Genomic DNA, 53716 nt, shown 5'->3' with positions numbered 1-53716 from the left:
AAAAAATCCCGCGCGCGGAGCGCGCCAATCAGACACTGAGCAGGGCGACACCTAGGTTGAGTGCCGTGGCGTACAACAGCCACGCGAAATATGGCACCAGCAACCAGGTGGCCGCCCTGCTCACTTTGGCCGCGCTGCACAGGGTCACCCAGACCATCACGTCCAGGATCACGATCAGGGCCAGGGCTGGCCAGAGCCACTTCATGGCGAAGAAGATCGGGGTCCAGGCCAGGTTGAACATCAGCTGGGTCCACCACTGCCACAGGCCGCGGCTGACCTCCAGCGGGTGGGTGTCCCGGTGCTGCCAGAGCTGCCAGGCGGCCAGCGCGATCAGGCCGTACATCAGCGTCCAGATCGGCGGGAACAGCCAGTTCGGCGGGGTGAAGAAGGGCTTGGGCGCGGCGTTGTACCAGGCCGCGACGCCCGCCCTGGCGGAGATGCCCGCCACGCCCGCGACCACGTAGCTGGCCAGCAGGAAGCCGATCAGGACGACCACGCTGCGCGGTCCGGAGGTCCAGGAGGCGCGGGGCGGCATGGTCCACAGCAGACCGCATCCGGCGGGAGGCGGCAAGCCGGGTCAGGACACGCTGAGTCGCGCCCGGGTGCCCGCCACCCTCGGCCACCACGGCGCGAGCGTCTCGGCCTCGTCCAGGGCCAGCCGGGCGGCCCGGTTGTCGCCGGTGGCCATCAGGGCCCTGGCCAGGGTGGCCAGGTCGTCGGCGCGGCTGAGGGTGGCGCCGCTGTTGCGGGCGCCGGAGCGGGCCAGGGTGGCCGCGCGGTCGGCGTTGCCCGCCAGCAGCTCCAGCAGGGCCTTGGTGCCGGTGAGCTTGAAGCCCGGGTAGCCGAGCTGTTCGGCGTCGTCCACGGCCTGGCGGGCGGTGGGCAGGCCGGTGGCCGCGTCCAGCTGGCCGACCTCCACCGCGTTCGCGGTCAGCGCGGCCAGTGAGGCCAGCGCGAAAGCCAGGTCCCGCGGCTCCTGGGCGGGGTCGGAGACCAGGCCGATGGTCAGCGCGAGCGCCTCGGCGTAGCGGCCGCGGGCCTCCAGCAGCGCGATCCGGGTCGCGGTGGTGGTGCGCCGCCCCGGGTGCTCCCTGGACAATTCGGCGGTCAGCGCCTCCGCGGTCTCCAGGTCGCCGCCGTTGACCGCGTCGATGGCCTCGTTGACCAGCGGCGCGGACTGCCATTCCGCGACCCGGTGCCGGGGCAGCCGCGGCAGCTGGAACAGCAGCCAGCCGGTGGAGGTGGTGCCCGCGTCCCGGCGGGGCAGCAGGCAGTGCGCGCCGGTGGCCAGCGCGCCGATGAGCAACCCGCGCCCGAACGGCGTGTCCAGCACGGTGGTCAGGGCCAGCACGGCCGCGCCGCCGCCGATCGCGGAGGCCACGCCGGCCAGCCACATCCGGCACCGCGCGGGCGCCGCGCCGGGGCCGACCGAGACGCCGAGCATGATCGGCAGCAGCCGCACCGACACGGTCCGCCGCGGTGTGCGCAGCTCGTAGACCCTGGCGCCCAGTCCCACCACCACGTCGTGCACCCGCACCCGCAGCGCCAGCGCGCCCAGCAGCAGGCCCAGTTGCAGCGCCATGAGCTCGGCCAGCATGCCGACCACCGCGCCGAGCAGCCCGGCGACCGCCGGATCGAGGGCACGCTCCACGGCCACCACGGCGATGGCCGCGGAGGCGATGAACATCCGTCCGGGTCGGATCGGGCGAGTCAGGGAGCCCATGTTCCCGAGACGGTACGCGGTACCCGTGGGTTCCGGCGGGCGTCAGTACGTATGCGAGGGTGGCAAGGTCCGCCCGATCGGGCAGTGGCGGTCCTGGCCGGTGCGCGTGGGCGTGCTAACGCCGTCCCGTGCCCACCTGCCCTTTCGGGCGGCCGGACGGCAGGCGGGCGCACGCCCCGGAGCTGGGCCCGGCCGGACCGGAACTGGTCAGGGCCGACTCAGGTCACCGATATCCCTGGGCCGCAACCGGTTTGCCGCCCGATCGGGCGGGTTCGCCGCGGCCCTGCGGAAAAGCGCTGGACAGCGTTCACGGCACCGCGGGCGTGCCGCCCGGCACCACCGGCAGCCCGGCCGCCTGCCAGCCGCGGAAGCCGCCGACCAGGTCGGTGGCCCGGCGCAGGCCCAGCCGCTGGGCGTCCCTGGCGGCCAGGCTGGAGGCGTAGCCCTCGTTGCACACGATGATCACCGGGCGGTCCGCGGTCAGGCCGGGCAGCCGGAACTCCCCGTGCGGGTCCAGCCGCCACTCCAGCACGATCCGCTCCACCGGCACCGCGCCCGGGATCTCGCCCTCGGCGGCCCGGTTGGCGATCGGGCGGATGTCCACCACCAGCGCGCCTGCCTGGCGCAGCTCCTCGGCGGCGGCCGGTTCCACCCGGTCCAGCACGGCACGGGCCTCGGCAAGGAGGTCCTCGGCGGTCGCGGTCATCAGGAGTCCTTTCGGGGTTCGGGCACCGCGGTGTACTCGGTCAGGCTGGCGTACTCCGTGGTCGGCAGCAGCGGCGGCGAGTAGGCGTGCACGCTGGCCGCGCCGATCGCGCCCAGGTTGCGCACCTGGTGCGCGCGGCCGCGGCCGAAGGCCACCGTGTCACCGGTGGCCCTGGTGGCCGAGCGGACCGGGCCGCCCGGGTAGCGGTAGTCCTCGCGCAGCTCGCCCAGCAGCACGGTGAACGAGCCGGACGCGCCGCCGTGGTCGTGCGGCGCGGTGCCCTGGTCCTGGGCCCAGGACAGCAGCCACAGCTCCACGCCCTCGGTCAGCGCCAGCCGCGCCCACCAGCGCTGTTCGTGGCCGAACTCCAGGATCTCCAGCAGTGGCGTGGTCAGCTCGCCGGCCACCGTGCTGGTCAGCGCGCGCAGCTCCTGCGGGGTCCACAGCGGGCGGCGCGGGTGCAGCAGGTCGTGCAGGTAGGGCAGGTCCAGCTTGGGGTGGACATCGGGCCGGAACAGGGAAGTGGTCACGTGTTCGCTCCAGGTCGCGGGTGGCTTCGGGGTGCGGAGCCAGACGCGGCGCGGCGCTGGTCCCGGACGCGGGAACCAGCGAGTGGAGGGGGTGACGCCGAGCGCGGATGAGGGCTCAGCGGCCGCGCCGCGTCAGCGGACACACGCAGCTGGCGACCCGGAGCAGGTCCACAGTGCGGTCACGCCACAGCGGCGGGCAGATCATGGCTCGATGGTGCCAGAAACCTGACCCGGTTGTCAGCGGCGTCTCACCTGGTGGCCCGCAGCAACATCAACGTCCGGCCGGGCACCGGCAGCGGCGTGCCAGGGGCCAGCGGGCCGGGCAGGGTGGGCGCGCCGTCGGCCGAGCCGGTGTCCAGCACCTGCTCGAAGCAGCTCGCGTAGCTCGGCCCCGGCAGCACGAACTCCACCGGCGCGGCGTCGGCGTGCAGCACCAGCAGCCAGGAGTGGTCCTCGGCCTGCGCGCCGGAGCGGGTGTGGCTGCGGCAGTCCGCGCCGTCGATCCACATGCCCAGGGTGTGCCGGGACCCGTCGAACCAGTCCGTCTCGGCCATCTCCTGCCCGTCCGGGCGCAGCCACACCAGGTCCGGCTCGTCCTCCGGCGTGGTCCGGCCCTCGAAGAACTCGTCCTGCCGCAGCGCCGGGCACTCCCGCCGCAGCCCGATCACCCGCTTGGTGAAGGCGAGCATCGCGAAGGCCGGTGAGCCGGGCACGGTCGGGCCGGTCCAGTCCAGCCAGGAGGTCTCGTTGTCCTGGCAGTAGGCGTTGTTGTTGCCGCCCTGGGTCCGCCACAGCTCATCGCCCGCGGTCAGCATCGGCACCCCGGTGGACAGCAGCAGCGAGCCCATCAGGTTGCGGGCCTGCCGGGCGCGCAGCGCGAGCACCGCGCCGTCGGCGGTCTCGCCCTCCACGCCGTGGTTCCAGGACCGGTTGTCATTGGCCCCGTCCCGGTTGTCCTCGCCGTTGGCCTCGTTGTGCTTGTCGTTGTAGGAGACCAGGTCGCGCAGGGTGAAGCCGTCGTGCGCGGTGACGAAGTTCACCGACTGCCACGGCCGCCTGCCATCGTCGGCGTAGAGGTCGGAGGAGCCGGTGAGCCGGTAGGCCAGGTCGCGCACGTCGGTGCTGGCCCGCCAGAAGTCCCGCACGGTGTCCCGGAACCGGCCGTTCCACTCCGCCCACTGCACGCCGAAGTCGCCGACCTTGTAGCCCTCGCCGGTGGCGTCCCAGGGCTCGGCGATCAGCTTGGTCTGGCACAGCAGCGGGTCGGTGGTGATCGCGGTGAGCAGCGCCGCGTGCCGGTCGAACGCGCCGCCGCCGGGCCGTCCCAGCACGCTGGCCAGGTCGAACCGGAACCCGTCCACGCCCAGCTCGCCCGCCCAGTAGCGCAGCGAGTCGGTGACCAGCCGGACCACCGTGGGCGAGCCCGCGTCGAGGGTGTTGCCGCAGCCGGTCAGGTCGTAGCCACCGCCATTGGGGCCGTGCAGGTAGTAGGCGGGGGCGTCCAGGCCGCGGAAGCTCAGCGTCGGGCCGTCCAGGCCGCCCTCGCAGGTGTGGTTGAACACCACGTCCAGCAGCACCTCGATGCCGGCCTCGTGCAGCGCGGCGACCATGGCGCGGAACTCCTCGACCTCCCGGCCCGGCTCGCTGGCGTAGGCCGCGTGCGGGGCCAGGAAGCCCAGCGTGGAGTAGCCCCAGTAGTTGTGCCGCCCGGCGCGGGCCAGCGCGGGCTCGTCGGCGAAGGCGTGCACCGGCAGCAGTTCCACCGCGGTCACGCCCAGCCGCACCAGGTGCTCGACGACCACCGGGTGGGCCAGGCCGAGGTAGGTGCCGCGCAGGTGCTCGGGCACCGCGGGGTGGCGCTTGGTGAAACCGCGCACGTGCAGCTCGTAGACGACGGTCTCCTCCCACGGCACGTTCGGCCGCGGCCCGGTCGCCGGCCCGCCGGGCGCGGTGACCACCGACAGCGGCACGCTGCCCAGGGAGTCCACCGCGGACGGGACCCCGCCCATCGGGTCCTCACCCAGATGGCCCAGCGTTGCGTCCATATCGGTGACCGTGCCGCTGATCCGCCTCGCATAGGGGTCGACCAGGATCTTGGCCGGGTTGCAGCGCACGCCCCGGTAGGGCTCGTACGGCCCGTGCACCCGGTAGCCGTAGCGCTGGCCGGGCGCCACGCCGGGGAGCAGGCCGTGCCAGACGCCGAAGGTCCGCTGGGTCAGCTCGAACCGCCGCTCCACCAGGCGGCCGTCCGGCCCGTCGTCCACCAGGCACACCTCGACTGCCTCGGCGGATGCCGACGCCACCGCGAAGCGGACCCCGCCGGGTTCCGGATGCGCGCCGAGCGGGAACGGCGCGCCGGCGAGCACCTGGGTCTCGTCGTCGGCAGTCATGCCCTTGATCTTGCCTCCTCCGGGGCCGGTTGCGGGAGCGTCGAGGGGACAGCCTGCCTCCCCGGTGGACGGGCCCGCGAGCGGGATGACAAGAATGGGGGCCGTGACCGAGCACGGCGGGCTGCCGGCCAGCGGGGCCAACGGTGTCGATGTAACCGATCTGGTGGTGCGCATGGACACCGTGGGTGTCCGAAGAGGGCGCACCACGCTGGTCCGTGGGATTGACTGGCAAGTGGAGCTGGACGAGCGCTGGGTGGTGCTCGGCCCGAACGGGGCCGGCAAGACCACCCTGCTGCGCCTGGCCGGCGCGGAGATGCATCCGACCTACGGGACGGTGCACGTCCTCGGCGAGAAGATCGGCCGCACCGACGTCTTCGAGCTACGGCCCAGGATCGGCTTCTGCTCCGCCGCGCTGGCCGCCCGGGTGCCCGGCGAGGAGCTGGTGCGGGACCTGGTGGTCAGCGCCGGGTACGCGGTGCTGGGCCGCTGGCGCGAGGACTACGACCAGCAGGACACCCGCCGCGCCGACGAGCTGCTCAAGGCCATGGGCATCGCGCACCTGGGCGACCGGACCTTCGGCACCCTCAGCGAGGGCGAGCGCAAGCGCACGCTGATCGCCCGCGCGCTGATGACCGACCCGGAGATGCTGCTGCTCGACGAGCCTGCCGCCGGCCTGGACCTGGGCGGCCGGGAGGACCTGGTGGCCCGGCTCTCCGAGCTGGCCATGGACCCGGACGCGCCGGCCATGGTGCTGGTGACCCACCACGTGGAGGAGATCCCGCCCGGCTTCACGCACGCGCTGCTGCTGCGCGAGGGCGGCGTGGTGGCGCAGGGCCTGCTGGACGACGTGCTGACCGAGCAGAACCTCTCGGCCGCCTTCGGCCAGAACCTGACCCTGCGGCGGGACGGCGACCGCTTCTTCGCCTGGCGCAAGTAGCGGGGTAAGTACTTCGCGTACTTGACGTACTTGCTTCCCGGTGGCACGCTGGTGTGGACCGGGGAGGCAGGCATGTCCGCTGTGCACTACGACAGCTACACCCAGGCTCGCGCGCACCTGAAGGACCTGTTGGACGCCGCCGAGCAGGGACGCCTCGCCACGGTGCGGCGGGACGCGGCCATGACCGTGGTGGTCGACGTCGAGCGCCTGCGCCACTTCCTCGCCTCGATCGTGCCCTCGCGTGCCCAGGTGGTGCCGGAGGCGGGCGGCTGGTCGGTCTTCATCCCCGGACTGCCGGTGGCGGCCGACGGCGGGTCCTTCGACGAGGCGATCGCCGAGATGATCGGCGCGTTGCGGGAGTACGCCGAAGACTGGCAGGAGCGGCTGCTCAACGCGCCGAACCACCGGGACAACTGGGGCCTGGTGCAGCTGATCAGCTTGAGCGACGACGAGCAGCTGCGCGACTGGCTGGTGGGTGCCGCGCGGTGACCTCCTGGCCGCAGCCGACCCGTCAGGCGCACCAGAAGTTCTGCCTGGTCGAGGAATGGCGCCAGGTGCGGGACGCGCGCGGCCGGACCGGAACCCATCACGTGACCTACGAGCTCCACCTCGTCGACGGTCGGATCCTGCGCACCCGCGTCTCGCACCCGGTGGACCGCAGCTGCTACGGGCCGAGCATCTGGCGGCACATCCTCCGCGACCAGCTCGACGTCGACGAGCCGGTGTTCTGGGCGTGCGCGCGAGACGGCGTCAAGCCCGCTCGCGGGGTGCCCGAGCCGCCTGCGGAGGCGTTGCCCGCTGAGCTGGTGCACCTGCTGATCTCGCAGGTCGGCCTGGCCGAGGCCGAGGTGGCGAAGCTGGGCAAGGCGGAGGCGGTCGCCAGGTTGCAGCGGTTCTGGACCGAGGGCGTCTGATCCCAGTGGGCGACTGCGCCGGTGCCGTTCGGTTACTGCGCGGTAGCCTTCCTCTCGTAAGCCTGTGGTCAGCGCGAGGAGGGCACCAGCGTGGGTGAGTTCGTCAGGCTCGAAGTCGACGGCGGGGTGGGCACCATCCGGTTGGACCGGCCGCCGATGAACGCGCTGAACAAGCAGGTCCAGGAGGAGATCCGGGCCGCCGCGACCGAGGCTTCCACCAGGGACGACGTGCGCGCGGTGATCGTCTACGGCGGCGAGAAGGTCTTCGCCGCCGGTGCGGACATCAAGGAGATGGCGGACATGTCCTACGCGGAGATGTCCGCGCGGGCCGGGGCGCTGAGCTCCGCGTTCGCCGCGGTTGCCGAGATCCCCAAGCCGACCGTGGCCGCGATCACCGGGTACGCGCTCGGCGGCGGGTTCGAGCTGGCGCTGTGCTGCGACCGGCGGATCGCCGGGGACAACGCGAAGCTGGGGCAGCCGGAGATCCTGCTCGGCATCATCCCCGGCGCGGGCGGCACCCAGCGGCTGGCCAGGCTGGTCGGGCCGAGCAAGGCCAAGGACATCGTGTTCACCGGCCGGTTCGTCGGCGCTGAGGAGGCGCTGCGGATCGGCATGGTGGACGAGGTGGTCGGGCCGGAGGACGTCTACGCCGCCGCGCTGCGCTACGCCGGGCAGTTCGTCAGCGGTCCGGCCGCCGCGCTGGCCGCGGCCAAGGCCGCCATCGACGGCGGGCTGGACAACGACCTCGGCAGCGGGCTGAAGCTGGAGAGCCACCTGTTCTCCGCGCTGTTCGCCACCGAGGACCAGAAGATCGGCATGCGTTCGTTCGTGGAGAACGGTCCCGGAAAGGCGAAGTTCGTTGGCCGCTGACCCCACCCCCAACCCGCACGCCACGGCCGAAGAGGTCGAGGCGGCTTTCCGGGATCCCAAACTCGCCAACGTGCTCTACCACGACTGGGAGGCGGGCACCTACGACGAGAAGTGGTCCATCTCCTACGACGAGCGCTGCATCGACTACGCGGTCGGCCGGTTCAAGGTCGCGGCCGGTGACGCGGGCCCGTACGAGCACGCCATGGAGCTGGGCTCGGGCACCGGGTTCTTCCTGCTCAACCTGATGCAGGGCGGGGTGGCCAAGAAGGGCTCGGTCACCGACCTCTCGCCGGGCATGGTCGAGGTCGCGCTGCGCAACGCGAAGAACCTGGACCTGGACGTGGACGGCCGGGTCGCCGACGCCGAGCGGATCCCGTACGAGGACGAGAGCTTCGACCTGGTGGTCGGGCACGCGGTGCTGCACCACATCCCGGACGTGCAGGCCGCCTTCGCCGAGGTGCTGCGGGTGCTCAAGCCCGGCGGCCGGTTCGTCTTCGCCGGTGAGCCGACCAAGGTCGGCGACTTCTACGCCCGCCGTCTCGGCCGCCTGACCTGGTGGCTGACCACCAACCTGACCAAGCTGCCGGTGCTGGACTCCTGGCGCCGTCCGCAGGCCGAGCTGGACGAGTCCTCCAGGGCCGCGGCCCTGGAGGCCGTGGTGGACCTGCACACCTTCGACCCGACCGAGCTGGAGCGGATGGCCCGCGCGGCCGGCGCGACCGGGGTGAAGGCCAGCACCGAGGAGCTGACCGCGGCCCTGTTCGGCTGGCCGGTGCGCACCTTCGAGGCCGCGGTGCCCAGGGAGAAGCTCGGCTTCAACTGGGCGATGTTCGCCTACCGCACCTGGCAGCGACTGTCCTGGGTGGACGAGAAGCTGCTCACCGGGCTCATCCCGCGGGAGGCCTTCTACAACGTGCTGATCACCGGCACCAAGCCTTAGGCCGGGTTCAGGGCCTCGCGGGGGGTGGCAAGTTGCCGCTCACCGCGGGGTGACGGCCGCCGCCCGACGCACAGCCTCCGCTCGGCGCACGGGCCGGGTGATCCACGGACAACCCCGGCCCGGCTGGGCACCCTGTCGGCATGAGGGAGGCGGCGGCCGGGACGGCTGACGAGGTGTTGACGCGGATCCGGCGGGCCCTGCCCGGCGGCGCGACCCAGGGCTGCGCCACACCGGCGGCCCGCCCGGAGTGCCCGGTCAGCCCGGACGGCAGGCACTGCCAGTCCGCCACCGGCGCGCCCGTCTGCCAGTTCTGCGGCGCGGCGATGTGAGCGTTCGGCGCCGCCGCCAGAGCACAGTTCCGCTGCGCGGCGACGGGAGAGTTCCGCGCCGCCGCGGGGTGAGTCAGTAGGCGCTGGTCGGGATCCAGTCGGCGTGGCCGAAGCCGGTGCCGCCGGTCTGCGGCTCGAAGCTCCAGCCCTGGGCCGGGTCGGCCGGGTTGCAGTTGGCCAGCTGGATCGCCGCGCCCGCGGTCTCGTTCGCCGGGGCCAGGCAGACCGCCGGGTTGGCGGTGGAGCGCAGCAGGCCCTCCACCACCGCCCAGCGCTGGTTGGCCGCGCCGGTGCACTCCTGCAGCTGGATGGCCGCGCCGGGGGCCAGGGCCGGACCGGCCGGGCCGAGGCAGCGGTCGTGGTTGAGCTCGATGTGCAGCGCCGCGGTGGCCGGGTCCCGCCAGAAGCCCTGGTTGCCGCCGCCGGTGCAGTTCCAGGCCAGCAGCTTGTAGCCGACCCTGGTGGAGTAGCCCTCGGCGTCGGCGCACAGGCTGGTCTTGGCGTTGCGCAGCTGCCGGAAGTCCAGCAGGCCGCGGTAGAGCGTGGCGGTGCCGGTGCTGGCCGGGTCCACGCAGGTGCCCTCCGGCCAGCCCGGGTTGGCGTAGAAGGCGGTCAGGCAGTCGCCGTAGGCGGTGTGGCCGGCCTCGTTGGGGTGGAAGGACTGCTGGCTGCCCAGGAAGGTCAGCCCGCGCGCCCACGGGGTGTCCGAGCACACCTCGTGCCCGTGCAGCAGGCGGCTGGTGTCCAGGTAGCGGACGCCGGTGTTCTTCGCGGCCTGCCGGATCGCGCGCTCCACCAGCGGCAGCACCTTGTTCCGGGCGAAGGCCTGGTCCTTGAGGTAGAGCAGGCAGCCGCCCTGGTCCCAGCCGGGGAACTTCGGGTTGTCCTCCACGTCGGGGCCCAGCGGACTCGGGTAGCTGCCGAGGACGAGCTGGTAGTCGCCGTCGCCGTAGCCGGCGTCCCGCATGGTCTGCCGGACGCTGGCGATGCCCTTCTCCAGCGCGGCCTGGGTGCCGTTGGCCCGCTGCTGCATGCCGTCGGTGTAGGTCGGCCAGCAGTTGCCGACCAGCAGCAGCCTGCGGCTGGCGCAGTCCCTGGCCAGCGGCCCGAACTCCAGCCCGCCGGTGTCGTTGGCCCCGGACATCAGCCAGATCAGCTTGACCCTGCTGTTGCGGGCCTTGATCGCCAGGCTGTCACCCTGGTTGAGCTCGTCGAACTGCTTGGCGCCGCTGCGGTACACCAGGTGCGTGCTCTCCGCACCGGAGCACGCCAGGTTGAACCGCAGGTCGGTGTCGAACCGAGCCTGGTGCACCGCGGCGTCCACCGAACGGTGGCAGAAGTTCAGCGGACCGTCCGTGCCCGGTTCGTAGTTGCCGACGCCCTCACCCGAGACCTGGCTGTCCCCGAGGCTGACCACCGACGACTTGCGCTGTTCCAGCGGCCGGAGTTCCGGGCTGCCGTACAGCGAGGTCGACTCGCCCGCGCGGATCTTCTCCAGATCCGTGGGCAGCTCCTGCACCGCGCGGACGCGGGCCGAAGCGGGGACGGCCGGGACGGCGAGCAGCCCGGCCAGGCAGGTCAGCAGCAGGGACAGGCTCAGCAGTCGAGCAGGAACGGCGGCGGCACGGACGCGGGCGGTGCGACGGGCGGTCGTGAACACCCCATCCTTGTCGCACGTCCGGCACGGCGGCGGAACCCTCGGGGACGCCGGGTCACCCGAGGGTTCCACGCATGTACCCGGCCGGTTGACCGTTGCCGGGACAAGTGTCAGCGCGTAGCCGAGTCGCCGGGCCTACCGGAACAGCCGGTCGCCGGGGTTGGCCATCCGGTGCGTGCCGCCGTGCTGAGCCACCCAGTTGCGGACCGCCGCGATGGACTGGGAGCACTCCCAGCCGTCGTTGTACTCGGTCACCCGGTGCTTGGCCCAGCCGGCGATGATGCCGTTGACACCGGCCTCGCCGAGCAGCTTGTCCACGTACCAGGGGTCGTCGTAGTCGGTGGTCCAGGAGAACGTGGCCGCGAGCGCGCCGGAGTCGCGGTACCTGGCCGCCTTCTTCAGCTCGGTGCAGGTGTAGTAGGTGGCCTCGGTGCAGTTGCCGAACCCCTTGCGGATGTCGGAGTCGCCGTAGTCCATCGCCCGGCGGCCGTTGGGCAGGCCGGCCCCGTGCTTGGCGTAGACGCCCTGCACCGTGCCCAGGGAGCCGGTGGTGATGATCCCTTCCAGGTTGCCGAGCTTGCCCTGCAGGCTCTGCCAGCCCCGGCCGCCCACGTCCGGGTTGCTGCCGGGGTGGTACTCGTAGAACCCGTAGAGCACCTGGATGCCTGCCGCGGTCAGCTTCTGCGCCTTGTCCCGCAGCCCGGCCACGCTGCACGTGCGGTTGGGCGCCTCGCCGCAGTAGTTGGGGTCCTTGATGTCCAGCCAGACCAGGGACAGCCGCCGGCCGGCCCGCGCCTCGGCCACGATCAGGTCGAACATGGTGTCCACGCTCGGGCCGTACCGGTTGTTCCCGGCCGAGGAGCAGTCGTGCCAGGCGCGCCATTCGTTCGGGTTCCACCAGGCGCACATGTCGATCTCGATGGCGTTGGCCCCGTGCTTGATCGCGGCCCGCACCCCGTCCGGCGTGTTGACCCGGTGCGCGATGGCGTAGATCGGCCGTTGCGCGGCGGCCACCGCGGGCGGGACACCGACGAACCCGATTCCGAGCACCGTGCACAGTGTGGCCAGCACCGCCGCGAGTCTTCGTTGATTCACCGTCATCCCGATGATGCTGGCCGGGAAACGACGGCGTCGACCGGTTCGCGGGGAGAGTGTGCCTGTAGCGCCCAGGCGAACTGGCCGAAGAGGCACGAAGGCGGCGCGCGAGGCGGGGTCGCGCGCCGGCCTTCGTTATCGGGACAACTCGGCTGCCAGCGGGGTGGTGAGCCGTTCCAGCACGAACCGGCTGACCTCGGCCACGTCCGCCTCCAGCAGCACGTCGATCCGGCGGCCGGTGGCACCCGGCAGCCGGTTGCCGAAGGTCGCGCCGCGGCCGGGCCCGGTGCCGCAGTCCACCTCCACCGGCAGCGCGGTCCGCCGCAGCATGCCCGGCCTGGCCGCCTCCAGCACGGCGAGCACGTCGTGCAGGGCGACCTCGTCCACGCCGTAGACGCTGAGGTAGTGCCGCCGGTAGTGGTCGACCACCTTGGCCAGCGTCTCCGCCGGGCCGCCCGCCGCGGCGAGCTGGGCCAGCCAGGGACCGTCCACCGCGCAGCGCAGCGACAGGTCCAGCGGGACCAGGCTGGTCGGCACGTCCTCCTCCACCAGCACCCGGCGCGCGGCCTCCGGATCGCTGAGGATGTTGAACTCCGCGGCCGGGGTGGTGTTCCCGCTGGCCAGCCCGCCGCCCATGATCGACAGTCGGCCGATCTTGGGCTTGAGCTCCGGGTAGGCGGCCAGCAGCAGCGCCACGTTGGTCAGCGGGCCGATGGCCACGATGGTCACCGGTGACTCGGCCGCGCGCAGGGTGTCGGCCATCAGCTGCACCGCGCCGCGCGGGTCCGGCACGGCGGTGGCCTCGGGCAGCAGCGCGGACTGCCCGCCGAGGCCGTCCATGCCATGCCAGCCCTCCGCGCGGTAGGCCGCCGGGTACACCAGCGGCCGGTCCGCGCCGATGCCCACCGGCACGTCGGTGCGGCCCAGCATGGTCAGCAGGCGCAGGGCGTTCGCGCTGGTCAGCTCGGGTCCGACGTTGCCGAAGACGGTGGTCACCGCGCGCAGGTCCAGCTCGGGGCTGTTCACCGCGAACAGGAAGGCCACCGAGTCGTCGATGCCGGGGTCGGTGTCCAGGATCAGGGGCGTGGGGCTCATGCGAGCACCTCCTCAACCTCGTCGCGGGTGGGCAGCGCGGGCTGGGCGCCGTGCCGGGTGGCGGTGAGCGCGCCGACCGCGCAGGCCCGGCGCAGCGCCTCGGTGTCGGAGCGGCCCTCCAGCAGGCCGAGCATGAGCGCGGCGGTGAAGGCGTCCCCGGCCGCGGTGCCGTCCACCGCGGTGACCTGCGGCGGCGTGGCCTCGGCCACCTTCACCCCGTCCCGGCGCAGCTCCGCGCCCGCCGCGCCGTGGGTGATCGCGACCGTGCGGGCCAGCCCGATGTTCTCGATCGCCTCGAACTCGCCGCGGTTGACCACGACCAGGTCGGCCCGGCGCAGCACCTCATCCGGCACCGGGCGGGCCGGCGCGGCGTTGAGCGCGAAGAAGCCGGTGGCGTGCTCGGCCGCGGCCACCACGGCCGCCTCCGGCACCTCCAGCACGGTGAGCACCCCGTCGGAGCCGGCCAGCTGCGCGGGCTTGACCTCCAGGCGGGCGTTCGCGCCGGGCACCACCACGATGGTGGTCTCCGCGGACTCGTCCACCTCGATCAGCGCCAGCCCGGTCGGCCCGGGCACCTCGGTCAGCTCGGACAGGTCGACCCCGTCCGCGCGCAGCAGCGCCAGCGCCTCGGCGGCCAGCGCGTCCGTGCCGACCGCGGCGACCAGCCGCACGTCCGCGCCGAGGCGGCGGGCGGCCAGCGCCTGGTTCGCCCCCTTGCCGCCGGGGGCCTGGGCGTAGTGGGTGGCGGTGAGGGTCTCGCCGGGCTGGGGCAGGGCGGGCAGTCGCGCGATGAGGTCGAGATTGACGCTGCCGACGACGGTGATGGATACAGGCACGGCTCTATCCTGCCCTGGGTGTGTCTGTCCGGTCGTGTCTGCGAGAGTCGTGATCGAGCCGGTCGCTGGCGGTGCGGCCGGAACGGCCTCATACCCGGCAGTATTCGGGCGTTCCGGCCGTGCCGCCAGCGACCGGCTCGGCGCGGCTATCGCGGGCACGACCGGGCAGACACACCCAGCACTGGCCCGTTAGGGTTCTCAATTCATGACGAGCATGTGGGGCGCGCCGCTCGCGTCGCGTCTGGGTTCGTGGCGGAAGTCACGGCGGGACCCCCGGCAGGCGAAGTTCCTGACCATGGACTCCCTGCGCTGGGTGGTCCGCAACCGCGCCTGGACGCCCTGGTACCTGGTCCGCTACTGGCGGCTGTTCCGCTTCCGGCTGCTCAACCCGCACGTGGTCCTGCGCGGCATGGTCTTCCTCGGCCGCAAGGTCGACCTGCACTGCCGGCCGGGGTACGGGCGGCTGGAGATCGGTCGCTGGGTGCACATCGGCGACGGCAACGCCATCCGCTGCCACGAGGGTTCGCTGCGCATCGGCGACAAGGCGGTCTTCGGCAAGGACAACGTGGTCAACTGCTACCTCGACATCGAGATCGGCGACTCCACGCTGGTCGCGGACTGGGTCTACATCTGCGACTTCGACCACGTCACCGCGGACATCCACCAGCCGATCAAGGACCAGGGCATCGTGAAGACCCCGGTCCGCCTCGGCCCGGACTGCTGGCTGGCGACCAAGGTGACCGTGCTGCGCGGCACCAGGGTCGGCCGGGGCTGTGTGCTGGGCGCGCACGCGGTGGTCAAGGGGGACGTGCCGGAGTACTCGATCGCGGTCGGCGCGCCTGCCCGGGTGGTGCGGGACCGGCGCGCGGACTACGAGGCGGACGCGGCCCGGCGCGCCGCGGTGGCGGACATGGCCCGCAAGGCCAAGGAGGCCATGCAGCAGAACCTGGGCGACTAACTCCGCGCCAGCACCCACTTCGCGGCCGCCCGCCCCGAGTCCAGCGCACTGTCCACAGTGGACTCGATCACGCCGCCCCAGGCCACCGTCTCGCCCAGTGGCGCGGTCACCAGCCGCGCCGCCCCGGGCTCCGGCCGCAGCACGTAGGCGCCGAGGGCGAACGGGTCCGAAGCCCAGTCGTGCCACAACGCCCTGGTGTGCCGGATCTCCGGCCGCCCGCTGATCCGGCGCACCGCCAGCAGGGCCTGGTGCGCGCGCCGGTCCGCCGGCAGTGCCCACAGCTCGCGCGCGGCCTCGCCGACCGCCCAGGTCACCACGACCTGGCCGCGGTAGCCGCGGATCCCGGCGGAGGCGTCCCAGACCGCGCACGGGCCGTCGGAGAAGTCGGCGAAGGCGCGGCCCCGCCTGGGCAGCACCGGGCGCGGGAACTCCAGCAGGATCTTGGCCACCGGCAAGGGATGAAGGCTTTCCAGGGCGCGCCTGCGGTCCTCGGGCAGCGGCGGGGTGAACTCGACCGAGCCTGCCCGCAGCACGCCCAGCGGCAGGGTGAGCACACACCGCCGACCGCGCAGCACTGTGTCGTCCGCGGTGTGCAGCGCCACCCCGTCCGGACCGTGCTCGATCCGCCGCACCGCCACCCCGGTGCGCACGTCCAGCCCGGCGGCCAGTGGCGCGAGCACCTGGTCGTAGCCGCCGAGCACCCGGAAGTCGCCGCCCTCCCGCCAGGTCAGGTCCGGCAGCCGTCCGTTGAGCAGCGCCTCGGCCAGCAGCACGCCCTCGCCCGCCGGTTGCTCCCGCAGCGAGCCGAGGTCGGCCTCCATGGCCAGCACGGCCAGCGGCAGGTTGCCCCTGGGCAGACCGGCCCTGGTCAGGTAGCTCTCCGCGTCCTCGCCCGGCAGCGGCTCGGGCACCGGGCCGTCGTGCGCGGGCCGTCCGTGCGGCATGTGCCAGACCCGCCGCGAGTTCTCCGAGATCCACCGCGCGTCCGCGGTGCGCCGGAGGTAGGCGCCCAGCGCCCTGGTCCGGACCCGGCGCAGCAGCGGCCAGGTGGAGACCCGGCTGCCGTGCACCAGCTCCGCGCCCAGCTCCACCGGCACCGGCATCCTCGCGCGGTCGGTCCACAGCCGCCCGCCGATCCGGTCCCTGGCCTCCACCACCAGCACCCGCCTGCCGGCCTCGGCCAGCGCCCGCGCCGCGCCCAGCCCGGCCGCACCGGCCCCGACCACGAGCACATCCGCGTCGAACATCGAACCCTCAGTCGAACCGGAGGTGCCGGAGCTGCACCCGCCACCGCCGCAGCTGCGCGGTGACCGGGTTGTCCCGGTTGGGCAGCAGCCGCAGCTCGGCCCGCCCGGCCACCTCCTCGGCGACCTGGGACACGGTGCGGTTCTCGGTGGGCACGTGCTCGGCGAAGAGCGGATCGGCCAGCGCGGTGGCACAGCGCTCGTACTGCGCCGCCGCCCAGCCGTTGCGGCTCTCGCCCCGGGTGCGCAGCCGCCGCAGCAACACCTCCCGGTCCGGCACGGTCAGCGTGTAGTGCCTGACCTGGTGCCCCAGTTCGCGCAGCCCGCCGATGATCTCCTCGTAGTAGCCGGGGTTCACCAGCGTCATCGGCACGATCACCACTCCGGGCACCGATTTCACGATCTGGTCGAGCATCTCCCTGGTCCCGGTGCGCCACAGCGGGATGTCCTGGAAGTCCGACCGCTGCTGCTTGGGCAGCATCCGGTGCATCCCGAAGCCGAGGAACTCGGGATCGGCGATGTGACTTCCTGGCAGCCGGCGCTGGAGCTCGTGTGCCACCTGGGTCTTGCCCGCGCCAAAGGTTCCGTTGATCCACAACAGCATGAGGTCGAAGCTACCGGGACCGTGATCCGGCACCACCCGTTCGGCCCAGCGTCACCCGCCGATGGGCGGCTTAGGGTGCCTGTTCCTGTCGTCGTCGGGGATGAGCGGTGCGAGGTGGACCGTGTCCATTTCCCGATTCAGGCTGCTGACCGGACTGTGCGCCAGTGGCGCGTTGCTCGCCGGCTGTGGTGCGTCCCCCTCGGTGCAACCACCGCGGTTGCCGGAAACCTCCGTCACCACGGCCGTGAGCACCACGACCACCACGACCACCACCACGACCACCACGCCGCCGCCCGCCCCGCCGCAGCCGAGCCAACCGCCCGCCCCGCCACCGGTCCCGCGCACCTCGGCCAAGCCACCGGCCCCGCCGAAGACCACGCCCAAGCCGCCACCGCCGCCGCCCGCGCCCAAGACCGACCCGCGTTACCGGACCTGCAAGGAGGCCAAGTCGCACGGCCTCGGCCCGTACTACCTGGGCATCGACCCGGAGTACCACTGGTACCGCGACGCCGACCACGACGGGAAGGTCTGCGAGTAGCCGCTACTCCCGGCCGAAGACGTTCCCGGACGGGATCTTCGGGCGGCCCAGCACAGGTCGGGGTCCCCGGGTGGTGGCGGCGTAGACCGCGGTGGTGTCGGCGGCGATCAGGTCCCAGTTGAAGTCGGTGGACAGCCGGGCCTTGGCCGCCCTGGCCCGGCGCTTGGCCGCGGCCGGGTCGGCCAGCACCGCGCGCACCGCGCTGGTCAGGCCGTCCAGGTCGCCGGGGGTGAAGGACAGGCCGGTGCGGCCGTGCTGGACCACCTCGCCCAGGCCGCCCGCGGTGGAGGCGACCAGGGGGGCGCCCGCGGCGGCGGCTTCCAGGGCGACGATGCCGAAGGGTTCGTAGCGGCTGGGCAGGATGACCGCGTCGGCGGCGGGCAGCAGGGCGGAGAGGTCGCGGTCGGCGAGGTGGCCGACGAAGTCCACCGCGCGGCGGACGCGCAGCTTGCGGGCGGCCTCGACCAGGTGCGGCTCGTGGATGCCCTTGCCCGCCACCACCAGGCGGGCGCCGGGGTGCGCGCGGCGGATCCGGGGCAGCGCGGCCAGCAGGTCCTGCACGCCCTTCTCCCACTCCAGCCTGCCGAAGAACAGCAGCAGCGGCGCGCCGTCGGGGGCGTGCCGGGCGCGGGCGGCGGCCACCTCGGCCTGGTCCACCCGCCAGCGGCGCGGCTCGATCCCGTTGTGCAGCACGGTGATCAGCTCGGACTCCACCTCGAACAGGTGCGCCGCCTCGTCCCGCATGGCGGCCGAGCAGGTGATCAGGCCGTCGGCGGAGTTGGCCAGCCACCACTCCACCGAGTGCACCTGCTGGTTCAGCGTGTGCGACAGCCAGCCGCTGTGCCGGCCGGCCTCGGTGGCGTGGATGGTGGCGACCAGTGGCGCGTCCGCGGCCTCGGCCAGCGCGATCGCGGCGTGCGCGACCAGCCAGTCGTGCGCGTGCACCACCTGCGGCCGCCAGTCCCGCAGCAGCGCCAGCCCGGTGCGGATCATGGCGTGCCCCATGGCCAGTGTCCAGGCCACCAGGTCCTGCTCGAAGGTCAGGTGCGCCGGGTCCTCGGCCACCCGCAGCACCCGGACCCCTTCACCGAGGACGTCCTCGCCGGGGTGGGTCACCGCGTCCGTGCCGGCCGGGTGACGGCACAGCACGACCACCTCATGCCCTTGGGCGGCAAGGCTTTTTGCCAGCGCGTGCACATGACGGCCCAGGCCGCCGATCACGACCGGCGGGTACTCCCAGGACAACATCAGCACGCGCATGCGGACCCGTTCCTCCCCGTGTGTGCGGACAACCTATCCATCAGCACGCACCCTCAGCGCACGCGCGTCCAGGTGGCCGAACAGCCCGTCCGGTCCGCGCAGCTCGGCGGCCAGTCGTAGCGCCCGGCCGCGGTCGCCCTCGGTGAGCAGCCGGGCCAGCTCGTGCGCGTGCCCGCCGTGGATCTTGGCTCGCCGCCGCGCGTAGTCGGCCGCGGAGTCCTTGGTGACCATGAACGCCCAGTCGCTGGACAGGCTCAGCAGGGTCTCCCGCAGCAGCTGGTCGAAGGCCGGGTCACGGGTGGTCCCGGCCAGATGTCCGTCCACTGTGGACAGTACCCGGCGTTGCAGGTCCGCGCCGTCGGTGACCAGGTCGGCGACCTGCTCGCCGTCCCAGACCCGCCAGTCCTTGCCGGAGCCCCAGGAGGAGGCGGGCAGCTCCACCGGCGCGCCGAGGTGACCGGCGGCCAGCGCGCCGCGCAGCGTGCTCACCCGCACCCCGGCCTCCGGCAGCGCGCGCAGCACCGCCTCCAGCCAGGCCGGGCCCTCGTGCCACCAGTGCCCGAACAGCTCGGTGTCGTAGGCGGCCACCACCAGGCCCGGTTGCCCGTCCCGCGCGGCCAGCTCGGTCAGCCGCCGCACCACGGTGTCCACGAAGTCCGCCGCGTGCCTGGCCACCGCGGCGGCGGCCAGTTCCGGCTGGTACGGCCGTTTCTGCTCCGGCGGCACCTGTTTCCCGGTGACCCGCGAGGGTTTCAGCCCGGACGGGTGGTCGTAGGTGTGGAAGTCCCGGTAGGCCGGATCGCCCGGGTAGCCGGCCTTGGGTGACCAGACCCGGTAGGTCACCTCAAGATCGCGGCCGAAGCAGATCACGTCCGAGGAGCCGACCGGCCGCGCGGTCGCGGTGTCGCCGTGCAGGGCCGGGCCGTCCACCAGGAACCGGCGCACCCCGGCCGCCGCGTACCCGGTCTCCATGCCCGGCGCGTAACCGCATTCCGGGGCCCAGATCCCCTCCGGCGCGCGGCCGATCCGGGACGCGGTGTCCGCCAGACCCAGGCGCAGCGCGAACTCGCGCAGCCGGGGGTCGAGCAGCGGCTGGAACGGGTGCGTGGCCGGGCCGCCGAGCAGCTCGATGGTTCCGTTGTCCGCCAACGGTCGCAGCACCGGGGAGAAGCCGTGCCGCCAGCGCGACTCGAACTCCGCCAGGGTGGCCGAAGCCTGCCGGTGCTCGGCCGCGGCCAGCTCCCGCAGCAGCGGATCGCCGTGCTGCCACCGGGTTCCGGCGTAGTGCGCGCGGTTGAGCCAGGAGCCGAGCCAGTGGTGGTAGGCGCGCAGCGCGTACGGGTCGTCCAGCTGCGCGGCCAGCACCGGGGTCACGCCCAGGGTCAGCACTTCCCGGCGACCCTCGGCGGCGAAGTTCTCCAGCATGCGCAGCAGCGGCTGGTAGGAGTGCGCCCACGCCTGGTAGAGCCATTCCTCGCCGACCGGCCACACGCCGTGGTGGCTCAGCCAGGGCAGGTGGCTGTGCAGCACCAGGCTGAAGGTGCCGATCGGCGCCCGGCTCACGGCCGCACCGCCACGGCCACCAGGTCCAGGCTGGCGTCGATGTCCTCGGTGTGGATGGCGAAGTCCTCGACGGACACCCCGGCCACGTCGGTCAGCAGCGGTTCCGGCCAGGGCTGCCCGGAGAGCACCACCGCCACCTGCGCGTCGATGATCGACCCGCCGTGCGCGGCGTCCAGCTCGCGCAGCCGCGGCCCGTGGTGCAGCCCGGCCAGCAGCTCCACCCGGAACCCGGCCGCGCGCAGCAGTTCGTCCAGCTCCGACCCGGCGAGCTCACGGGTGTGGAACGGGTTCAGCGGGGTGTCCCGGCCGGGGGAGAAGGTGATCCGGTTCGGCGTGGTCAGCAGCAGCCGCCCGCCCGGCCGCAGCACCCGCAGGCACTCGGCCAGGAACCCCGGCTGGTCCCACAGGTGCTCGATCACCTGGAGGTTGGCCACCACGTCCACCGCGCCGTCGGCCAGCGGCAGCGCGGCCAGGTTCCCGCGCAGCACCGCCACCCTCGGGTAGGCCTTGGCCACGTGCGCCACGGTCAGCTCGTCGTAGTCCAGCCCAACCACCCGCGCGGCCACCGAGGCGATCAGGTCCGCGCCGTAGCCCTCCCCGCAACCGGCCTCCAGCACGGTCGCGCCCGCGCAGTGCGGCAGCAGCGCCGCGTAGGCCGCCTCGTGCCGACGGAACCAGTAGTTCTCCTCGGCGATGCCAGGGACAGTGCGCTCACCGGTGAGCGGCAGCGATTCGGCGGTCACCCCCGTACCCTACCGGTCAGTAACTCCAGGTACGAGGGTCAGCCTCCGCCAAACCCGAGCGCACTGGCCGCATCGGCCCACCGGTAGTCGGTCACCGAGTCGGTCCCGGCCTTGGCGAAGCGCCGGTACACCTGCGGCACCAGGTCCGCGGCGGCCCGCAGCGCGGTCTCGGTCTCGGTGTAGCGCGGCCGGAACGCCTGGCCGAGCACGCCTGAGCCGAGCGCGCCGGTCGCGGCGGCCAGCGCCTCCCGGTCGGCGCGCCAGGCCCGCTCGTAGGCGTCGGCGGTGCCGGCCACCGAGCGCATCGCGGCCTCGGCGGCCACCAGGTCCAGGTCAGCACTGTGCATATCAACTCCAGATGGGCATATCAACTCCAGATGGGCATATCAGTTCCAGAGCGGGTAGTCGGGCTCGTGGTTGCGCTCGCGGGCGATGTCGTCCTGCTCGCCCACGATCATCGCGGCGATGTTGTGCTCGGAGGTGCCGTGGCGCACGCTGTAGCCGGAGTGGCCGGAACCGGGCAGGCGCGGGGCCTCACCCGGGTAGGGCGAGGGTGCGGCGCCGGGCTCGCCGTGGATGGCGGGCAACTGGGACGGGTCGCCGCCGAAGGCGCCGGCGTCCGCGACCGGGTCGTCCCGGGTCTCCTGCACCAGCACCCGGTCCGGGGACAGACCCAGCTGCCCGGGGTCCAGCGTGCCGACGCCGGGGGAGCCCCAGACCGCGGCCCGGTCCACGCCGGTGCCCTGCAACAGGGCCAGGCCGGTGGTGGTCGAGCCGTAGGAGTGGCCGAGCGCGGTCAGCTCCGGGTCCACCTCGCGGGCCGCGTCGATGCCGCGCAGGAACGGGGCCAGCTTGTCCGCGCCCGCCCTGGCCGCCTGGTCCAGCAACACGGTCTGGCCGGCGTTGAACAGGCTGTCCCCGGTCAGCTGTGGCGCCTGGTAGCCGATCCAGGTCACCGTGGCCACCGTCTCGCCGTCGCGGCCGTTCTGCTTGAGCACCGCCAGGCTGCGCTCCCGCAGCGCGTTCAGGTCCGCGTCGTAGCCGCGCAGCGAGCCGTCCACCGTGCTGGTCAGGCCGGGGGTGAACACCGCGACGTGCTTGGCCTCGTCCACATCGCCGTTGCCGATGGCCGCCTCCACCCGCTCGCCCTGGGTGTCGAGCAGCAGCACGCTGCGCCCTGGCAACGTGGACACATCCCGCACCGCCTCGACCGAGGCCAGCTTGGCGTCGATGGCGGCCAGGCGCTTCTGGTGCTCGGTGTAGGCCTCCTCCCGGTCCCAGTTCAGGAACGGCCGGTCGCTGTTCTCGTACTGCCGGATCAGCTCGGCCCGCTCGGCCAGCAGCCGGTCCCGCTCGATGTCCAGCCGCAGCCGGTTGGCCTGGTCCCTGGCCGCGAACGGGATGCCGTCCAGGTTGCCGATCCACTCCGGCTGCTCCCGGATGATCGCCTGCCGGTCCGCCTCGCTCAGCCCCTTCCACCAGGCCGCGTTGGCCTCTGGCGAGCCGCCGGGCGGCGGCGGGGTGAGCCCGCCGAGCGGCTCGGGCACTGTGCTCGCGCTGAACCCGCCGCTGATCCGCTCGGCCGCGTCGGCAACCAGCTGTTCGACCTGGTCGGCGACCTGCCCGGCGTAGATCAGCGGGGCCGCGACGCCCAGTGCGGGAGCGGTGAGCAGGAAGGTCTTGGCGAAGCCGGGGGTGCTCTCCTCGATGTACTGCGCGATCGCCTGCTTCGTGCCGCGCACCTCGGCGGCGAACCGGCCCGCGTCGTCGGCGACCTTGGTCATCTCGGCCTCGATCCGGCGGAACTCGGCGGAGTCGCGCAGCTTGCCGGCCATCGCCAGGCCGGCGGCGTCCGGCCACACCCCGGTCACCTCGGCGCCGGTGCGCTCGACCTTCTCGATGGTCTGGCCGAGGCTGCCCGCGCTGCTCGTCCAGCGCCTGGCCAGCTCGTCCACCTGGTCCTCGTCGGTGTCCGGCCACGGCACCCGCAGGCGGACCAGCGCCCACAGCGGGCTGGACGGCTCGGCGATCGGCATGCCGGAAAGTCTCGGATCACCGGGCCCGCTCCGGTCGCCGCTGGCAGTTTCCTGCCGTCAGCGCAGCGGGGAGATGGTCACGCCCAGGGCACCCGGCCCCACGTGTGCTCCTATTATCGAGCTGACCTGCGTCAACAGGAACTCCCGGCCGTAGCTGATCCGGGACTGGAGCTCCTCGAGCAGCTTGCGCGCCCGCTCCGGCGAGCCGAAGTGCTCCACCGCCACGTCCACCGGCCGGTCGCCCGCCCGCTCCACCGCGGCCTCCACCAGCTTCTCCAGCGCCCGTTCGGTGCCGCGGACCTTGGTGAAGGGCACGATCTGGCCGCGGTGCAGGGTCAGCACCGGCTTGATGCCCAGCGCGGTGCCGATCAGCGCCGAGGCCGCGCCGATCCGGCCGCCCTTGCGCAGCCAGTCCAGGGTGTCCACGTAGATGAACTCGCTGGCATGGTGGCAGCGGAACTGGGCGATGCCCTGCACCTGGGCCACGTTCGCGCCGTTGCCCGCCGCCTCGGCCGCGGCCAGCGCGCCGTAGCCCAGGCTCATCCCGCAGGACTGCGAGTCGATGATGTGCACCGGGATGCGGGCCTGCGCGGCGGCCTCCCTGGCCGCGTTCAGGGTCTGCGACAGCTCACCGGAGAGGTGCACCGACACCACCGCCTGCGCGCCCTTGGCCGCGGCCTCCTGGTAGGTCCAGAAGAAGGCGGCCGAGGGCGGCGGCGAGGTGCTCACCGGGATCTGGTCGCGCATCGCCTGGGCCACCTCATCCGGCGGCAGGTAGGCCTCGTCGCTGGCCTTGTCACCCACCTGGAGCTGCAACTGGACCACGGAGATGCCCATGCGCTCGGCGAGCCCGCTCGGCAGGCACGCCGTCGAGTCGGTCACCACTGCTACTCGCCGGTACATGGCAGAGCACGCTAGACGCCGTATTAAAGGTTTGCATCCAGGGAAGCGGTTTCAGTGCCCTATCTCGCCCCTGTGGGCACCCGGGAGGTGAGCACTGTCACGAATCGGGCCTGCTGAGGCTGCCTTGCAGGCAGATTACTCACGGGTAACATGCAGGTGGTCGAGGCCACCGTGCACAAGGTGCTTTCGACGTGGGAAGGTTCGCCAAGATCCTCCCGCACAGGTGGATGCCGTCCTTGGTCTCGGAGGTCGAAGAGGACCCATGAACATCGTCGTCCTGGTCAAGCAGGTGCCTGACACCTATTCCGAGCGCAAGCTCACCGATGCCGACCACACGTTGGACCGTGACTCGGCCGACGCCGTGCTCGACGAGATCAACGAGCGCGCGGTCGAAGAAGCCCTCCGCATCCAGGAGGCGCACGGCGGCGAGGTGACCGTGGTCGCCATGGGCCCCGAGCGCACCACCGAGGCCATCCGCAAGGCCCTGTCCATGGGCGCGGACAAGGCCGTTCACCTCAGCGACCCCGCGCTGCACGGCTCCTGCCAGGTGGCCACCGCCAAGGCGCTGGCCAAGCTGGTCGGCTCCATCGAGGGCGTTGATCTGGTCATCGCGGGCAACGAGTCCAGCGACGGCCGCGGTGGCGCGGTGCCCGCCATGGTGGGCGAGGTGCTCGGCCTGCCGGTGATCACCCAGGCCAGCAAGGTCGAGCTGACCGACACCACGGTCAAGGTCGAGCGGGTCACCGACGAGGGCCTGGCCTTCGTCGAGGCGAACCTGCCCGCCCTGGTCAGCGTGACCGAGAAGATCAACGAGCCGCGGTACCCGTCCTTCAAGGGCATCATGGCCGCCAAGAAGAAGCCGGTGGACACCAAGTCCATCGCCGACGCCGGAATCGAGGCGGGCGAGGTCGGCCTGGCCAACGCCAGCACCAAGGTCGTCGAGGCCGCGCCGAAGCCCCCGCGCTCCGGCGGCCAGAAGGTCGAGGACGACGGCACCGGCGGCACCAAGATCGTCGAGTACCTGTCCGCGCAGAAGCTCGTCTGAGAAGCAGGAGGAGGAAGACCCATGTCCGAGGTACTGGTCCTCGTCGACCACGTGGACGGCGAGATCAAGAAGTCGACCTTCGAGCTGCTCTCGGCGGCGCGCTCCATCGGTGAGCCCAGCGCGGTCGTGGTCGGCGCGCCCGGCACGGCGGCCAAGCTGAAGGACTCGCTGGCCGGCTACGGCGCGGCCAAGGTGTACGTGGCCGAGTCCGAGGAGGCCGCCAGCGTGCTGGTCTCCCCGAAGGTCGCGGTGCTGGCCGAGCTGGTCGGCCGGGTCAGCCCGGCCGCGGTGCTGGTCTCGGCCACCATCGACGGCAAGGAGATCGCCGGCCGGCTGGCCATCCGGGTCGGCTCGGGTGTGCTCACCGACGCGGTGGACGTGGCCGCCGACGGCACCGCCACCCAGTCCGTCTTCGGTGGCTCCTACACGGTGAAGTCCCAGGTCACCTCGGGGGTGCCGATCATCTCGGTGCGTCCGGGCGCGATCGAGGCCAGCCCGGCCGACGGCGCCGCCGCGGAGGAGACCGTCGAGGTCCCCGCCGCCGGTGACCGGGTCGCCCGCATCACCGGCAAGGAGCCGGTGGTCGGCGGCGACCGCCCCGAGCTGTCCGAGGCCACCGTGGTCGTCTCCGGCGGCCGTGGCGTGGGCAGCGCGGAGAACTTCGCCGTGGTCGAGCAGCTCGCGGACAGCCTGGGCGCCGCGGTCGGCGCCTCGCGCGCCGCGGTGGACTCCGGCTACTACCCGCACCAGTTCCAGGTCGGCCAGACCGGCAAGACGGTCGCCCCGCAGCTCTACATCGCGCTGGGCATCTCCGGCGCGATCCAGCACCGCGCGGGCATGCAGACCTCGAAGACGATCGTGGCGGTGAACAAGGACGCCGAGGCGCCGATCTTCGAGATCGCCGACTTCGGCATCGTCGGGGACCTGTTCAAGGTCGCCCCGCAGCTCACCGACGAGATCGGCAAGCGCAAGGGCTGAACCGTTCCACCACCTGCCCGGCTGCTTAGCCCGACAGGATGAAGTTGACCTCCGAGGGGGTTCCGGCGCCGGAAACGGCCGCCGGAACCCCCTCGGTCATGTCTCGCCAGCTCACACGGGTTTCACACTCAGGGTCTCCCCGGAGGCGGCACAGGGTCTTCACCGATTTTCCACCGACGCGTCATCGAATGGACTTTCCTCCGGCCGAATGGCCCGGTAGACCGAGTGCATGACGCAGTCCAGACTGCTGGTCAGCACCGCTACCGAGGGCGCGGACCTGTCCGACGACACTCCGCGCTACTCGCTCCTGGTCGCCAGGGACAGCGAGGAAGTGCGCGCCGCGCAGCGCCTGCGCTACCGCGTCTTCGCCGGTGAGATGGGCGCGAACATCACCGCCCGCACCCCCGGCGTGGACGAGGACTACTTCGACGAGTTCTGCGACCACCTGGTGGTCAGGGACGACCGCTCCCAGGAGATCGTCGGCACCTACCGGATGCTGCCGCCGGAGCGGGCCGCCGAGGCGGGCAGGCTCTACTCCGACAGCGAGTTCGACCTCAGCGCGCTCGACCCGCTGCGGCCGGGCCTGGTGGAGGCCGGCCGCTCCTGCGTGCACCCCGACCACCGCACCGGCTCCGTGGTCGGGCTGGTGTGGGCGGGCATCGCCCGGTACATGCTGCTCTCCGGGCACTCCTGGCTGGGCGGCTGCGCCTCGGTGCCGCTGACCGACGGCGGTTCCTACGCGGCCAGCGTCTGGGACATCGTGCGCACCCGGCACTACGCGCCGGAGGAGTACCGGATCACCCCGCGCGAGCCCTGGGACCCCGACGGCGTGGCCCGCATCCCGCAGGCCACCCTGCCCGCGCTGCTCAAGGGCTACCTGCGGATCGGCGCCTGGGTCTGCGGGCGGCCGGCGCACGACCCGGAGTTCGGCGTGGCCGACATGTACGTGCTGCTGTCCATGCAGCGGGTGGACCAGCGGTACCTGAGCTTCCTGCTCGGCCCGGAGTTCGCCACGCTGCGGGACAAGGGCGGGCTGCCGCCGCGGCCGCGCACCGGCGGGGCCACGCCTTCGGGTAGTGCTCAGCCGCCGGTCAGGCGAGGTTCCCCGTAGGTTCAGCCGAACTGGGCACCCTGGAACCATGACCGCTGGTCCAGCAGAGGCACTGCACTCCTGGATGCCGCACTCCCCGTGCGGGGCATGGTGTCTGCCCACCGGAGACGCACTGCCGAAGGTTTCCCCGGCCCGGCGCGCGCTGCGCCTGGCGACCCTGGCCGCGGTGGTCCTGACCGGACCGCTGTGCGCCCTGACCTTGTCCGTGCTCGGCCCCCGCGGCCGGGCGGCGGTGATCCGCGGCTGGTTCCGCATGGTGCTGGGCGCGCTCGGCGTCCGGCTGCGGGTGTACCGGCCCGGCGCGCTCAGCCTCGCGCCGGAGGAGCGCGAGCGGCCCCGGGACCGCGGGGTGCTCGTGGTCGGCAACCACAGCTCCTGGCTGGACATCGTGGCGCTGAACGCGTTGCAGCCGGTGCGCATGCTGGCCAAGGCCCAGGTGCGGCACTGGCCGCTGATCGGCGCGCTGGCCGCCCGCGCCGGCACCTTCTTCGTGGACCGGCCCAGGCTGTCCACCCTGCCGGCCACCGTGGCCGAGGTGGCCGCGGCGATGCGCGGCGGCGCCGCGGTTGGCGTGTTCCCCGAGGGCACCACCTGGTGCGGCCAGGCCACCGGACGCTGGAAACGCGCGGCGTTCCAGGCCGCGATCGACGCGGGCGTGCCCGCCCGGCCGGTCGCGCTCCGGTTCGTCGTCGACGAGCAGTGCACCACCGCGGCGGGCTTCCTCGGCGACGAGACCCTGCTGACCGCGCTGCTGCGCACCGCGGCGCTGCGCGGGCTGGTGATCGAGGCCTCGGTGCTGCCGCTGGTCTCGCCGGAGGGCCACGACCGGCGCTCGATGGCCGCGGCGGCCGAGGCCGCGGTGACCGGGGCGCTGGGTCAGCCCGAGGCCGAGCACACCGTGCCGGAGGTGGCCGCGGCGGCGTGAGCAGGCCTTCCCGGAAAAGGGCTGGACCTCCACCGCACTGGAGCGTGCAGAGTGCGGGGGTGACCTCGTCGACTACTGGTACCCGGCCCCCCTCCGCGCTCTGGGCGCCCGACCGCCGGGCCACCACCACCGGACTCCTGCTGCTCATCACGCTGGCCGCCTTCGAGGCGATGGGCCTGGGCACCGCGCTGCCCACGATCATCGCCGAGCTGGACGGCGCCTCGCTGTACTCCTGGCCGTTCACCGCGTTCCTGGCCGCCAGCATCATCGGCAACGTCTTCGCCGGGCGGGTCTCCGACCGGGTCGGCCCGGTGCCGGGGATCATCGCCGGGCCGACCCTGTTCTTCATCGGCCTGCTCGTGGCAGGCACCGCGGACACGATGACCCAGCTGCTCATCGGCCGGGCCTTCCAGGGCCTGGGCGCGGGCTCGCAGATCGTCGCGCTCTACGTCATGGTCGCCACCGTCTACCCGGAGCGGGACCGGCCCGCGGTCTTCGGCGCGCTGTCCGCGGCCTGGGTGGTGCCCGCGCTGGTCGGGCCCACCGTGGCCGGGGTGCTGGTGCAGTACGCGAGCTGGCGCTGGGTCTTCCTCGGCCTGGCCCCGCTGGTGCTGATCGGCGCGCTGCTGCTGGGGCCCACCATCCGCTCGCTGCGGGCCAGGGAACGCGAGGAGGTCGCCAGCACCCGGCGCAAGTGGCTGCCGCTGGCCGCCTTCGCCGCCGGGGTCGGGCTGCCCGCGCTGACCTGGGCCAGCCAGCACCCGCAGTGGTCCTCGCTGATCATCGGCGCGGTCGGCCTGGTGCTGCTGGCCCCCGCGCTGCGCCAGCTGCTGCCCAAGGGCACGTTGCTGGCCCGCCGCGGCCTGCCGGTGACCGTGCTGCTGCGCGGCATGCTCTCCGGCTCCTTCTTCGCCGTGGAGTCCTACCTGCCGCTCACCCTGACCTCGGTGCACCACTACTCGCCTGCCACCGCGGGCATCCCGCTCACCGTGGGCGCGCTGGGCTGGTCGGTGGCCTCGCTGTGGCAGGGCCGCTACCCGGACCTGCCCCGGCACGTGCTCATCCGGCGCGGCTTCACCCTGATCGCGATCGCGCTGGCCGGGATGGTGTTCATCTCGCCGGCCTGGGGTCCGTCCTGGCTGTCCATCCCGCTGTGGATCCTGGCCGGCAGCGGCATGGGCCTGGCCATGGCCAGCACCTCGGTGAAGGTGCTCAGCATGTCCGAGCCGGGCGACCGGGGGTTCAACTCGGGCGCGCTGCAGATCTCCGACCTGCTGCTCCAGGCGGTCTGCGTGGGCATCGGCGGCGTGCTGCTCAACCTGCTGGGCTCCACCACCAACCCGACCACCGCTGTGATCGTGCTCAACCTGCTGATGGCGGGGGTCGCCACGATGGGGGCTTTCCTCGCGGGCCGGTCTACCCTTGACGGGCGATGAGCGTTTATCTGGACCACGCCGCGACCACCCCCATGTACCCGGGGGCGGTCGCGGTGATGAGTGAGGCGTTGTCCGGCCTGGGCAACGCCTCCTCGCTGCACTCATCCGGCCGCCGCGCGCGCAGGCTCATCGAGGAGGCCCGCGAGGACATCGCCGCGACCTTCGGCGCCCGGCCGACCGAGCTGCTGTTCACCGGCGGCGGCACGGAGAGCGACAACCTCGCGGTCAAGGGCATCTACTGGGCCCGTCGGCAGGCCGATCCGCGCCGCCGCCGGGTGCTGGTCTCCTCGGTGGAGCACCACGCGGTGCTGGACGCGGCGGAGTGGCTGGCCGCGCACGAGGACGCCGAGCTGACCTGGCTGGCAGCCGACCACACCGGGCGGATCCGGCCGGAGACCCTGGCAGCCGCGATCGAGACCGACCCGGACAGCGTGGCCCTGGTCAGCGTGATGCTGGCCAACAACGAGGTCGGCACGGTCAACCCGGTCCGCGCGCTGGCCGAGGTGGCGCACCGGCACGGCGTCCCGCTGCACACCGACGCGGTGCAGGCCGCCGGCGTGCTGCCGGTGGACTTCGCCGCGTTCGGCGCGGACGCGCTCACCCTCACCGGGCACAAGTTCGGCGGCCCCTACGGCATCGGCCTGCTGCTGCTGCGCCGGGACACCGCCTGCGTGCCGCTGCTGCACGGCGGCGGGCAGGAGCGGGAGGTCCGCTCCGGCACCCTGGACGTGCCCTCGGTGCTCGGCCTGGCCGCCGCCGCCCGGCAGGCCGCGGCCGAGCGGGAGCGCCGCGCCGCCGAGCTGACCGCGCTGCGCGCCGAGCTGGCCGCCGCGGTGCTGGCCGCGGTGCCCGACGCGGTGCTCAACGGCGACGGCTTCGAGTCCACTGTGGACGGTATGCCGGGTCGGCTGCCCGGCAACGCGCACTTCACCTTCCCCGGCTGTGAGGGCGACAGCCTGCTGATGCTGCTGGACGCCAAGGGCATCGAGTGCTCCACCGGCTCGGCCTGCACCGCAGGCGTCGCCCAGCCCAGCCACGTGCTGCTGGCCATGGGCGCGGAGCCGTCCTCGGCCCGCGGTTCGCTGCGCTTCTCCCTCGGCCACACCTCCACCGCCGCCGACGTGGCCGCACTGGGCGCGGCGATCGGCCCGGTGGTGGCGCGGGCCCGCAGCGCCGGACTGGCGGGCCTGCGGCGATCGGTCCGACCCCCGGCAGGAGTCTGAGATGGGTATGCGAGTGCTGGCGGCGATGAGCGGCGGGGTCGACTCGGCCGTGGCCGCCGCGCGGGCGGTCGAAGCTGGTCACGAGGTCACCGGGGTGCACCTGGCCCTGTCGGCCAAGCCCGGCACGCTGCGCACCGGGTCCCGCGGCTGCTGCACCATCGAGGACTCGCACGACGCCCGCCGCGCCGCGGACGTGCTCGGCATCCCGTTCTACGTCTGGGACTTCGCCGAGCGGTTCACCGAGGACGTGATCGAGGACTTCGTCGCCGAGTACGCCGCGGGCCGCACCCCGAACCCCTGCCTGCGCTGCAACGAGAAGATCAAGTTCGCCGCGCTGCTGGACAAGGCGATCGCGCTCGGCTTCGACGCGGTGGCCACCGGCCACTACGCCCGGCTGGCCCAGGTGGACGGCCGCCCCGAGCTGCGCCGCAGCGCGGACGCGGGCAAGGACCAGTCCTACGTGCTCGCCTCGCTGACCCCGGAACAGCTCAGCCACGCGATGTTCCCGCTCGGCGGCTCCACCAAGACCGCGGTGCGCGCCGAGGCCGAGCAGCGCGGTTTGTCCGTGGCCAACAAGCCGGACAGCCACGACATCTGCTTCATCCCCGACGGCGACACCCGGAAGTTCTTGCAGGGCAAGCTCGGCACTCGTCCAGGCGAGCTGGTCGACGACGCCACCGGCGAGGTGCTCGGCGCGCACGAGGGCGTGCACGGCTTCACCATCGGCCAGCGGCACGGCCTGGGCCTGGACCGCCCGGCCCCGGACGGCCGCCCGCGCTACGTGCTGTCCCTGGAACCGGTCTCCGGCACGGTCCGGGTGGGCAGCCGGGAACGGCTCCAGGTCACCGAACTGGTCGGCGAGCGGGCGATCTGGCCCTCCGGGGTGCCGCTGGACGGACCGGTGGAGTGCGTGGTGCAGGTGCGCGCGCACGGCGGCACCGCGGGCGCGGTGGCCCAGCTGCGCGGCGAGCAGGTGGTGGTCAGCCTGCGCGAGCCGCTCGGCGGCGTGGCGCCCGGCCAGGGCCTGGTGCTCTACCGCCAGGACGCGGCCCAGGGCGACTTGGTGCTGGGCGCGGCCACCATCACTCGGACGCGCTGACCAGCACCCGGTCCCGGCCCAGCTCGGTGCGCAGCTTCACCGCCACCAGCACCGAGAGCAGCACCAGGGTGAGCGAGTTGGTCGCGATGATCACCGTGTCCGCGCGCCCGATGCCGTAGAGCACCCAGCAGAACACGCCCGAGCCCAGCGCGACCAGGTAGACCCAGGAGAAGTCGCGCGCGCTGCGCCGCTTCAGGCAGCGCACCACCTGCGGCAGCCAGCACGCCGTGGTCAACACCCCTGCCAGCGCACCGATCAGCGTGATCACCTGGACACCCCCTGTCACCTGTACGGACTTTATTCTCAAGGAGAACAAAAGGAGCGTGGCAGGCTAGGGGGCGTGAGCACAACCCCGTTTGCCGAACCCGCGGCCCAGCGACTGCTCTCGCTGGCGCACCGGCACGGGCCGCTGACCAGAGCGGACCTCAGCCGCCGCCTGGACCTGGCACGCAGCGCGACCGGGAGTGCGATCACCGAGTTGGCGCAACTGGGGCTGATCCAGTGCGGCCCGCCCGCCGACGGCCCGCGCCGCCTGGGCCGTCCCTCGCCGCAGGTGTCGGTGGTGCCGCGGCCCAGGGTGCTGGCCGCCCAGGTCCGCTCGCGCTCGCTGAGCATCGCCGCGGTCGGCCTCGGCCGGGCGGTCACCGACCGCACCGAGATGCCGCTGGCCCCCGACGAACGCACACCCGAGGCGGTGGCCGACCGGCTGGCCGAGCTGGCCCGCCCGCTGCTGCGCCGCCACCAGGGGCTGACCGGGCTGGCCATCGCATTGCCCGCGGTGCTGGACGCGCCGAACGGCCAGATCCACGCCGCCTTCCACCTGGGCTGGACCGACGTGCCGTTCAAGCGGCTGCTCGCCGAGCGCCTGCCCGGCCTGGACCTGTACCCGTGCAACGACGGCCACCTGGCCGCGCTGGCCGAGAGCAGGCACGGGGCGGCCCAGCAGGCCAGGGTGGCGGTGGTGCTGGGCGGCGACGACGTGGGCATCGGCGGCGGCCTGGTCCAGCACGGCGTCACCTTCGACGGCAGCGCGGGCCACGCCCTGGAGGCCGGTCACCTCCAGCTGAACACCGCCGAGCCGAGCCGTTGCCCGTGCGGCGCGACCTCCTGCTTCGAGACCCAGGCCGACGCCCGCGCGCTGCTCCGGCACGCAGGCATCCCGTTCACCGACACCACCGACCCGCGCGCCGCGGTCGCCGAGGTGCTGGCCGACCCCCGGCACACCGCCGCGGTGCTGGCCACCGCGGACCGGATCGGCGCGGGCCTGGCCGTGCTGGTCACCCTGCTCAACCCGGACCTGGTCATCCTCACCGGCCAACTGGCCGCCATGCACGGCGCGCCCGGCGCCCGCGAGCGCATCCTGGCCGGTATGGAGACCTCGCACGTGGCCCGCATCCACCCGGTCCCGGTGACCACCGCCGCCCTGCCCGACCCGGTGCTGATCGGCGCGGCCGAACTGGCCCTGGCCCCGCTGCTGGCCGCGCCGAGGACGGCCGCGACCGCCACCGGCTGAGCTACTCCGGCAGCCAGTCGGTGTTCGCCCCGCAGACCACCACGCAGGCCTGCTCGGCCGGGACCTCGTCCTTGAGCCACAACGCGAACGGCACCGCGGCGGCGGGCTCCACGGCCAGCCGGAACTCCTCCCACAGCCGGTCCCTGGCCGCCAGCAGCTCCGCGTCGGTGACCAGGTGCGACTCGACCCCGGCCGCGCGCAGGACGGCGAAGGTCAGCTCGCCCGCCCTGGCCGCGCCCAGCGCGGACATCGCCACCGAGTCCACCTCGGTGTCCACCGGCTCGCCCGCCCGCAGTGCCGCGTGCAGGCAGTCACAGCCCCTCGGCTCCACCGCGACGATCCGCCGCCCGGTGCCCAGCGCCAGCCCGGCGGCCAGCCCGCCGCCGCCGACCGCGACGAACACCGCGTCCACCTCTGGCGCGTCCGCCACGACCTCCAGGCCGACCGTGCCCTGGCCGGCGATCACCGCCGGGTCGTCGTAGGCGGAGACGAACCGGGTGCCCGGCTGCTCGCCCTCCAGCCGGGCCGCCTCGTTGGCCTCGGGGTAGGTCTGGTGGTGCACCACCTCGGCCCCGGTTTCCTTGATCCGCCGGATCTTGCTCTCCGCGGCGTAGCTGGGCACGTGCACCCTGGTCGGCAGGTCCAGCAGCCGGGCCGCGGTGCCCACGGCGAACCCGTGGTTGCCGCCGCTGACCGTGGCCACCCGCGCCGGCCGGTCGCCGGTCAGCAGCGCGTTGGTCGCGCCGCGCAGCTTGAACGAGCCGGTCAGCTGAAGCTGCTCCAGCTTGAGCCACAGCGGCCTGCCGTCCACTGCCACCCGCAGCATCGGCGTGCGCCGGACGTACGGGGCGATCCGCTCGGCCGCGCTGGCCACATCCGCCGGGGTCGGGAGTCGAGTCATGACCCCAGCCTGCCCGCGGCGAGCCTTCAGCAGAAGCGATGTCTGCTCGGGGGTTTGTAGCGATACTTAAGGCATGGACGCCGACCGACTGCGGGTGCTGGTCGAGGTCGCGCACGCCGGTTCGATCAGCGCCGCCGCGACCCGGCTGTCGGTCACCCCCTCCGCGCTGTCCCAGCAACTGGCCAAGCTGGAGCGCTCGGTCGGGGTGCGGCTGCTGGACCGCGGACCCGGCGGGGTGCGGCCGACCGAGGCGGGCGCGGTGCTGGTGCGGCACGGCGAACGGGTGCTCGGCGAGCTGCGGGACGCCGAGGACGCGGTGCGCGCGCTGCTGGGCCAGCGCCCGGAACGGATCGCGCTGGGCACCTTCGCCACCGCGGGCGCGCTGCTGGTCCCGGCCGTGCTGGCCGAGTTCCGGCAGCGGCATCCCACGGTCCGGCTGGCCCTGCTCGACATCGAGCCGCCGGCCGGCTACGGCCTGATCGCCTCCCGCGAGCTGGACCTGCTGATCACCCACCGCTACACCGGGGTGACCCTGCCCCCGCTGGGCGGCGCGCGGCGGCACCGCCTGCTCACCGACCCGCTCCGGCTGGTGCTGCCCGCGGGCCACCGGCTGGCCACCGCCGAGCGGATCACCCTGGCCGAGCTGGCCGGGGAGGAGTGGATCAGCGGCAGCCCCGGCGTGCCCAACCGGACCTGCCTGCAAGCGCTGGCCGCCCGGACCCGGCTGGACCTGCACGTGGCCTTCGAGACCCGCGACTACGGCGTGACGCTCGGCTTGCTCAGCGCCGGGGTCGGCGTCTCCCTGGTCCCGGCCAGCGTGCTCGGCGCGGCCGACACCCGGCGGCTGGCGGTGCGCTCGCTGACCGGTCTGGCGCCGGTGCGCGAGATGCACGTGGTGCACCGGGCCCGCCCGCTGCCGCTGACCGCGGAGGTGGTGCGGCTGCTCACCGCGGCGGGGGCGAAGATGTACCGGCAGACCACCGGAGGGAGCGGCGACCATGACCGATCGTGAAGAGCGCTCCTACCGGCGCGCCCAACTGCTCGACGACCCCAGGTTCGAGCGGTTCCGCACGCTGCCCGCCCGCCGCCGCCTGGTCGGCGCGCTGACCGCGCTGCTGGTCGCCGAGGCCGCGCTGTTCATCCTGCTGCCGGGAAATCCGGTGGCGCTGCTGGTGATCGCGGTGGTGCTGACCGCGGCCTGCGTGCTGTGCATCGGGCTGCTCAAGGCCTCCACCAGGGGCGTGGAGGAGCTGCCGGAGCGCAACCTGGACGAGTACCAGTGGCAGCTGCGCGGCGAGGTCTACGCCCGCGCCTACCGGATCGGCCAGGCCCTGCTGCTGGCCGAGCTGGTCGCGGTTGGCGGCTGGCTCGCCTTCGACCTGCCCAGTCCCGGCCGCGGCGTGGTGATCGCGGCCCTGCTGATCCCGTTCCAGCTCGCGGTCATCCTGCCCACCATGGTCGCCGCCTGGCACCGGCGGGTGTAACCCGACTGCCGGGTGTAGAAGCGCTGCTCGCCGGGAACGTTGGCTCATGCCCTTCCCTCGGACGGCCATTGCCGCCCTCACCTGCACTGCTCTACTGGCCTGCGCCGGTTGCGGCGGCGTCGGCGCGGCGCTGGCCCCGGAGGCCGCCGGGCTGACCACCATGGGCTTCGGCCTGCCGGACGAGCACGCCACCGCCAGGGTCGCCGCCTACCGTGCCGCGCACCCGGAGACCCCGGTGCGGATCGTGGAAGGCGCCTTCGACGCCCAGCAGTTCCTCTCCTCGGTGGCCGCGGGCCGGCCGCCGGACCTGGTCTACGCCGACCGCACCACCCTGGGCGGCTTCATCGCCCGCGGCGCCCTTCAGCCGCTGGATGACTGCGTGCGGCGGCACCGGGTCGACCTCGGCCAGTTCCGCGCCGCCGCGCTCGGCCAGCTGACCTACCAGGGGCGGCTCTACGGGCTGCCGGAGTTCAACCTGGTCCGGGTGCTGCTGGTGGGCGAGGACACCGTGCGCGCGGCCGGGGTGGCGCCGGAGCGGGTCAGCACCACCGACTGGGCCGCGCTGGCCGAGCTGACCGATCGACTGTCCGAAGTGGACGGGAACCGGCTGCGGCGGATCGGCTTCGACCCCAAGGTGCCGGAGTTCCTTCCGTTGTGGGCCAAGGCCAACGGGGCCGACCTGGTCAGCCAGGACGGGCGCACGCCCCGGCTGGACGACCCGAAGGTGGTCGAGGCGGTGGCCTTCACCGCGGACCTGGTGCGGCGGCAGGGCGGCTGGCCGGTGTTCAAGGCGCTGCGCGACTCCTTCGACACCCACGGCGCGGGCAACGAGTTCGCCACCGGGCAGGAGGCCGCGCGGCCGATGGAGAACTGGTACATCAACACCCTGGCCAACAACTCCCCGAAGGCCGCGGTGGCGGTGCGCCCGTTCACCGACCGCCAGGGCAACCCGATCTCCTATGCCTCCGGCTCGGCCTGGGGCATCCCGGTCGGCGTGCGCGATCCGGCCAAGGCGTGCGAGTTCGCGGTGACCATGACCGCCGCGGACACCTGGTTCGCCGCCGCCAAGGCCCGCAAGGAAGCCTTGGCGCGCAAGGGAAGGCCGTACTCGGGCACCTACACCGCGAACCGGGTGGCGGATGAGCGGATCTTCGCCGAGCTGTACTCGGCCGCCTCGGTACCGCTCATCGACGCGGGCGTGCGGGTGGTGCTCGGGCTACAGGACAAGGCGTTCGCGCTGCCGGTGGTGCCCGCCGGGCTGGAGTTCACCCAGGCCTACGAGGGCGCCGCGCACCGGGTGCTGACCGGCGCGCAGGACCCGGTGAGCGCGATGCGGCAGGCGCAGCGGGAGGCCGAGCTGGCCATCGAACGGGCGCGGAGGTAACCATGAGCGTGGTGCGGCGGGAGAGTCGCTGGGCCTGGTTCTTCCTCGCGCCCTGGCTGATCGGGCTGGCCCTGTTCACCATCGGGCCGACCATCGCCGGGCTGGTGCTCTCCTTCACCGACTACGACCTGGTCAACCCGCCGCGCGCGGTCGGCGTGGCCAACTACGCCGACCTGCTGGCCGATCCGAAGGTGGGCACCGCGCTGTGGAACACTGCGGTGTTCACCGTGCTGCACGTGCCGCTGCAGATCGTGCTGGCGCTGGCCATCGCGGTGTTGCTGCACCGGATGGCGGTGGCCCGCGGCTTCTTCCGCACCGTGCTGTACCTGCCGGTGATGACCCCGCCGGTGGCCATGGCGGCGATGTTCCTGCTGCTGCTCAACGGCCAGACCGGCGCGATCAACGAGCTGCTGTCCTGGTTCGGTGTGGACGGTCCACAGTGGACAACCGATCCGGCCTGGATCAAGCCGGGGCTGGTGCTGATGAGCCTGTGGACGGTGGGCAGCACCGTGGTGATCTACCTGGCCGCGCTGTCCGGGGTGGCGCCGGAGCTGTACGAGGCGGCCCGGCTGGACGGGGCCGGGGGGTGGGGGCAGTTCTGGCACGTGACCCTGCCGCAGATCAGCCCGACGGTGTACTTCACCGTGCTGGTCAACACCATCGCCTCGTTGCAGACCTTCACCGAGGCGTACTCGATGTTCTTCGGCGCCGGGGCCCAGTCCGGCACCGAGGGCGACGCCGCCCTGTTCTACGTGATCTACCTGTTCCAGCAGGCCTTCGGCGCGCTGCGGATGGGCTACGCCTCCGCGCTGGCCTGGCTGCTGTTCCTGATCATCCTGGTGGTGACCGCGTTCCAGGTGCGGGCCAGCCGCCGCCTGGTGCACTACGAGGGGAGCCCGAGGTGAGGCGGCGCCCGTTCACCGTGCTCGCGCTGCTGGCGCTGGCCGCGCTGTTCCTGTTCCCGTTCCTGTGGCTGCTCAGCGCCAGCCTCAAACCGCGCGAACGGGTCTTCGACAACAGCCTGTGGCCGGACCCGTTCACCCCGGCGAACTTCAGCGAGGTCTGGCAGGCGGTGCCGCTGCCGCTGTGGCTGCTCAACAGCCTGCTGGTGGGCCTGGCCGCGGCGCTGGCGGTCACCCTGTCCAGCGCGCTGGTCGCCTTCGGCTTCGCCTACTTCCGCTTCCGCAGCCGCAACCTGCTCTTCGGCCTGGTGCTGGGCACCATGATGCTGCCCGCCGCGGTCACCATGGTGCCGGTGTACCTGGAGTGGGACTGGCTCGGCCTGGGCAACACCCAGGTCCCGCTGTGGGCGCAGAACCTGTTCGGCTCGGCCTTCTTCGTCTTCCTGCTCCGCCAGTTCTTCCTCAGCCAGTCCCGCGAGGTCTTCGAGGCGGCCAGGGTCGACGGCGCCTCCTTCCCCAGGCTGTTCACCAGCATCGCGCTGCCGCTGGTGCGGCCGGGCCTGATCGTGGTGTTCGTCTTCGAGCTGAAGAACAGCTGGACCGAGCTGATGAAACCGCTGATCTACCTGCGCGACCCGGACCTGTTCACGGTGCCCCGCGGCCTCAAGGCGGTGCTGGACCGCTTCGGCCAGGGCGGCGAGGCCCAGTGGGAGCTGGTGCTGGCCGCCAGCACCATCGCCACCGTGCCCATGATCGTGGTGTTCCTGCTGGCCCAGCGCTACTTCCTCAGCGGCCTGACCACCCAGCGCCGCTGAGTGTCGATTCTCCTCCGGCCCGTTCGTCGGTGTCCGACAGGACCCGGACCGGAAGGAAATCCGATGAGCGCCACCCTCGGCAGCATCCTGCTCGCCAGCACCGACCCCGCCCGCCTGCGCGACTGGTACCAGCACGCCCTCGGCGCGCACGTCAGCAAGGACGGCTTCCTCATGTTCGGCGAGGTCGCCGTCCTCATCGAACACCGCGACGACATCGCCCCCGCCCCCGCCGAACCCGGCCGCGTCATCTTCAACTTCCACGTCGAGGACGCCCGGTTCGCCGCCGCCCACCTGACCAAGCTGGGCGTCACCTGGCTCGTCGAGCTGGAGGAACGCAACGAGGGCATGCTCTTCGGCACCCTGGAGGACCCCGACGGCAACTACATCCAGATCATCGAGCTCGGCGAGGCCTACCAGGCCCGCATCCGCGCGGAGATGGCCGATGTTCGCTGACACCAAGGCCTTCAGCGGCTTCTCCGTCAACGACATCCCCGCCGCCCAGACCTTCTACGCCGGCACCCTGGGCCTGCGCGTCACCGAGTCCCAGGGCATGTTGACGCTGCACCTGGGCTCGGGGGCGGAGGTCTTCGTCTATCCCAAGCCGAACCACGTGCCCGCCGAGTACACGGTGCTCAACTTCCCGGTGGCGGACATCGACGCGGCGGTGACCGAGCTGAGCGCACTGGGGGTGCGGTTTGAGCGGTACGCCGGGATGACGGATGAGCGGGGGATCGCGCGGGGGTCGGAGGCAGGGCAGGGGCCGGACATCGCGTGGTTCGCGGATCCGGCGGGGAACATCCTGTCGGTGCTGGAGATCTGAGCCGGCGGGCCGGGGCGTCGCACAGCGCCCCGGCCGCCAGGCTCAGCGCGTGCTCCTGCGCTGCCGCGGCGACGCGCCGGTCCGCGGAGACGCCTGGTAGGGGTCGTGCGGCCGCTCCCGTGCGGTGATGACCTGGCCGCGAATCGAGCGCAGCTCCTCGCTGGCCACGTAGATCCGGGCCTTGGTCTCGCCGCGCGGGACCAGCAGCCCCCGCTCGACCAGCATCCGGAGGTCGCGCGCGGCGGTGCCCGGCTCCAGCTCGGCGTCCCTGCCGTAGCCCGCGCGGCGCACGGTGAGCCCGATCGAGGCCTGGAACAGCGCCGAGGCGGTGCGTTCCGGCAGCTTCCGCTCGGCCAGCTCGGTCTCCAGCCGCTGCCACATCCGGGCCGCCTCGTCGATCCGGCGCAGCACGGTCTGGGCCTGCATGTGGTGCGCGGTCAGGTTGAACCGGATCCAGGCGTGCGTGCCGCGCTCGGGCCGCCAGGTCCCGCCACCGGCCTCGGCGAGCGCGTCGTAGTAGGCGTTGGTGTTGCGGCCGAGCCACTCCTCGATGCTGCTGAACTCGGGCGTGAGGATCTTCTCCCTGGCCAGCACCAGGGTTTGCAGCGCCCGCGCCATCCGGCCGTTCCCGTCCCGGAACGGGTGGATCATGACCAGGTTGAGGTGGGCGAGCGCCGCGCGCACGAAGACCGGGCAGTCGCCGTCCGCGGCCAGCGCCTCGGTCAGCTCCCGCATGAGTCCTGGCACGAGCTCGTGGTCCGGCCCCTCGTAGACGATCTCGTCGTGTTCCTCGTCGTGCACGTAGATCGAGCTCTGCCGGTACCGCCCGGGGCTCTTCGTCAGGTCGTGGCCCAGCATCATGAAGTGCAGGCTGCGCAGCAGCGACTGGTCGAGGGTGAACTCCGGATCGCCTGCCAGCTGCTGGATGTAGGTCAGCGCGTTGCGGTAGCCGACGATCTCCATCGACGTGCGGCGGTCGGCGTCGAGCGGTTCGTCGTCCTCCAGCAGCGCCACGGCGTCGTCGAGGGAGACCTCGTAGCCCTCGATGCTGTTGGAACCGCGGATGGCGCGCGCCTTCAGGTTGCGGCGGAGCTGCCCCTTCCACCGGCGCGGCTCGCTCAGGAAGTACCGGAGCCGACGCCGGTAGTCATCGATCTCCTCGATGACCCGGTGATCGTCGGCATCCAGTGCCGGAGCGCGGAATAGCATTAATCAATCGTCCACCTTGACGATTGATTCGTCAATCTCGCAACACTGACACCCCTTGTCAGCGGACCTGGCCTACGGTCGGCGGCAAGATCCACTGAAAGGACCCGCCTTGCCCACCACCCGCGCCGTCATCGAGGACTTCCTCACCCGCGCCACCACCGGCACCCCCGAGCACATCGCCGCCCTCTTCGCCGAGCAGGTCGACTGGCAGCTCAACTGGCCGGCCGAAGGCCACCCCGCCGTCCCCTGGATCCGCCCCCGCCACACCAGAGCCGACGTCGCCGACCACTTCCGCGAGCTCGCCGCGGCCCACATCCCCGGCACACCCAGCCGCGCCCCGGAGCTGCTCGTCGACGGCCAGCACGCCGTGCTCTTCGTCGAGCTCGCCCAGACCGTGCGCGCCACCGGCCGGTCCTACACCGCCCTGTGCGCGCTGCGGTTCACCGTGGTGGACGGGTTGATCACGCGCTACCACGTCTACGAGGACAGCCTGTCCGTCGCGGTGGCGCTCACCGCCTGACCCCCGGCCGGCCCACGGGACAGGCGTGGCAGGCTTGGGCGGGTGAAGGTGAATCCCGGCACGGTTACCGGTATCGGCTCTCTGCCCGGCAGCGACCCCCTGGAGGCCGCGCGGATCGTGCTGGGCGAGTTGCCCGAGCTGCCGCACCTGCCCGAGCTGCCCGCGCGCGGGGTCGGCGCGGACATCATCGGCCGGACCGCGGGGCTGCTGGTGGAGCTCGCGGTGGAGCTGGTGCCCTCGGCGTACCGGGTGACCGCGCGGGCCGGGCGGGACCACCGGCGGGCGGTGGACCTGCTGCGCACCGACCTGGACGCCTTCGACGAGGCACTGGAGGCCACCGGAGCGCGGGAGACCGTGAAGCTCCAGTCGGCCGGGCCGTGGACGCTGGTCTCCCAGGTGGAGCTGGTGCGCGGGCACCGGGTGCTCACCGACCGGGGCGCGTTGCGCGAGTTCACCGAGTCGCTGACCGAGGGGCTGATCCGGCACATCCGCGAGGTCGCCGAGCGCACCGGCGCAGCTGTGGTGCTCCAGCTCGACGAGCCCGCGCTACCCGCGGTGCTGGACGGGCGGCTGCCCACGCCCTCCGGTTACGGCAACGTGGCGGCGGTGCCCGCGCCGGACGCGCAGGGACTGCTGGGGCAGCTGATCGAGCGGGTCAAGGCGGCCACCGGGTGCGCGGTGGTGGTGCACTGCTGCGCGCCGCGGCCGCCGGTGACGCTGTTCCGCAACGCGGGGGCGGACGCGATCGCGCTGGACGCCACCCTGATCGGCAAGGCCCCCACCGCGCTCTGGGACGAGCTGGGCGAGACCTGGGACGCGGGCACCACGCTGTTCCTCGGCCTGGTGCCCACGCTGGAACCGAAGACCCCGCCCACCCTGCGCGCACTGGCCGACCCGGCGCTGCGCCTGGTCGACCGGCTCGGCTTCAACCGCGAACTGCTCGCCGAGCGCGCGGTGGCCACTCCGTGCTGTGGCATGGCCGGAGCTTCTCTGAGCTGGGTCCGGCGCGCGCTCGCGCTCAGCAGGGACCTGGGCAAGGCGTTCGTGGAGCCGCCGGAGGGCTGGTGAGTCAGCCGTGCTCGGCCAGGAACCTGGTGACGGCCGAACGGGCCAGCTGGGTCTGGTAGGAGCCCCAGTTCGCGTCGAAGCCGTGGTCGGCGTAGGGCAGGAACAGCGCCTGGTGCGGCACGCCGGCCTTGGTCAGGCCCTCGTCGAGCATGCGCGCCTGGGACTGCGGCATCAGGAAGTCCCGCTCGCCCTGCACGATCAGCGTGGGTGGCAGGCCGCCGCGCAGGTAGCTGCTGGGGGAGAACGCGCGGTAGCGGTCCGGCTGCTGCTGCGCGCTGCCGCCCAGCACGTCGTTGAGGATGGCCCGGCCGGTGTCGGTGCCGTCCGGACCGGTGGCGAAGGCGGGCAGGTCGTACGGGCCGTAGAAGTCCACCACTGACTTGATCTTGCCGTCAGGCAGGTCGCAGCTGGGGCGGAAGGCGTCGGTGCCCGCGGTGTAGGCGGTCATCAGCGACAGGTGGCCGCCCGCGGACTGGCCCATCACCGAGATCCGGTTCGGGTCGACGCGGTACTCCGCCGCGTGCGCGGTGATCCAGGCCAGCGCGCACCGGCTGTCCGCGACCGTTGCCTGCCAAGCGGTTCCGGGCGGCGTGTCGCGCACCATCCGGTACTCGATGTCGAAGACGGTGTAGCCAAGCCCGGTCAGCAGCCGGTTCCACTCCGGGGTCATGCTCCGGTTGCCCGAGGCCCAGCCGCCGCCGTGGATGAGCAGCATCGCCTTGCCCGAGCCCGGATCCGCCGAGGGCCACACGTCCAGGTCCAGCCCGTGCCCGCCGGGCGAGGCGTAGCGCACGGTGCGGCCCTGCTCCGGCGAGCCCAGGTTGAGGTGCGCGGCGTTGGCCAGGTACGTGCCGAGGCTGACCTCCGCGCCCGCCCGGCTGGCCTGCTCCCTGGTGATGATCGTCGGCACCAGGCCGGTGGCCGCGGACAGCGCGACGGCCACCGCGGCCGCGATCGTGGTCCGCCACCGGCGCTTGCGCAGCGCGAGCAGCAGCACCACCACCGCGAGCAGGCTCAGCGCCAGCACGTGCAGCGGGAAGGTGCGCAGCACCAGCGCGGGCAGGAAGGACGGCTGGCGGTCGAAGAACAGCAGCCAGGCCGCCGCCAGCGCGAGCAGCAGGAGCAGGGCGGCCAGTGCGGGCAGTAGCCAGCCGCGCCTGGCTGGCTTAGGGGGTTCCTCCGGCATACCTCCTTCCTACACCCAGGTCTAGGCCAGCTGATGCCTAGTACGACTACGCATTGACCTTGGGCGATATGTCCGGGAATACTTTCCGCCCAAATAGACAACTTTATTAACTAATTGGGTCGGCCGACCCAGGAATGCCGAGGATTCATGCGAGTTCCTCGCCCTGCCCTGCTCCGAACCGTGGCGATCGGCACCGCCGTGGCCCTCGGCGCGGCGATGGTGAGCGCGGCGACCGCGAACGCGGCCGCCAGTGGTCAGATCCGGCTCGACGGCGTGGGGTACGCCCACGACGACACCAAGATCGGCTACCTGATGGCTCCCGCGAGCAGCGAGGGCGCCCGGTTCACGGTGCTCGACGCCGCGGGCCGCACCGTGCTCGCCGGCCAGGCCGGGGCCAGCCTCGGCGGCTGGAACGCCGGGTACACCGCGGTGCACCCACTGGACTTCTCCGCGCTGAAGCGGCCCGGCAGCTACCGGGTCACCGTCTCCGGCCCGGTGCGGGCCACCTCCGCGACCTTCCAGATCGGCACCGCCCGGCAGCTGTTCGGGCCGGTGGCGGACAAGACCTTCGACTTCTACGCCGCCCAGCGCGACGGCGGGGACGTGGTGCCCGGCAGGCTCGGCCGCAAGCCCGCGCACCTCAGCGACGCCAAGGCCATCGTCTACGACACGCCGAACTTCCGGCCGGACAACCAGCTGGCCGAACCGCTCAAGCCCACCGGGCAGACGGTGGACCTGGAAGGCGGATGGGTCGACGCGGGCGACTTCGTCAAGTTCACCTCCAACACCGCCTACACCCTCGGCGAGCTGTTGCTGGTGCAGCGGGAGGGCAACCGCGACCGCACCCTGTCCAGCGAGATCGACTTCGGGCTCAAGTGGCTGGACAAGGCATGGGACGAGAAGTCCAAGACCTTCTACGTGCAGGTCGGCATCGGCGTGGGCAGCCCGGACCTGGGCATCCTCGGCGACCACGACGTGTGGCGGCTGCCGGAGACCGACGACGCGCTCCAGGTGAAGCCGGGCGATGAGAAGTACTTCATCAAGCACCGCCCGGTGTTCCGGGCCGCCGCGCCAGGGGAGAAGATCAGCCCGAACCTGGCCGGTCGCGCCGCGGCCGCCTTCGCGCTGGCCGCCCAGGTCGAGTCCCGCCGCGACTGGCGCAAGGCCCGGTACTACCTGGAGCAGGCCGCCTCGGTCTTCGCCCAGGCCAAGACCACCGACGTGGGCCAGCTGACCACCGCGTTCCCGCACTCCTACTACCCGGAGAACTCCTGGACCGACGATCTGGAGTACGGGGCCACCCAGCTCGCGCTGGCCGGGCACGCCCTCGGCGACCGCAGGGCGGGCGACTGGGCCACCCAGGCCACCCGGTGGGCCAGGGCCTACCTGGCTTCCGGCGACCAGGACACGCTGAACCTGTACAACACCAGCGCACTCGGCCACGCCGACCTGGTGAAGGTGTTGCGCACCAGGTGGGTCCGGGACGCGCAGGTGACCGAGGCGCAGCTGATCGGCGACCTCAAGCGGCAGCTGGACAAGGGCGTGGCCCGCGCGGCGACCAGCCCGTTCCGCACCGCGGTGGACATCACCGCCTTCGACGTGGCCACCCGCAGCTTCGGCTACGCGGCCACCGTCGAGCTGTACCGCTCGGTGACCAGGGACCGCAGCTACGACGCCTTCGGCTCCCAGCAGCGCAACTTCGCCCTCGGCGCCAACTCCTGGGGCCTGTCCCTGGTGATCGGCGTCGGGCCGCGGTTCCCGTACTGCCCGCACCACCAGGCGGCCAACCTCTCCGGCAGCACCACCGGCGGGGAGAAGATCCTGGTCGGCGGTGTGGTCAACGGGCCGAACGCGGCGGAGAAGTTCGCCAGCCTGGGCGACCTGCCCGGCGGCGGCGTGGCGTGCTCGCACCCGCTGGCGGCCTTCGACGGCCAGGGCTCCCGGTTCGTCGACGACGTGCGGGCCTGGCCGAGCAGCGAGCCCGCGATCGACTACACCGCAACGGGAACACTGGCGCTGGGCCTGACCGCCCTGCGCTGAACCAACGTGCTGGTGGCGGCCCCCTGACCCCGACCGGGGGCCGTCACCAGCCCACCAAGGCCAAGCCCGCCAACGAGATCCCGGCCGCCAGCGCGGTGGAGGCGGTGCCCAGCACCAGTGCTCTCGGCCCGGTGGCGAGCAGTTCCCGCAGCCGCACCGCGGTGCCCAGCGCGAACAGCGCCCCGGCCATCAGCACGGTGGCCGCCACCTTCGCCACCGCCAGCACCGGGTCCGGCAGCAACCCGGTGCTGCGCACCAGGATCATCGCCACGAAGCCGAGCACGAACACCGGCGGCAGCCACTGCCCCTGACGTCGGCCCACGATGGTCACCAGCGGCGCGAGCAGCACCACCCGGCTCAGCTTCACCACCACCGCCGCCGACACCGCCGCCGCGCCCGCGGGGGCCGCGCCGACCAGCACCTGCGCCACCTCGTGCACACTCGCCCCCGCCCAGCCGCCGGTGGCCCGCGCGGACAGGCCGAGCAGCTCGGCGAGCACCGGCAGCAGCAGCATCCAGAGGCTGCCGAACAGCGTCACCAGCGCCACCGCGGTGGCCACGTCCCGGTCCCGCCTGGGCACCACGCCCTCCATCGCGGCCACCGCGGCCGCGCCGCAGATCGAGAAGCCGGTGGCCACCAGCGTGCTCAGGCCCTCCGGCAGGCCGAGCCAGCGGCCGAGCAGCCGGGTGCCGAGGAAGGTCCCGGCCACCGTGGCCAGCACCACCAGCAGCATGCCGCCGCCCAGGTCGAGCACGTCGCTGACCGCGAGCTGGAGTCCGAGCAGCACCACACCCGCCCGCACCAGCCGCCGCGCGGCCCAGCTCAGCCCGGGGGAGCAGGAGGCTGGCAGCAACCCGGCCGCGCTCGCCGGGCGCGTGGCCCGCTGGACCGCCGTCCCGGTCCGCCACCGGCCGAGGTTCCCTGCCGCGATCCCCAGCAGCACCGCCACGGTCAGCGCGCTCACCGAAGGCGCCACCGCCGCGACCCCGAGCGCGACCGCCACCGCGGCGGCGACCACCAGCAAGCCCGGCGCCGTTGCCGAGCCCCGCGTAAATGTCCTCACCACACCAGCATCGGCCCGCGTGTGACACTTCGGTAGGCCGAGTTGGCTAGGCCGTCATAATGTTTGGTTATGAGCAAACCGCCGGACCCCGAGTCACTCGACCTGCTCGTCCGGCTCGCCGAGCTGGGCAGTCTGGGCCAGGCCGCCGCGCGGCTGGGCATCAGCCAGCCCGCGGCCAGCAAACGCCTGGCCACCCTGGAGAAACGGCTCGGGCTGGCCCTGGTCGACCGCAGCACCAGGGGATCCACGCTCACCGAGTCCGGCCAGATGGTCACCGAATGGGCCAAACGGGTGCTCGCCGAACTGGACGTGCTGCTGCACGGCGCGGAGGCCCTGCGCGCCCGCCGGGTGGCCGAGCTGAGCGTGGCGGCCAGCATGACCGTGGCCGAGCACCTGGTGCCCGGCTGGATCACCGAGCTGCGCCGCGGCAACCCCGGGCTGTACGTGGGCTTGCAGGTGACCAACTCGGCCGCGGTGGCCGAGCTGGCCCGGCGCGGCGAGGTCGACCTCGGTTTCGTCGAGTCGCCGTCGGTCCCGCGCGGTCTGCGCACCCGCCGGGTGGCCGAGGACCGGCTGGCCGTGGTGGTCGCGCCCGGCCATCCGTGGGCGAAACGGCGACGACCGGTTGGCCCGGCCGAGCTCGTGGGTACTCCGCTGGTTGTCCGGGAACGGGGTTCGGGCACCAGGGAAACCCTCGAACGGGCGATGGAACGCACCGGAGTGGGTAAGGTCCGGGCACTGGTCGAGCTGGGCTCCACCACGGCCGTGCGCGGCGCGGTCGCGGCCGGGTCCGGCCCGGCGGTGCTCAGCGTGCTCGCGGTCGAGGCCGACCTGGCCGACCGACGGCTGGTCGAGGTGCCGGTCAGCGGGATCGACCTGCGGCGGCAGCTGCGCGCCGTGTGGCCCGCCGGGCGGGCGCTCGCGCCACCGGCGGCAGCCCTGCTGGCAGTCGCGACCAGAGCTTCTCGCCCGGCCCGGTGACTTCGACGCTACGGTGGGTACTGAAGGACCTGTGCGAGAAGTCTCGCGCACGATACCCGCGCCGAGGCGGCCCCTGGCGGCACGGCCGGGCCACCCGACTACGTCCGGTATGAGGGTGGCCCGGCCGCACCGCCAGGGACCACCTCGATCACGGCTCTCGCACACGAGACTTCTCGCACAGGTCCTGCCCCGCACTGGATGAGGATTGGCGGCCATGAAACGGTTCCTGCGCAAGCTGCGTGGCGGCTTCGAGCCCGACCCGGTCGAGCCAGCCGACCCGCACGAGGCCGCCGTCGCGTTCTGGCAGCGCTGGAACACCGAGCTGCTGCCGCAGGTGAGCGCGGCACTCGGGGACAAGGACCCCGGCCGGGTGGAGAACCTGGTGGTGGAGGCGGTCACCGCGATCCACCCGAACCTGCAGTTCGCGGTGGAACGCGGGCAGCGGGCGGTGTACGCGCTGGTGCTCAGCGCCCAGGGCGACCCGGACCTGCGGCCCTACACCGACGCCTGGCTGGCCGCCGCGCCCGATCCCGGCCCGATGTGGGAGTTCTACGACGCGGTGCCGCCGGTGCCCGACCCCAACGAGGTCACCGTCAACCTCGGCCCGCACCGGCTGCCGCTGTCCCAGGTCCGGCTGGCCGCGCTGATCGACGAGGAGGCCGGGCTGGTCGACGTCGCGGTGTTCCACCCCGGCATCGCCGCCCTGGACGACGCGGGCAAGGCCGCGATGACCTTCCTGCCACTGGACGCCACCCTCGGCGAGCGGCTGGCCGGGGACCGGCTGGGCCGGGTGGAGACCGCCGAGGCCGAGCCGGTGGACGCCATCACCCTGGTCGAGCTGCGCGAGCTGGTGGTCGAGCTGGACCGGCGACACTCCGGCCGCTGACCCGGCAGAACTGTCGGTGGGTTTGACTAGGCTTCCCGCTGTGACCAGGAACGACAGCAGTGAGCTAGACGTCACCGCGGCGGCGCGCCAGCGCCACGCGGAGCTGGCCCAGGAGATCACCGACCACCAGTACCGGTACTACGTGACCTCGCCGGTGATCTCCGACGCCGAGTTCGACCAGCTTTTCCGCGAGCTGCAAGCCCTGGAGGCCGAGCACCCGGCCCTGGTCACCCCCGACTCGCCGACCCAGCGGGTCAGCGGCAGCTTCGCCACCGAGTTCGTCCCGGTGGACCACCTGGAGCGGATGCTCAGCCTGGACAACGCCTTCAACGCCGAGGAGCTCCAGGCCTGGGCCGAGCGGGTGGAGAAAGAAGTCGGCGCGGACGCGCACTTCCTGTGCGAGCTGAAGATCGACGGCCTCGCGGTCAACCTGCTCTACCGGGACGGGCGGCTGGAACGCGGCCTGACCAGGGGCGACGGCCGCACCGGCGAGGACGTCACGCTCAACCTGCGCACCCTGGCCGATGTGCCCGCGCGCCTGGTCGGCACGGCGGAGTTCCCGGTGCCGGAGCTGGTGGAGATCCGCGGCGAGGTCTTCTTCACCCTGGCCGACTTCGCCGAGCTGAACGCGGCCCAGGTGGAGGCGGGCAAGCCGCCGTTCGCCAACCCGCGCAACGCGGCGGCCGGATCGTTGCGGCAGAAGGATCCCAAGGTCACCGCCAGCCGCCCGCTGCGGATGATCTGCCACGGCCTGGGCAAGCGCGCCGGCTTCGAACCGGCCCGGCAGTCCGACTCCTACAACGCGCTCAAGGCCTGGGGCCTGCGGGTCTCCGCGCACACCAGGGTGCTGTCCACTGTGGACGAGGTCACCGCCTACATCACCGGCTGGGGCGAGCGCAGGCACGACGCCGAGCACGAGATCGACGGCGTGGTGGTCAAGGTGGACGAGGTCACCCACCAGCGCCGCCTGGGCGCCACCTCGCGCGCGCCGCGCTGGGCGATCGCCTACAAGTACCCGCCGGAGGAGGTCACCACCCAGCTGCTGGACATCCGGGTCAATGTGGGCCGCACCGGCCGGGTCACCCCGTTCGCGGTGACCGAGCCGGTCAAGGTGGCCGGGTCGGTGGTCGCGCGGGCCACCCTGCACAACGCCAACGAGGTCCGGCGCAAGGGCGTGCTGATCGGCGACCGGATCGTGCTGCGCAAGGCGGGCGACGTGATCCCCGAGGTGCTCGGCCCGGTGGTGGAGGCCCGCGACGGCAGCGAGCGCGAGTTCATCATGCCCACCGAGTGCCCGGAGTGCGGGGCCACGCTGCGGCCGATGAAGGAGGCGGATGTCGACATCCGTTGCCCGAACGCCCAGTTCTGCCCTGGCCAGCTGCGCGAGCGGCTGTCCTACCTGGCCGGCCGGTCCGCGCTGGACATCGAGGTGCTCGGCTTCGAGGCCGCCGCCGCCCTGGTCGCCTCCGACGTCTACACCAACGAGCGCGACCTGTTCGACCTGGACGCGGACAAGCTGCGCCAGGTGCCGCTGTTCCGCACCATGGCGGGCGAGCTGTCCGCGAACGGGCAGAAGCTGCTGGAGAACCTGGAGACGGTCAAGACCCGGCCGCTGTGGCGGATCCTGGTCGCGCTGTCCATCCGGCACGTCGGCCCCAAGGCGGCCAGGGACCTGGCCCGCGAGCTGGGCTCGATCGAGGTGATCGCGCAGGCCACCGAGGAGCAGCTGGCCGCGGTCGACGGCGTCGGGCCGACCATCGTGCAAGCCGTGCGCGAGTGGTTCGAGGTGGACTGGCATCGCGAGGTGGTCGAGGCCTGGGCCGCGGCCGGGGTGTGCATGGCCGAGGACCGCGACGAGTCGGTGCCGCGCACGCTGACCGGACTGTCCATTGTGGTCACCGGCAGCCTGCCCGGCTTCTCCAGGGACGAGGCCAAGGAGGCCATCCTGTCCAGGGGCGGCAAGGCGGTCGGCTCGGTGTCGAAGAAAACCAGTTTTGTGGTGGTCGGCGAAGCGCCAGGATCCAAGTACGACAAGGCGGTGCAGCTGAAGGTGCCGGTCCTGGACGAGGACGGGTTCCGGGTGCTGCTGGAGTCAGGTCCGGAGGCAGCCGCCGGGGTTGCCACGGTCGGCGCGGACGGGGGAGCCGGGGATGGCGACGGAGATCAGGGTTCGACCGGCTGAACCGGCCGAGCTGGACGCGGTGGGCGAGCTGACCGTCGCCGCCTACCAAGCGGGCGGGTTCATCCCGGAGGGCAGCGACTACGGCACCACGCTGCGGAACGCGGCCGCCCGCGCCCGCGCGGCCGAGCTGCTGGTGGCCGCCGACGAGGAGGGCAGGCTGCTGGGCACGGTGACCGTGGTGCTGCCCGGCACCGAGTTCGCCGAGGTCTCCGAACCGGGTGAACTGGAGTTCCGGATGCTCGCCGTCGACCCGGCCCACCACGGCCGCGGCATCGGCGAACAGCTGCTCCGCGCGGTCCTGGACCGGGCTGCTGACCTGGGCGTCAGCCGCGTGGTCATGTGCAGCACCTCCACCATGGCCGCGGCGCACCGGCTGTACCGGCGGCACGGGTTCACCCGGTTGCCGTCGCGCGACTTCTCCCCGGTTCCGGGAGTCTTGCTGCACGGCTTCGTCCGGGAACTGAGCTAGGAGCGCCCGCAATGCTGCCGCTGCTTCAGTGCTGCCCCAACGGCAGCCGGCCCGCCGAGGCCCACCCCACCGTGCCCATCACCCCCTGGCAGCTGGCCACCGCGGTCGCCGAGGTCGCCGAGCTGGGCGTCACCTCGGTGCACCTGCACCCCAGGGACGCGGTCGGCCTGGAGACCCTGGCCGGTCCCGAGCTGGCCACCGTGGTCGCCACCGTGCGGGCCGCCGCCCCCGGCGTGGAGATCGGCGTCAGCACCGGCGCCTGGATCACCCCGGACCCGGTGCGCCGCACCGAACTGGTCGAAGGCTGGTCCGGCCTGGCCGCCGGCCGCCCGGACGTGGCCTCGGTGAACGTGCACGAGCCCGGCTGGCTGTCGGTCTGCGCCGCCCTGCACCGCGCGGGCGTCGGCATCGAGCTCGGCGTGTTCACCACCAAGGCCGCGGCCATTCTGCGCGCCGAGGGCGTGCCTGCGGGCACCATCCGGGTGCTGGCCGAGGTCCAGGAGACCAACCCCGACCGCGCCCAGCCCGCCGCCGCCGACCTGCTCGCCGCGCTGGACTTCCTGCCACCGGACCTGCCGATCCTGTTGCACGGCGAGGAGGGCGGCGCCTGGCCGGTGCTCGCCGAGGCCGTCCGCCTGGGCCTGCACCGCCGGATCGGCCTGGAGGACACCCTGGTGCTGCCCGACGGCACCCCGGCCCCGGACAACGCCGCCCTGGTCCGCGCCGCCCAGGCCACCTGACCCCTCAGCGCGGCAGCAGCGCCCCGGACCGCTTCACCGTCCGCACCACCGGCGCGGTCTCCATCGAGTGCACCCCGGCCAGCCCGCCCACCCGCTCGGTCAGGTACCGGTACAGCTCCCCGGCGTCGCGGCAGGCCACCATCGCGGTCAGGTTGGTCCGCCCCGTGGTCACCCCGGCGAAGCTCACCTCCGGGTGCCCGCCGACCGCCGCCGCGACCCGGCGCAGCGCCGAGGGCCGCACGGTCAGCCACAGCCGGGCCTCGGCGCGCAGGCCCAGCGCCGCGGGCGGCACGTCCACCTCGAACACCAGCACTCCGCTGTCCCGCAACGCGTCGACCCGCCGCTTCACCGTGGACTCCGACCAGCCGGTGGCCGCGGCCAGTTCGGTGTGCCGGGCGCGGCCGTCGGTGGCCAGGACCGCCAGCAAGGCGTGGTCGCCGTCGTCCAGGGTGACCGCGGGGCCGCTCGGGCCGAGCAGGGCGTGCGCGCTGAGGTCCAGCACCCTGGCGGTGCGCGGCAGCTTGTCCATCAGCAGGGTGTCCCGGTCGGCGTCGGTGCGGGCCTGGACGTGGCAGGAGATCTCGGTGCCGCCGGAGAGCAGGTGCACCCAGAAGGTGTCCGGGCGGCGGGCCAGCGCGGTGGCGATCGGGGTGGCCGCGTCCGGGGTGCAGCGGATGCGCAGGGTCCACGAGGTGTAGCCGGCCAGCGGGCCGTACACCGAACCCACCACCCGCAGCAGCCCGGCCGAGCGCAGCCGCTGGTACCGGCGGGCCACCGTGTTCTCCGAGACGCCCAGCGCCCCGGCGATCCGGCTGAACGGGGCCCGGCCGTCCTGCTGGAGCGCGGTGACGATTTCCCGCTCCAGCTCGTCCAGGATGACGGATTCCACCGGATCACCGTAGTTCACGGGCGGTAATCCGCATCCGGACCCGACTGTGAAGCCATGACGACACGAGTTCTGGTGACCGGGGCGACCGGCAACGTCGGCCGCCAGGTGATGACTCAGCTTGGCGCGCAAGCCGTTGCCCTGCCCCGAGATCGCGCGGACCTGGCCCGCCCGGAGAGCCTGACCGACAGCCTGCGCGGGGTGGACGCGGTGTTCCTGATCTGGCCGCTGCACAGCGGCGAGGCGCTCCCCGGGGTGCTCGCGGAGATCGCCAGGCACGCGCGCCGGGTGGTCTTCCTCGGCTCCGGCGGGGTCCGCGACCTGAGCATGGACGCGCAGGAGGAGCTGATCCGGCGGTCCGGTCTGGAGTGGACGGTCATCCGGCCGAGCACGTTCGCGGTCAACGCCCGGTGGTGGGCCGGGCAGATCAGGGCGGGGAACGAGGTGCGCGGCGCCTACGGCGGGCTGGGCATGGCCATGCTGCACGAGGCGGACATCGCGGCGGTGGCGGTGCGCGCGCTCACCGGCGAAGGCCACCACGGCCAGGTGTACCGGCTGACCGGGCCCGAGGTGCTCAGCCAGGCCGAGCAGGTGCGGATCATCGGCGAGGTGCTCGGCCGCCCGCTGCGCTGGGTCGAGCTGGACCGCCCTGCCGCCCGGCGGCAGCTGCTCGCCGACGGCCTGCCACTGTCCTTTGTGGACGTCCTGCTGGACGCCTACGCCGCGATGTCGGCCCAGCCCAGTCCCGAGATCACCGACACGGTGGCGGCTGTGACCGGTTCGTCCGCGCGGACCTTCCGGCAGTGGGTGGCCGACCACGCGGCGGAGTTCTAGCCAAGGTCGTGCTCGTGCGCGTAGATCACCGCGTGCACCCTGGTGCGCAGCCCGAGCTTGGCCAGCACCCTGGCCACGTGGGTCTTCACCGTGCCCTCGCCCACCGCCAGCTCGGCCGCGATCTCGGCGTTGCTCAGCCCGCGCG

Annotated in this window: 56 protein-coding genes (1 of these 56 running past the window's edge); 32 read left to right on the top strand and 24 right to left on the bottom strand. The window is 73.0% G+C overall.

Features of this window, described 5'->3' with window-relative positions; genetic code table 11:
• Nucleotides 1–28: 28 nt before the first annotated feature.
• The 5 genes from M8C13_RS34880 to glgX form a co-directional block, all read right to left on the bottom strand.
• Nucleotides 29–535 carry a TspO/MBR family protein gene (locus tag M8C13_RS34880; protein ID WP_252485048.1) on the bottom strand — a complete coding sequence of 169 codons (507 nt, stop codon included), beginning with the start codon at nucleotides 533–535 and terminating at the stop codon, nucleotides 29–31.
• Between the two features lie 42 nt (nucleotides 536–577).
• Nucleotides 578–1723 carry a hypothetical protein gene (locus M8C13_RS34875; RefSeq protein ID WP_252485047.1) on the bottom strand — a complete coding sequence of 382 codons (1146 nt, stop codon included), beginning with the start codon at nucleotides 1721–1723 and terminating at the stop codon, nucleotides 578–580.
• A gap of 307 nt (nucleotides 1724–2030) precedes the next feature.
• Nucleotides 2031–2429 carry a rhodanese-like domain-containing protein gene (locus tag M8C13_RS34870; protein ID WP_252485046.1) on the bottom strand — a complete coding sequence of 133 codons (399 nt, stop codon included), beginning with the start codon at nucleotides 2427–2429 and terminating at the stop codon, nucleotides 2031–2033.
• Nucleotides 2429–2959 carry a cysteine dioxygenase family protein gene (locus M8C13_RS34865; RefSeq protein ID WP_252485045.1) on the bottom strand — a complete coding sequence of 177 codons (531 nt, stop codon included), beginning with the start codon at nucleotides 2957–2959 and terminating at the stop codon, nucleotides 2429–2431. Before M8C13_RS34865 ends, M8C13_RS34870 begins: the two co-directional genes overlap by 1 nt.
• Nucleotides 2960–3207: 248 nt before the next feature.
• Nucleotides 3208–5349 (bottom strand): glycogen debranching protein GlgX, encoded by a 2142-nt coding sequence (glgX, locus tag M8C13_RS34860; RefSeq protein WP_252485044.1) that lies wholly within the window; start codon nucleotides 5347–5349, stop codon nucleotides 3208–3210.
• Nucleotides 5350–5521: 172 nt separating this feature from the next.
• Between glgX and M8C13_RS34855 the strand changes: the two genes are divergently transcribed.
• From M8C13_RS34855 to M8C13_RS34830, 6 genes are all read left to right on the top strand, one after another.
• Nucleotides 5522–6286, top strand: coding sequence for an ABC transporter ATP-binding protein (locus M8C13_RS34855; RefSeq protein WP_252485054.1), 765 nt, complete (start codon nucleotides 5522–5524; stop codon nucleotides 6284–6286).
• Nucleotides 6287–6358: 72 nt separating this feature from the next.
• Complete coding sequence (locus M8C13_RS34850; RefSeq protein WP_252485043.1) at nucleotides 6359–6775, top strand: prevent-host-death protein; 417 nt, start codon at nucleotides 6359–6361, stop codon at nucleotides 6773–6775.
• A complete protein-coding gene (locus tag M8C13_RS34845) occupies nucleotides 6772–7200 on the top strand; it encodes a cytotoxic translational repressor of toxin-antitoxin stability system (RefSeq protein ID WP_252485042.1) in 429 nt (142 codons plus the stop codon). Before M8C13_RS34850 ends, M8C13_RS34845 begins: the two co-directional genes overlap by 4 nt.
• Nucleotides 7201–7290: 90 nt before the next feature.
• Nucleotides 7291–8070, top strand: a complete 780-nt coding sequence (locus M8C13_RS34840; RefSeq protein WP_252485041.1) for an enoyl-CoA hydratase/isomerase family protein — start codon at nucleotides 7291–7293, stop codon at nucleotides 8068–8070.
• On the top strand, nucleotides 8060–9010 hold the full coding sequence (locus tag M8C13_RS34835) for a class I SAM-dependent methyltransferase (RefSeq protein WP_252485040.1): 951 nt from the start codon (nucleotides 8060–8062) through the stop codon (nucleotides 9008–9010). Before M8C13_RS34840 ends, M8C13_RS34835 begins: the two co-directional genes overlap by 11 nt.
• A 140-nt stretch (nucleotides 9011–9150) precedes the next feature.
• On the top strand, nucleotides 9151–9339 hold the full coding sequence (locus M8C13_RS34830) for a hypothetical protein (protein WP_252485039.1): 189 nt from the start codon (nucleotides 9151–9153) through the stop codon (nucleotides 9337–9339).
• A 73-nt stretch (nucleotides 9340–9412) separates the two neighbouring features.
• On the opposite strand, the gene M8C13_RS34825 is transcribed toward M8C13_RS34830, so the two are convergent.
• From M8C13_RS34825 to M8C13_RS34810, 4 genes are all read right to left on the bottom strand, one after another.
• Nucleotides 9413–10999, bottom strand: coding sequence for a ricin-type beta-trefoil lectin domain protein (locus tag M8C13_RS34825; protein WP_252485038.1), 1587 nt, complete (start codon nucleotides 10997–10999; stop codon nucleotides 9413–9415).
• 132 nt (nucleotides 11000–11131) lie between these two features.
• Nucleotides 11132–12097 carry a hypothetical protein gene (locus M8C13_RS34820; RefSeq protein ID WP_252485037.1) on the bottom strand — a complete coding sequence of 322 codons (966 nt, stop codon included), beginning with the start codon at nucleotides 12095–12097 and terminating at the stop codon, nucleotides 11132–11134.
• A 129-nt stretch (nucleotides 12098–12226) separates the two neighbouring features.
• The gene (locus M8C13_RS34815; protein ID WP_252485036.1) at nucleotides 12227–13186 is read right to left on the bottom strand and encodes a nucleoside hydrolase; all 960 of its coding nucleotides are present in this window, start codon (nucleotides 13184–13186) and stop codon (nucleotides 12227–12229) included.
• Nucleotides 13183–14022, bottom strand: coding sequence for a PfkB family carbohydrate kinase (locus M8C13_RS34810; protein WP_252485035.1), 840 nt, complete (start codon nucleotides 14020–14022; stop codon nucleotides 13183–13185). Before M8C13_RS34810 ends, M8C13_RS34815 begins: the two co-directional genes overlap by 4 nt.
• Nucleotides 14023–14227: 205 nt before the next feature.
• Here M8C13_RS34810 and M8C13_RS34805 point away from each other — a divergent pair, with 205 nt between their 5' ends.
• Nucleotides 14228–14980, top strand: coding sequence for an acyltransferase (locus M8C13_RS34805; protein WP_252485034.1), 753 nt, complete (start codon nucleotides 14228–14230; stop codon nucleotides 14978–14980).
• Here M8C13_RS34805 and M8C13_RS34800 read toward each other — a convergent pair.
• Entirely contained in the window at nucleotides 14977–16227 is a 1251-nt protein-coding gene (locus M8C13_RS34800; protein WP_252485033.1) for an NAD(P)/FAD-dependent oxidoreductase, read from the bottom strand. The two genes, M8C13_RS34805 and M8C13_RS34800, sit on opposite strands and share 4 nt — an antisense overlap.
• A gap of 7 nt (nucleotides 16228–16234) precedes the next feature.
• A complete protein-coding gene (locus M8C13_RS34795; RefSeq protein ID WP_252485032.1) occupies nucleotides 16235–16828 on the bottom strand; it encodes an AAA family ATPase in 594 nt (197 codons plus the stop codon).
• 244 nt (nucleotides 16829–17072) lie between these two features.
• On the opposite strand from M8C13_RS34795, the gene M8C13_RS34790 reads away from it, so the two are divergent.
• Nucleotides 17073–17366: an excalibur calcium-binding domain-containing protein gene (locus M8C13_RS34790; RefSeq protein WP_252485031.1), complete on the top strand. Its 294-nt coding sequence runs from the start codon at nucleotides 17073–17075 to the stop codon at nucleotides 17364–17366.
• A 3-nt stretch (nucleotides 17367–17369) separates the two neighbouring features.
• Here M8C13_RS34790 and M8C13_RS34785 read toward each other — a convergent pair whose 3' ends face one another.
• The 6 genes from M8C13_RS34785 to M8C13_RS34760 are packed head-to-tail and all read right to left on the bottom strand — an operon-like array spanning nucleotide 17370 to nucleotide 23850.
• Nucleotides 17370–18626 (bottom strand): glycosyltransferase family 4 protein, encoded by a 1257-nt coding sequence (locus M8C13_RS34785; RefSeq protein WP_252485030.1) that lies wholly within the window; start codon nucleotides 18624–18626, stop codon nucleotides 17370–17372.
• Between the two features lie 33 nt (nucleotides 18627–18659).
• Nucleotides 18660–20189 (bottom strand): glycoside hydrolase family 57 protein, encoded by a 1530-nt coding sequence (locus M8C13_RS34780; protein ID WP_252485029.1) that lies wholly within the window; start codon nucleotides 20187–20189, stop codon nucleotides 18660–18662.
• On the bottom strand, nucleotides 20186–20932 hold the full coding sequence (locus tag M8C13_RS34775) for a class I SAM-dependent methyltransferase (protein ID WP_252485028.1): 747 nt from the start codon (nucleotides 20930–20932) through the stop codon (nucleotides 20186–20188). The genes M8C13_RS34780 and M8C13_RS34775 overlap by 4 nt, the downstream gene beginning before the upstream one ends.
• A 38-nt stretch (nucleotides 20933–20970) precedes the next feature.
• Nucleotides 20971–21279: a hypothetical protein gene (locus M8C13_RS34770; RefSeq protein ID WP_252485027.1), complete on the bottom strand. Its 309-nt coding sequence runs from the start codon at nucleotides 21277–21279 to the stop codon at nucleotides 20971–20973.
• 39 nt (nucleotides 21280–21318) lie between these two features.
• Nucleotides 21319–22968, bottom strand: coding sequence for an alpha/beta hydrolase (locus M8C13_RS34765; protein WP_252485026.1), 1650 nt, complete (start codon nucleotides 22966–22968; stop codon nucleotides 21319–21321).
• Between the two features lie 57 nt (nucleotides 22969–23025).
• On the bottom strand, nucleotides 23026–23850 hold the full coding sequence (locus M8C13_RS34760) for a DegV family protein (RefSeq protein ID WP_308202888.1): 825 nt from the start codon (nucleotides 23848–23850) through the stop codon (nucleotides 23026–23028).
• Nucleotides 23851–24133: 283 nt separating this feature from the next.
• Between M8C13_RS34760 and M8C13_RS34755 the strand changes: the two genes are divergently transcribed.
• From M8C13_RS34755 to mnmA, 7 genes are all read left to right on the top strand, one after another.
• The gene (locus M8C13_RS34755; protein WP_252485024.1) at nucleotides 24134–24916 is read left to right on the top strand and encodes an electron transfer flavoprotein subunit beta/FixA family protein; all 783 of its coding nucleotides are present in this window, start codon (nucleotides 24134–24136) and stop codon (nucleotides 24914–24916) included.
• A 21-nt stretch (nucleotides 24917–24937) separates the two neighbouring features.
• Nucleotides 24938–25894: an electron transfer flavoprotein subunit alpha/FixB family protein gene (locus M8C13_RS34750; protein ID WP_252485023.1), complete on the top strand. Its 957-nt coding sequence runs from the start codon at nucleotides 24938–24940 to the stop codon at nucleotides 25892–25894.
• 229 nt (nucleotides 25895–26123) lie between these two features.
• Nucleotides 26124–27005, top strand: coding sequence for a GNAT family N-acetyltransferase (locus M8C13_RS34745; protein WP_252485022.1), 882 nt, complete (start codon nucleotides 26124–26126; stop codon nucleotides 27003–27005).
• A 28-nt stretch (nucleotides 27006–27033) separates the two neighbouring features.
• Nucleotides 27034–27930, top strand: a complete 897-nt coding sequence (locus M8C13_RS34740; RefSeq protein ID WP_252485021.1) for a 1-acyl-sn-glycerol-3-phosphate acyltransferase — start codon at nucleotides 27034–27036, stop codon at nucleotides 27928–27930.
• Nucleotides 27931–27989: 59 nt separating this feature from the next.
• Nucleotides 27990–29366 carry an MFS transporter gene (locus M8C13_RS34735; protein WP_252485020.1) on the top strand — a complete coding sequence of 459 codons (1377 nt, stop codon included), beginning with the start codon at nucleotides 27990–27992 and terminating at the stop codon, nucleotides 29364–29366.
• A complete protein-coding gene (locus tag M8C13_RS34730; protein ID WP_252485019.1) occupies nucleotides 29363–30589 on the top strand; it encodes a cysteine desulfurase family protein in 1227 nt (408 codons plus the stop codon). The genes M8C13_RS34735 and M8C13_RS34730 overlap by 4 nt, the downstream gene beginning before the upstream one ends.
• A 7-nt stretch (nucleotides 30590–30596) precedes the next feature.
• On the top strand, nucleotides 30597–31688 hold the full coding sequence (mnmA, locus tag M8C13_RS34725; protein WP_252485053.1) for a tRNA 2-thiouridine(34) synthase MnmA: 1092 nt from the start codon (nucleotides 30597–30599) through the stop codon (nucleotides 31686–31688).
• On the opposite strand, the gene M8C13_RS34720 is transcribed toward mnmA, so the two are convergent.
• Nucleotides 31672–31956, bottom strand: a complete 285-nt coding sequence (locus M8C13_RS34720) for a SemiSWEET family sugar transporter (protein ID WP_252485018.1) — start codon at nucleotides 31954–31956, stop codon at nucleotides 31672–31674. The genes mnmA and M8C13_RS34720 overlap by 17 nt on opposite strands.
• Nucleotides 31957–32028: 72 nt before the next feature.
• Here M8C13_RS34720 and M8C13_RS34715 point away from each other — a divergent pair, with 72 nt between their 5' ends.
• A complete protein-coding gene (locus M8C13_RS34715) occupies nucleotides 32029–33201 on the top strand; it encodes an ROK family protein (protein ID WP_252485017.1) in 1173 nt (390 codons plus the stop codon).
• Nucleotide 33202: 1 nt separating this feature from the next.
• Here the strand turns inward: M8C13_RS34715 and M8C13_RS34710 are convergent, their stop codons facing one another.
• Nucleotides 33203–34102 carry a serine/threonine dehydratase gene (locus M8C13_RS34710; protein WP_252485016.1) on the bottom strand — a complete coding sequence of 300 codons (900 nt, stop codon included), beginning with the start codon at nucleotides 34100–34102 and terminating at the stop codon, nucleotides 33203–33205.
• 73 nt (nucleotides 34103–34175) lie between these two features.
• Between M8C13_RS34710 and M8C13_RS34705 the strand changes: the two genes are divergently transcribed.
• The 7 genes from M8C13_RS34705 (at nucleotide 34176) to M8C13_RS34675 (ending at nucleotide 39507) form a co-directional block, all read left to right on the top strand.
• Entirely contained in the window at nucleotides 34176–35114 is a 939-nt protein-coding gene (locus M8C13_RS34705; protein ID WP_252485015.1) for a LysR family transcriptional regulator, read from the top strand.
• Nucleotides 35101–35586 (top strand): hypothetical protein, encoded by a 486-nt coding sequence (locus tag M8C13_RS34700; protein WP_252485014.1) that lies wholly within the window; start codon nucleotides 35101–35103, stop codon nucleotides 35584–35586. Before M8C13_RS34705 ends, M8C13_RS34700 begins: the two co-directional genes overlap by 14 nt.
• A gap of 46 nt (nucleotides 35587–35632) precedes the next feature.
• Nucleotides 35633–36970: an ABC transporter substrate-binding protein gene (locus M8C13_RS34695; protein ID WP_252485013.1), complete on the top strand. Its 1338-nt coding sequence runs from the start codon at nucleotides 35633–35635 to the stop codon at nucleotides 36968–36970.
• A gap of 2 nt (nucleotides 36971–36972) precedes the next feature.
• Nucleotides 36973–37875, top strand: coding sequence for a carbohydrate ABC transporter permease (locus M8C13_RS34690; RefSeq protein WP_252485012.1), 903 nt, complete (start codon nucleotides 36973–36975; stop codon nucleotides 37873–37875).
• Nucleotides 37872–38687: a carbohydrate ABC transporter permease gene (locus M8C13_RS34685; protein ID WP_252485011.1), complete on the top strand. Its 816-nt coding sequence runs from the start codon at nucleotides 37872–37874 to the stop codon at nucleotides 38685–38687. The genes M8C13_RS34690 and M8C13_RS34685 overlap by 4 nt, the downstream gene beginning before the upstream one ends.
• A gap of 63 nt (nucleotides 38688–38750) precedes the next feature.
• Nucleotides 38751–39140: a VOC family protein gene (locus M8C13_RS34680; protein ID WP_252485010.1), complete on the top strand. Its 390-nt coding sequence runs from the start codon at nucleotides 38751–38753 to the stop codon at nucleotides 39138–39140.
• The gene (locus tag M8C13_RS34675) at nucleotides 39130–39507 is read left to right on the top strand and encodes a VOC family protein (protein ID WP_252485009.1); all 378 of its coding nucleotides are present in this window, start codon (nucleotides 39130–39132) and stop codon (nucleotides 39505–39507) included. Before M8C13_RS34680 ends, M8C13_RS34675 begins: the two co-directional genes overlap by 11 nt.
• Nucleotides 39508–39549: 42 nt before the next feature.
• Here the strand turns inward: M8C13_RS34675 and M8C13_RS34670 are convergent, their stop codons facing one another.
• A complete protein-coding gene (locus tag M8C13_RS34670; protein WP_252485008.1) occupies nucleotides 39550–40716 on the bottom strand; it encodes a Fic family protein in 1167 nt (388 codons plus the stop codon).
• 109 nt (nucleotides 40717–40825) lie between these two features.
• Here M8C13_RS34670 and M8C13_RS34665 point away from each other — a divergent pair, with 109 nt between their 5' ends.
• Together M8C13_RS34665 and M8C13_RS34660 are read left to right on the top strand one after the other, a co-directional pair.
• Nucleotides 40826–41236 carry a nuclear transport factor 2 family protein gene (locus tag M8C13_RS34665; protein ID WP_252485007.1) on the top strand — a complete coding sequence of 137 codons (411 nt, stop codon included), beginning with the start codon at nucleotides 40826–40828 and terminating at the stop codon, nucleotides 41234–41236.
• A 42-nt stretch (nucleotides 41237–41278) separates the two neighbouring features.
• Complete coding sequence (locus M8C13_RS34660; protein WP_252485006.1) at nucleotides 41279–42304, top strand: methionine synthase; 1026 nt, start codon at nucleotides 41279–41281, stop codon at nucleotides 42302–42304.
• 1 nt (nucleotide 42305) lies between these two features.
• On the opposite strand, the gene M8C13_RS34655 is transcribed toward M8C13_RS34660, so the two are convergent.
• Nucleotides 42306–43490, bottom strand: coding sequence for an alpha/beta hydrolase (locus M8C13_RS34655; RefSeq protein WP_252485005.1), 1185 nt, complete (start codon nucleotides 43488–43490; stop codon nucleotides 42306–42308).
• A 147-nt stretch (nucleotides 43491–43637) separates the two neighbouring features.
• Between M8C13_RS34655 and M8C13_RS34650 the strand changes: the two genes are divergently transcribed.
• A complete protein-coding gene (locus M8C13_RS34650) occupies nucleotides 43638–45530 on the top strand; it encodes a glycoside hydrolase family 9 protein (RefSeq protein WP_252485004.1) in 1893 nt (630 codons plus the stop codon).
• A gap of 43 nt (nucleotides 45531–45573) precedes the next feature.
• Here the strand turns inward: M8C13_RS34650 and M8C13_RS34645 are convergent, their stop codons facing one another.
• The gene (locus M8C13_RS34645) at nucleotides 45574–46593 is read right to left on the bottom strand and encodes a putative sulfate exporter family transporter (protein WP_252485003.1); all 1020 of its coding nucleotides are present in this window, start codon (nucleotides 46591–46593) and stop codon (nucleotides 45574–45576) included.
• Nucleotides 46594–46662: 69 nt separating this feature from the next.
• Here M8C13_RS34645 and M8C13_RS34640 point away from each other — a divergent pair, with 69 nt between their 5' ends.
• The 5 genes from M8C13_RS34640 to M8C13_RS34620 all read left to right on the top strand — a co-directional run bounded on the left by M8C13_RS34640 (nucleotide 46663) and on the right by M8C13_RS34620 (nucleotide 51851).
• Nucleotides 46663–47574: a LysR family transcriptional regulator gene (locus M8C13_RS34640; RefSeq protein ID WP_252485002.1), complete on the top strand. Its 912-nt coding sequence runs from the start codon at nucleotides 46663–46665 to the stop codon at nucleotides 47572–47574.
• 214 nt (nucleotides 47575–47788) lie between these two features.
• A complete protein-coding gene (locus M8C13_RS34635) occupies nucleotides 47789–48460 on the top strand; it encodes a hypothetical protein (RefSeq protein WP_252485001.1) in 672 nt (223 codons plus the stop codon).
• A 40-nt stretch (nucleotides 48461–48500) separates the two neighbouring features.
• Nucleotides 48501–50642: an NAD-dependent DNA ligase LigA gene (ligA, locus tag M8C13_RS34630; protein WP_252485000.1), complete on the top strand. Its 2142-nt coding sequence runs from the start codon at nucleotides 48501–48503 to the stop codon at nucleotides 50640–50642.
• Complete coding sequence (locus tag M8C13_RS34625) at nucleotides 50611–51111, top strand: GNAT family N-acetyltransferase (protein WP_252484999.1); 501 nt, start codon at nucleotides 50611–50613, stop codon at nucleotides 51109–51111. Before ligA ends, M8C13_RS34625 begins: the two co-directional genes overlap by 32 nt.
• Before the next feature lie 11 nt (nucleotides 51112–51122).
• A complete protein-coding gene (locus tag M8C13_RS34620; RefSeq protein ID WP_252484998.1) occupies nucleotides 51123–51851 on the top strand; it encodes a 3-keto-5-aminohexanoate cleavage protein in 729 nt (242 codons plus the stop codon).
• A 4-nt stretch (nucleotides 51852–51855) separates the two neighbouring features.
• Here the strand turns inward: M8C13_RS34620 and M8C13_RS34615 are convergent, their stop codons facing one another.
• Nucleotides 51856–52740, bottom strand: coding sequence for an Lrp/AsnC family transcriptional regulator (locus M8C13_RS34615; RefSeq protein ID WP_252484997.1), 885 nt, complete (start codon nucleotides 52738–52740; stop codon nucleotides 51856–51858).
• A 54-nt stretch (nucleotides 52741–52794) separates the two neighbouring features.
• On the opposite strand from M8C13_RS34615, the gene M8C13_RS34610 reads away from it, so the two are divergent.
• Nucleotides 52795–53571, top strand: a complete 777-nt coding sequence (locus M8C13_RS34610) for an NAD(P)H-binding protein (protein ID WP_252484996.1) — start codon at nucleotides 52795–52797, stop codon at nucleotides 53569–53571.
• On the opposite strand, the gene M8C13_RS34605 is transcribed toward M8C13_RS34610, so the two are convergent.
• Nucleotides 53568–53716 carry the end of a response regulator transcription factor gene (locus M8C13_RS34605; protein ID WP_252484995.1) on the bottom strand. The gene runs 484 nt beyond the window's last position, so the window shows 149 of its 633 coding nt (coding positions 485–633); the start codon falls outside the window, past its right edge; the stop codon is at nucleotides 53568–53570. The two genes, M8C13_RS34610 and M8C13_RS34605, sit on opposite strands and share 4 nt — an antisense overlap.

It is taken from the genome of Crossiella sp. SN42 (assembly GCF_023897065.1).
Lineage (GTDB): Bacteria > Actinomycetota > Actinomycetes > Mycobacteriales > Pseudonocardiaceae > Crossiella.
This window is presented reverse-complemented; position numbering and strand designations above follow the sequence as displayed.

Bases quoted from the DNA above. Each gene is read 5' to 3' on its own strand.
- M8C13_RS34880 (WP_252485048.1), bottom strand. From the start codon at position 535: ATGCCGCCCCGCGCCTCCTGGACCTCCGGACCGCGCAGCGTGGTCGTC.
- M8C13_RS34875 (WP_252485047.1), bottom strand. From the start codon at position 1,723: ATGGGCTCCCTGACTCGCCCGATCCGACCCGGACGGATGTTCATCGCC.
- M8C13_RS34870 (WP_252485046.1), bottom strand. From the start codon at position 2,429: ATGACCGCGACCGCCGAGGACCTCCTTGCCGAGGCCCGTGCCGTGCTG.
- glgX (WP_252485044.1), bottom strand. From the start codon at position 5,349: ATGACTGCCGACGACGAGACCCAGGTGCTCGCCGGCGCGCCGTTCCCG.
- M8C13_RS34855 (WP_252485054.1), top strand. From the start codon at position 5,522: ATGGACACCGTGGGTGTCCGAAGAGGGCGCACCACGCTGGTCCGTGGG.
- M8C13_RS34850 (WP_252485043.1), top strand. From the start codon at position 6,359: ATGTCCGCTGTGCACTACGACAGCTACACCCAGGCTCGCGCGCACCTG.
- M8C13_RS34830 (WP_252485039.1), top strand. From the start codon at position 9,151: ATGAGGGAGGCGGCGGCCGGGACGGCTGACGAGGTGTTGACGCGGATC.
- M8C13_RS34820 (WP_252485037.1), bottom strand. From the start codon at position 12,097: ATGACGGTGAATCAACGAAGACTCGCGGCGGTGCTGGCCACACTGTGC.
- M8C13_RS34815 (WP_252485036.1), bottom strand. From the start codon at position 13,186: ATGAGCCCCACGCCCCTGATCCTGGACACCGACCCCGGCATCGACGAC.
- M8C13_RS34805 (WP_252485034.1), top strand. From the start codon at position 14,228: ATGACGAGCATGTGGGGCGCGCCGCTCGCGTCGCGTCTGGGTTCGTGG.
- M8C13_RS34800 (WP_252485033.1), bottom strand. From the start codon at position 16,227: ATGTTCGACGCGGATGTGCTCGTGGTCGGGGCCGGTGCGGCCGGGCTG.
- M8C13_RS34795 (WP_252485032.1), bottom strand. From the start codon at position 16,828: ATGCTGTTGTGGATCAACGGAACCTTTGGCGCGGGCAAGACCCAGGTG.
- M8C13_RS34785 (WP_252485030.1), bottom strand. From the start codon at position 18,626: ATGCGCGTGCTGATGTTGTCCTGGGAGTACCCGCCGGTCGTGATCGGC.
- M8C13_RS34770 (WP_252485027.1), bottom strand. From the start codon at position 21,279: ATGCACAGTGCTGACCTGGACCTGGTGGCCGCCGAGGCCGCGATGCGC.
- M8C13_RS34765 (WP_252485026.1), bottom strand. From the start codon at position 22,968: ATGCCGATCGCCGAGCCGTCCAGCCCGCTGTGGGCGCTGGTCCGCCTG.
- M8C13_RS34755 (WP_252485024.1), top strand. From the start codon at position 24,134: ATGAACATCGTCGTCCTGGTCAAGCAGGTGCCTGACACCTATTCCGAG.
- M8C13_RS34750 (WP_252485023.1), top strand. From the start codon at position 24,938: ATGTCCGAGGTACTGGTCCTCGTCGACCACGTGGACGGCGAGATCAAG.
- M8C13_RS34745 (WP_252485022.1), top strand. From the start codon at position 26,124: ATGACGCAGTCCAGACTGCTGGTCAGCACCGCTACCGAGGGCGCGGAC.
- M8C13_RS34740 (WP_252485021.1), top strand. From the start codon at position 27,034: ATGACCGCTGGTCCAGCAGAGGCACTGCACTCCTGGATGCCGCACTCC.
- M8C13_RS34730 (WP_252485019.1), top strand. From the start codon at position 29,363: ATGAGCGTTTATCTGGACCACGCCGCGACCACCCCCATGTACCCGGGG.
- mnmA (WP_252485053.1), top strand. From the start codon at position 30,597: ATGCGAGTGCTGGCGGCGATGAGCGGCGGGGTCGACTCGGCCGTGGCC.
- M8C13_RS34710 (WP_252485016.1), bottom strand. From the start codon at position 34,102: ATGACTCGACTCCCGACCCCGGCGGATGTGGCCAGCGCGGCCGAGCGG.
- M8C13_RS34705 (WP_252485015.1), top strand. From the start codon at position 34,176: ATGGACGCCGACCGACTGCGGGTGCTGGTCGAGGTCGCGCACGCCGGT.
- M8C13_RS34700 (WP_252485014.1), top strand. From the start codon at position 35,101: ATGACCGATCGTGAAGAGCGCTCCTACCGGCGCGCCCAACTGCTCGAC.
- M8C13_RS34695 (WP_252485013.1), top strand. From the start codon at position 35,633: ATGCCCTTCCCTCGGACGGCCATTGCCGCCCTCACCTGCACTGCTCTA.
- M8C13_RS34690 (WP_252485012.1), top strand. From the start codon at position 36,973: ATGAGCGTGGTGCGGCGGGAGAGTCGCTGGGCCTGGTTCTTCCTCGCG.
- M8C13_RS34680 (WP_252485010.1), top strand. From the start codon at position 38,751: ATGAGCGCCACCCTCGGCAGCATCCTGCTCGCCAGCACCGACCCCGCC.
- M8C13_RS34675 (WP_252485009.1), top strand. From the start codon at position 39,130: ATGTTCGCTGACACCAAGGCCTTCAGCGGCTTCTCCGTCAACGACATC.
- M8C13_RS34670 (WP_252485008.1), bottom strand. From the start codon at position 40,716: ATGCTATTCCGCGCTCCGGCACTGGATGCCGACGATCACCGGGTCATC.
- M8C13_RS34655 (WP_252485005.1), bottom strand. From the start codon at position 43,490: ATGCCGGAGGAACCCCCTAAGCCAGCCAGGCGCGGCTGGCTACTGCCC.
- M8C13_RS34650 (WP_252485004.1), top strand. From the start codon at position 43,638: ATGCGAGTTCCTCGCCCTGCCCTGCTCCGAACCGTGGCGATCGGCACC.
- M8C13_RS34640 (WP_252485002.1), top strand. From the start codon at position 46,663: ATGAGCAAACCGCCGGACCCCGAGTCACTCGACCTGCTCGTCCGGCTC.
- M8C13_RS34635 (WP_252485001.1), top strand. From the start codon at position 47,789: ATGAAACGGTTCCTGCGCAAGCTGCGTGGCGGCTTCGAGCCCGACCCG.
- M8C13_RS34625 (WP_252484999.1), top strand. From the start codon at position 50,611: ATGGCGACGGAGATCAGGGTTCGACCGGCTGAACCGGCCGAGCTGGAC.
- M8C13_RS34620 (WP_252484998.1), top strand. From the start codon at position 51,123: ATGCTGCCGCTGCTTCAGTGCTGCCCCAACGGCAGCCGGCCCGCCGAG.
- M8C13_RS34610 (WP_252484996.1), top strand. From the start codon at position 52,795: ATGACGACACGAGTTCTGGTGACCGGGGCGACCGGCAACGTCGGCCGC.